At 69.3% G+C, this 57235-nt stretch carries 50 protein-coding genes and 1 riboswitch; of the genes, 23 read left to right on the forward strand and 27 right to left on the reverse strand.

The features are described from left to right. Nucleotides 1-12: 12 nt before the first annotated feature. The gene (locus tag CXY76_RS06410; protein WP_104163409.1) at nt 13-1113 is read right to left on the reverse strand and encodes a BMP family protein; all 1101 of its coding nucleotides are present in this window, start codon (nt 1111-1113) and stop codon (nt 13-15) included. 207 nt (nt 1114-1320) lie between these two features. After that, nucleotides 1321-2442, reverse strand: a complete 1122-nt coding sequence (locus CXY76_RS06415; protein WP_104163410.1) for a mannose-1-phosphate guanylyltransferase — start codon at nt 2440-2442, stop codon at nt 1321-1323. Nucleotides 2443-2520: 78 nt separating this feature from the next. Here CXY76_RS06415 and CXY76_RS06420 point away from each other — a divergent pair, with 78 nt between their 5' ends. From CXY76_RS06420 to CXY76_RS06465, 10 genes are all read left to right on the forward strand, one after another. Continuing rightward, nucleotides 2521-3675: a glycosyltransferase family 1 protein gene (locus tag CXY76_RS06420; RefSeq protein WP_104163411.1), complete on the forward strand. Its 1155-nt coding sequence runs from the start codon at nt 2521-2523 to the stop codon at nt 3673-3675. Between the two features lie 174 nt (nt 3676-3849). Continuing rightward, the gene (gene sdhC, locus CXY76_RS06425; RefSeq protein ID WP_104163412.1) at nt 3850-4266 is read left to right on the forward strand and encodes a succinate dehydrogenase, cytochrome b556 subunit; all 417 of its coding nucleotides are present in this window, start codon (nt 3850-3852) and stop codon (nt 4264-4266) included. 12 nt (nt 4267-4278) lie between these two features. Further along, complete coding sequence (locus tag CXY76_RS06430) at nt 4279-4731, forward strand: succinate dehydrogenase hydrophobic membrane anchor subunit (RefSeq protein ID WP_104163413.1); 453 nt, start codon at nt 4279-4281, stop codon at nt 4729-4731. Nucleotides 4732-4757: 26 nt separating this feature from the next. Further along, nucleotides 4758-6572, forward strand: coding sequence for a succinate dehydrogenase flavoprotein subunit (gene sdhA / locus CXY76_RS06435; protein ID WP_104163414.1), 1815 nt, complete (start codon nt 4758-4760; stop codon nt 6570-6572). Next, nucleotides 6572-7333, forward strand: a complete 762-nt coding sequence (locus tag CXY76_RS06440; protein WP_104163415.1) for a succinate dehydrogenase iron-sulfur subunit — start codon at nt 6572-6574, stop codon at nt 7331-7333. The genes sdhA and CXY76_RS06440 overlap by 1 nt, the downstream gene beginning before the upstream one ends. A gap of 92 nt (nt 7334-7425) precedes the next feature. Further along, the gene (locus CXY76_RS06445; RefSeq protein ID WP_104163416.1) at nt 7426-8499 is read left to right on the forward strand and encodes a YihY/virulence factor BrkB family protein; all 1074 of its coding nucleotides are present in this window, start codon (nt 7426-7428) and stop codon (nt 8497-8499) included. 40 nt (nt 8500-8539) lie between these two features. Continuing rightward, on the forward strand, nt 8540-9397 hold the full coding sequence (locus CXY76_RS06450) for an exodeoxyribonuclease III (RefSeq protein WP_104163417.1): 858 nt from the start codon (nt 8540-8542) through the stop codon (nt 9395-9397). A gap of 52 nt (nt 9398-9449) precedes the next feature. Continuing rightward, on the forward strand, nt 9450-10454 hold the full coding sequence (gene trpS / locus CXY76_RS06455) for a tryptophan--tRNA ligase (RefSeq protein WP_104163418.1): 1005 nt from the start codon (nt 9450-9452) through the stop codon (nt 10452-10454). Continuing rightward, nucleotides 10454-11038 (forward strand): GNAT family N-acetyltransferase, encoded by a 585-nt coding sequence (locus tag CXY76_RS06460; RefSeq protein ID WP_104163419.1) that lies wholly within the window; start codon nt 10454-10456, stop codon nt 11036-11038. Before trpS ends, CXY76_RS06460 begins: the two co-directional genes overlap by 1 nt. A gap of 28 nt (nt 11039-11066) precedes the next feature. Beyond that, nucleotides 11067-11831 carry an HAD family hydrolase gene (locus CXY76_RS06465; protein ID WP_233199611.1) on the forward strand — a complete coding sequence of 255 codons (765 nt, stop codon included), beginning with the start codon at nt 11067-11069 and terminating at the stop codon, nt 11829-11831. 135 nt (nt 11832-11966) lie between these two features. On the opposite strand, the gene glpK is transcribed toward CXY76_RS06465, so the two are convergent. The 3 genes from glpK to CXY76_RS06480 form a co-directional block, all read right to left on the reverse strand. Next, nucleotides 11967-13484 (reverse strand): glycerol kinase GlpK, encoded by a 1518-nt coding sequence (gene glpK / locus CXY76_RS06470; protein ID WP_104163420.1) that lies wholly within the window; start codon nt 13482-13484, stop codon nt 11967-11969. A gap of 73 nt (nt 13485-13557) precedes the next feature. Then, entirely contained in the window at nt 13558-14322 is a 765-nt protein-coding gene (locus CXY76_RS06475) for an MIP/aquaporin family protein (protein ID WP_104163421.1), read from the reverse strand. A 97-nt stretch (nt 14323-14419) separates the two neighbouring features. Continuing rightward, nucleotides 14420-16150 (reverse strand): glycerol-3-phosphate dehydrogenase/oxidase, encoded by a 1731-nt coding sequence (locus CXY76_RS06480; protein WP_199190214.1) that lies wholly within the window; start codon nt 16148-16150, stop codon nt 14420-14422. Between the two features lie 245 nt (nt 16151-16395). On the opposite strand from CXY76_RS06480, the gene CXY76_RS06485 reads away from it, so the two are divergent. The 5 genes from CXY76_RS06485 (at nt 16396) to ribH (ending at nt 21074) form a co-directional block, all read left to right on the forward strand. Further along, a complete protein-coding gene (locus tag CXY76_RS06485; protein WP_104163477.1) occupies nt 16396-17298 on the forward strand; it encodes a sugar-binding transcriptional regulator in 903 nt (300 codons plus the stop codon). A gap of 75 nt (nt 17299-17373) precedes the next feature. Beyond that, nucleotides 17374-17505: riboswitch (FMN riboswitch) on the forward strand. Between the two features lie 79 nt (nt 17506-17584). Continuing rightward, entirely contained in the window at nt 17585-18667 is a 1083-nt protein-coding gene (gene ribD, locus CXY76_RS06490) for a bifunctional diaminohydroxyphosphoribosylaminopyrimidine deaminase/5-amino-6-(5-phosphoribosylamino)uracil reductase RibD (RefSeq protein WP_369826087.1), read from the forward strand. Between the two features lie 9 nt (nt 18668-18676). After that, a complete protein-coding gene (locus tag CXY76_RS06495; RefSeq protein WP_104163422.1) occupies nt 18677-19345 on the forward strand; it encodes a riboflavin synthase in 669 nt (222 codons plus the stop codon). Further along, complete coding sequence (ribA, locus tag CXY76_RS06500) at nt 19342-20604, forward strand: GTP cyclohydrolase II (RefSeq protein WP_104163423.1); 1263 nt, start codon at nt 19342-19344, stop codon at nt 20602-20604. Before CXY76_RS06495 ends, ribA begins: the two co-directional genes overlap by 4 nt. Beyond that, nucleotides 20601-21074: a 6,7-dimethyl-8-ribityllumazine synthase gene (ribH, locus tag CXY76_RS06505; protein ID WP_104163424.1), complete on the forward strand. Its 474-nt coding sequence runs from the start codon at nt 20601-20603 to the stop codon at nt 21072-21074. The genes ribA and ribH overlap by 4 nt, the downstream gene beginning before the upstream one ends. 3 nt (nt 21075-21077) lie before the next feature. Here the strand turns inward: ribH and CXY76_RS06510 are convergent, their stop codons facing one another. Then, complete coding sequence (locus CXY76_RS06510; RefSeq protein ID WP_104163425.1) at nt 21078-21446, reverse strand: response regulator transcription factor; 369 nt, start codon at nt 21444-21446, stop codon at nt 21078-21080. A 125-nt stretch (nt 21447-21571) separates the two neighbouring features. On the opposite strand from CXY76_RS06510, the gene CXY76_RS06515 reads away from it, so the two are divergent. The 4 genes from CXY76_RS06515 (at nt 21572) to CXY76_RS06530 (ending at nt 27118) form a co-directional block, all read left to right on the forward strand. Further along, nucleotides 21572-23227, forward strand: a complete 1656-nt coding sequence (locus CXY76_RS06515) for an ATP-binding protein (protein WP_146073389.1) — start codon at nt 21572-21574, stop codon at nt 23225-23227. A gap of 127 nt (nt 23228-23354) precedes the next feature. Beyond that, on the forward strand, nt 23355-24710 hold the full coding sequence (locus CXY76_RS06520; RefSeq protein ID WP_104163427.1) for an MFS transporter: 1356 nt from the start codon (nt 23355-23357) through the stop codon (nt 24708-24710). Nucleotides 24711-24860: 150 nt separating this feature from the next. Beyond that, nucleotides 24861-25076, forward strand: a complete 216-nt coding sequence (locus tag CXY76_RS06525; RefSeq protein ID WP_104163428.1) for a hypothetical protein — start codon at nt 24861-24863, stop codon at nt 25074-25076. Nucleotides 25077-25174: 98 nt separating this feature from the next. After that, nucleotides 25175-27118: an ABC transporter ATP-binding protein gene (locus tag CXY76_RS06530; protein WP_104163429.1), complete on the forward strand. Its 1944-nt coding sequence runs from the start codon at nt 25175-25177 to the stop codon at nt 27116-27118. 74 nt (nt 27119-27192) lie between these two features. Here the strand turns inward: CXY76_RS06530 and CXY76_RS06535 are convergent, their stop codons facing one another. The 6 genes from CXY76_RS06535 to CXY76_RS06560 all read right to left on the reverse strand — a co-directional run bounded on the left by CXY76_RS06535 (nt 27193) and on the right by CXY76_RS06560 (nt 36877). Further along, nucleotides 27193-30261: a glycoside hydrolase family 38 C-terminal domain-containing protein gene (locus tag CXY76_RS06535; RefSeq protein ID WP_104163430.1), complete on the reverse strand. Its 3069-nt coding sequence runs from the start codon at nt 30259-30261 to the stop codon at nt 27193-27195. 15 nt (nt 30262-30276) lie between these two features. Then, complete coding sequence (locus CXY76_RS06540; protein ID WP_104163431.1) at nt 30277-31134, reverse strand: carbohydrate ABC transporter permease; 858 nt, start codon at nt 31132-31134, stop codon at nt 30277-30279. 4 nt (nt 31135-31138) lie between these two features. Continuing rightward, a complete protein-coding gene (locus CXY76_RS06545) occupies nt 31139-32089 on the reverse strand; it encodes a carbohydrate ABC transporter permease (RefSeq protein WP_104163432.1) in 951 nt (316 codons plus the stop codon). Nucleotides 32090-32092: 3 nt separating this feature from the next. Continuing rightward, entirely contained in the window at nt 32093-33454 is a 1362-nt protein-coding gene (locus CXY76_RS06550) for an extracellular solute-binding protein (protein WP_104163433.1), read from the reverse strand. 131 nt (nt 33455-33585) lie between these two features. Beyond that, the gene (locus CXY76_RS06555; RefSeq protein WP_104163434.1) at nt 33586-34785 is read right to left on the reverse strand and encodes an ROK family protein; all 1200 of its coding nucleotides are present in this window, start codon (nt 34783-34785) and stop codon (nt 33586-33588) included. 214 nt (nt 34786-34999) lie between these two features. Beyond that, a complete protein-coding gene (locus CXY76_RS06560; RefSeq protein ID WP_104163435.1) occupies nt 35000-36877 on the reverse strand; it encodes a phosphoenolpyruvate carboxykinase (GTP) in 1878 nt (625 codons plus the stop codon). A 148-nt stretch (nt 36878-37025) separates the two neighbouring features. Between CXY76_RS06560 and CXY76_RS06565 the strand changes: the two genes are divergently transcribed. From CXY76_RS06565 to CXY76_RS06575, 3 genes are all read left to right on the forward strand, one after another. After that, nucleotides 37026-38468 (forward strand): helix-turn-helix domain-containing protein, encoded by a 1443-nt coding sequence (locus CXY76_RS06565; RefSeq protein WP_104163436.1) that lies wholly within the window; start codon nt 37026-37028, stop codon nt 38466-38468. A 202-nt stretch (nt 38469-38670) separates the two neighbouring features. Continuing rightward, the gene (locus CXY76_RS06570) at nt 38671-40932 is read left to right on the forward strand and encodes a bifunctional diguanylate cyclase/phosphodiesterase (protein WP_104163437.1); all 2262 of its coding nucleotides are present in this window, start codon (nt 38671-38673) and stop codon (nt 40930-40932) included. A gap of 63 nt (nt 40933-40995) precedes the next feature. Further along, nucleotides 40996-41475, forward strand: coding sequence for a GNAT family N-acetyltransferase (locus CXY76_RS06575; RefSeq protein WP_104163438.1), 480 nt, complete (start codon nt 40996-40998; stop codon nt 41473-41475). A 22-nt stretch (nt 41476-41497) separates the two neighbouring features. Here the strand turns inward: CXY76_RS06575 and CXY76_RS06580 are convergent, their stop codons facing one another. Next, on the reverse strand, nt 41498-42199 hold the full coding sequence (locus CXY76_RS06580; RefSeq protein WP_104163439.1) for a potassium channel family protein: 702 nt from the start codon (nt 42197-42199) through the stop codon (nt 41498-41500). A 143-nt stretch (nt 42200-42342) separates the two neighbouring features. On the opposite strand from CXY76_RS06580, the gene CXY76_RS06585 reads away from it, so the two are divergent. After that, entirely contained in the window at nt 42343-43440 is a 1098-nt protein-coding gene (locus CXY76_RS06585) for an AI-2E family transporter (protein WP_104163440.1), read from the forward strand. Nucleotides 43441-43532: 92 nt separating this feature from the next. On the opposite strand, the gene CXY76_RS06590 is transcribed toward CXY76_RS06585, so the two are convergent. From CXY76_RS06590 to CXY76_RS06655, 14 genes are all read right to left on the reverse strand, one after another. After that, complete coding sequence (locus CXY76_RS06590; protein WP_104163441.1) at nt 43533-44381, reverse strand: alpha/beta hydrolase; 849 nt, start codon at nt 44379-44381, stop codon at nt 43533-43535. Between the two features lie 138 nt (nt 44382-44519). Further along, nucleotides 44520-45320 carry an SDR family NAD(P)-dependent oxidoreductase gene (locus tag CXY76_RS06595; RefSeq protein WP_104163442.1) on the reverse strand — a complete coding sequence of 267 codons (801 nt, stop codon included), beginning with the start codon at nt 45318-45320 and terminating at the stop codon, nt 44520-44522. Beyond that, nucleotides 45320-46576, reverse strand: coding sequence for a thiolase family protein (locus tag CXY76_RS06600; RefSeq protein WP_104163443.1), 1257 nt, complete (start codon nt 46574-46576; stop codon nt 45320-45322). Before CXY76_RS06600 ends, CXY76_RS06595 begins: the two co-directional genes overlap by 1 nt. 50 nt (nt 46577-46626) lie before the next feature. Next, nucleotides 46627-47250 (reverse strand): hypothetical protein, encoded by a 624-nt coding sequence (locus tag CXY76_RS06605; protein ID WP_104163444.1) that lies wholly within the window; start codon nt 47248-47250, stop codon nt 46627-46629. 99 nt (nt 47251-47349) lie between these two features. Continuing rightward, nucleotides 47350-48618: an ammonium transporter gene (locus CXY76_RS06610; protein WP_104163445.1), complete on the reverse strand. Its 1269-nt coding sequence runs from the start codon at nt 48616-48618 to the stop codon at nt 47350-47352. Nucleotides 48619-48776: 158 nt separating this feature from the next. Then, nucleotides 48777-49574 carry an RNA methyltransferase gene (locus tag CXY76_RS06615; protein WP_104163446.1) on the reverse strand — a complete coding sequence of 266 codons (798 nt, stop codon included), beginning with the start codon at nt 49572-49574 and terminating at the stop codon, nt 48777-48779. A 107-nt stretch (nt 49575-49681) separates the two neighbouring features. After that, nucleotides 49682-51163: an NAD-dependent succinate-semialdehyde dehydrogenase gene (locus tag CXY76_RS06620; protein WP_104163447.1), complete on the reverse strand. Its 1482-nt coding sequence runs from the start codon at nt 51161-51163 to the stop codon at nt 49682-49684. A 31-nt stretch (nt 51164-51194) separates the two neighbouring features. Beyond that, a complete protein-coding gene (locus CXY76_RS06625; protein ID WP_233199612.1) occupies nt 51195-51665 on the reverse strand; it encodes a hypothetical protein in 471 nt (156 codons plus the stop codon). Between the two features lie 81 nt (nt 51666-51746). Then, a complete protein-coding gene (locus tag CXY76_RS06630) occupies nt 51747-52562 on the reverse strand; it encodes an anti-sigma factor domain-containing protein (RefSeq protein WP_104163448.1) in 816 nt (271 codons plus the stop codon). Further along, a complete protein-coding gene (locus CXY76_RS06635; RefSeq protein WP_233199613.1) occupies nt 52549-53220 on the reverse strand; it encodes an RNA polymerase sigma factor in 672 nt (223 codons plus the stop codon). The genes CXY76_RS06630 and CXY76_RS06635 overlap by 14 nt, the downstream gene beginning before the upstream one ends. A gap of 57 nt (nt 53221-53277) precedes the next feature. After that, entirely contained in the window at nt 53278-54108 is an 831-nt protein-coding gene (locus tag CXY76_RS06640) for a class F sortase (protein WP_104163449.1), read from the reverse strand. A gap of 28 nt (nt 54109-54136) precedes the next feature. Continuing rightward, on the reverse strand, nt 54137-54967 hold the full coding sequence (locus tag CXY76_RS06645) for a DUF4397 domain-containing protein (RefSeq protein ID WP_104163450.1): 831 nt from the start codon (nt 54965-54967) through the stop codon (nt 54137-54139). 193 nt (nt 54968-55160) lie between these two features. Beyond that, nucleotides 55161-55757, reverse strand: coding sequence for an isochorismatase family protein (locus tag CXY76_RS06650; protein ID WP_104163451.1), 597 nt, complete (start codon nt 55755-55757; stop codon nt 55161-55163). Between the two features lie 35 nt (nt 55758-55792). Further along, entirely contained in the window at nt 55793-57217 is a 1425-nt protein-coding gene (locus tag CXY76_RS06655; RefSeq protein ID WP_233199614.1) for a D-alanyl-D-alanine carboxypeptidase/D-alanyl-D-alanine-endopeptidase, read from the reverse strand. Nucleotides 57218-57235: the final 18 nt, after the last annotated feature.

Here is a 57235-nt window from a genome sequence, read left to right on the forward strand (position 1 = left end):
TGAAACGGGGTATTACTTGGGTGTGGCGTCGCTGGTCACGACGATGTCGCCGCTGATGATCTGCGCCTTGATGTCGTCGAGCTCGGTGACCAGTGCGGGGTCGACCTTGGACTCCCAGTCGTGCAGGGGGGCCAGGCTGACGCCCTCGTTCTCCAGGGTCCCGATGTACGGGTCGGAGGAGAAGTCGCCGGCCGCCGCGTCGGTGATGATCGCGTCGGTCGCATCCGTCATGGACTTCAGGATGGAGGTGAGGTACAGCGCCGCGAACTCGGGCGTGGTCTCGAACAGGTCGCTGTCGACACCGACGATGGCGACGTCCTTGCCGGACTCGGTGATGGCCTGCGCGGTGCCCTGGAACAGCGGGCCGGCGACCGGGAGGATGATGTCCGCACCGGCGTCGATCAGGCCCTGGCTGAGGGTCTTGCCGGCGCTGATGTCATCGAAGCCACCGGCGAACAGGCCCTCCTGGGATTCCTTGTTCCAGCCGGTGAGCTTGACGTCGGTGCCCTTTTCGGTGTTGTAGTAAGCGATGCCGTCGGCGAAGCCGTCCATGAAGATGGTGACCGACGGGTACTGCATGCCACCGAAGGTGCCGACGGTGCCGGTCTTGGTGGTGCCTGCAGCGAGGTAGCCGGCCAGGAAGGCGGCCTGCGCGGTGTCGTAGAGGACCGGCTTGACGTTCTCGAGCTCCAGCGGGCTGAAGTCGTCGTTGGAGAGCGCGGAGTCGATGATCGCGAAGTCGACGTCGGTGTTCTCCTGGGCCGCGTCGCGGGTGGCGTTGGCCAGGGCGAAGCCGACGGTGAGGATGAAGTTGCAGCCCTGGTCGACCATGCTGGTCACGTTGCCGGTGTACTGGTCCTCGGAGGTGGACTCGGCCTGCTTGAACTCAACGCCGAGCTCTTCGGAGGCCTGGGAGATGCCCTCGAAGCTGGACTGGTTGAAGGACTTGTCGTCGAAGCCGCCGAAGTCGGAGACGATGCAGGGCAGGAAGTCCGACGCGGCTTCGTTGTTGCCGGCGTCGTCGGTGGGGGCCGGCGCACACGCCGCGAGCAGAGCGAGAACGCCGAGTGAGGCAAGGCCGCCGAGCGTTGCCTTGCGGGTCGTGATTGTCAAGATTGACCTCCAGATGAGGCCCGGCGTGGGATCGCACGGGCTGGTATATGGATTACACGTTACCCAGAACGGCCCTGCTCAGATGAGCAAACCGACACTGTAGCCAAATGGTTATCAAGCCGCGACTTTTTTGAAATCACACCGACACAAATGGTCATCTACCGGGCCTATTCCTGAGAAAGCCTCGCGGCCGACGCGGTCTGGCGGTTACAGGACGTCGGAGCTGCCCGAGAGCCGCAACGCGTCGACGACGGCCTTGACCTTCTGGGCGTTGGCGCTCGTGGTCACCAGCAGGGCATCTGGAGTGTCGACGACGACGATGTCGTCGACGCCGATCAGGGCGATCATGCGCTTGGTGTGGCTGACGACGATGCCGCTGGAGGAGTCAGCGAGCACCCGGGCGCCCTCACCGAGGATCGCCAGGTCGCGCTTGCGGCCGTTGGCGTGGATCTTGGCGATCGACGCGAAGTCCCCCACGTCATCCCAGTCGAACTGGCCGGGGATGACGGCCAGCTTGCCCTTCGCGGCGGCGGGCTCGGCGACGGAGTAGTCGATGGCGATCTTCTTGAGCTTGGGCCAGACCTGGTCGACGACGGCGCCGCGGCGCGGGGTGTCCCAGGCCTCGGCCAGTTCGAGCAGCCCGGCGAGGAGCTCGGGCTCCGTCGCGCCGATCTCCTCGAGCAGCCGGTCGGCGCGGGCGATGAACATGCCGGCGTTCCAGAGGTACTGGCCGCTGGAGAGGTAACGCTTGGCGGTGGCCGGGCTGGGCTTCTCCACGAAGGAGTTGACCGACTGGGCGCTCGGGGCGCCCGGGATGTCCAGGGCCTCGCCGGTCTTGATGTAGCCGAAGCCGATCGCCGGTTCGGTGGGCTGGATGCCGATGGTGACGATCAGGCCGGTGTCGGCGGCGGCGATGGCCTCGACGACGGCCTGGCGGAAGGCCGCCGGGCCCTTGATGACGTGGTCGGCGGCGAAGGAGCCGATGATCACGCCGGGTTCGCGGCGCTCGAGGATCGCGGCGGCAAGGCCGATCGCGGCCGACGAGTCCCGCGGTTCGCTTTCCAGGACCACGTTCAGGTCGCCGAGCTCCGGCAGCTGTTCCTCGACGGCGGCCCGGTGGGCCCGCCCGGTGACGACCATGATGCGCTGGTCGCCGGACAGCGGCGCGAGCCGGTCCCAGGTGGCGCGCAGCAGCGTCTGGCCGCTGCCGGTGAGGTCGTGCAGGAACTTGGGCGCGTCGGCGCGGGACAGCGGCCAGAGCCTGGAACCGATCCCGCCGGCGGGGATCACGCTGTAGAAGCGGGCGAGGGCATCGCTGGAGTGGGACATTGCGCCAGACTACCGGTCCGTCGCCCGTGTTCATCCAGGGTTCACCGCACGGACGTGCGGGCTGCCTACTGTGGCGGCATGAGGGTTGCCGTCGTCAGCGAAAGCTTCCTCCCCACTATCAGCGGGGTCACCACGAGCGTCTGCAAGGTGCTCGACGAGCTGCGCCGCCAGGGCCACGAGGCCCTGGTGATCGCCCCGTTCGGCGCCCCGTCCAGCTATGCCGGTTTTCCCGTGCACACGGTGCCCGCCCTGTCCTACCGGCAGTTCCCCGTCGGCCTGCCCAATCCCCGGGTGCTGGGGCTGCTGGCCGACTTCGCGCCGGACGTGCTGCACGCGGCGTCACCGTTCCTCCTCGGCGCGCAGGGCATCGCCGCCGCCCGGCGCCTGGGCGTGCCGAGCGTGGCCGTGTTCCAGACGGATGTGGCCGGCTACGCCAGCCGCAACCACCTCGGCCAGGCGACCGGGCTGGCCTGGCGGTTCGTCAAATGGGTGCACGACGGCGCCGACCTCACCCTGGTGCCGTCCACCGCGTCGATGCGGGACCTCCGCCGCATCGGCGTGCACCGCCTGGACCGGTGGACCAGGGGTGTCGACCTGGAGAGCTACCACCCCAACACCCGGCACAGCCCCGAGGTGGCGGCGTTGCGCCGGCGGCTGGCGCCGAACGGCGAGGTGGTGATCGGGTACGTCGGCCGGATCGCCCCGGAGAAGCAGGTGGAGAGGTTCCGGGCGCTGCGCGGCCTGGCTGGGATCAGCATCGCCCTGGTCGGCGACGGACCGTCCACTCCCCTGGTGGCCAGGGCCCTGGCGGGGATGCCGGTGACCTGGCTGGGCCGGCTCGCCGGCGCCGAACTCGCGGCGGCCTACGCCAGCTTCGACGTCTTCCTGCACGCCGGCACCGAGGAGACCTTCGGGCAGACCCTGCAGGAGGCGCACGCCGCGGGGCTGCCCGTCGTGGCGCCGCGCGCCGGCGGGCCGATCGACCTCGTCGAGCACGGCACCGACGGGTTCCTGTTCACGCCTGACGACGACAGGGACCTGCGCCGCCACGTGGCCGCGCTGGTCACCGATGTTCCCCTGCGGCACCGGATGGGCGAGGCGGGCCGGCGGGCCGTGCTCGGCCGCAGCTGGGAAATCGTCTGCTCCACCCTGTTCGGCTTCTACACGCAGGTCATCGACGAGAGCCTCGCCGTGCGGGCGGAAACCCTGGTTCCGGCAGCGCAACGCCGCTGATCCGCACTACCCTTGATGCGGGTACAAAGCCTCTGGTCGCCAGTGGCCGCGCGCCCGGTTAGGCAGGCCTAACCAGACTTATCTCGTCGTCAAGATATAGACTGACGGCACGTGTTTGTTCAACGATGACACCTCGTTCAGCAGGGGTCACGACTCAGCCAGGGAGGGTTGGTCATGCCACAGAATTCGGCAGAGGCCCTGACAGCTCAGCGGAAGACGACCTCGCGTCGCCCGGCCGGAACGCTCTACCGCGGCCGTGAGGGCATGTGGTCCTGGGTGCTGCACCGGATCACCGGGGTGGCGATCTTCTTCTTCCTGCTCGTGCACATCCTCGACACCGCCCTCGTGCGGGTCAGCCCCGAGGCGTACAACGCCGTGATCAGCCAGTACCAGACCCCTCTGATGGGCCTGGGCGAGGTCGCCCTCGTCGGCGCGATCGTGTTCCACGCCTTCAACGGCCTGCGCATCATCGCCATCGATTTCTGGAACGCCAAGTACCAGCGGGTGCTGTTCTACGTCGTGATCGGCCTCTGGGTCGTCACGATGCTCGCCTTCGTGCCCCGGCACCTCATCAATGTGTTCAGCCACTAGGAGGCCGAGATCATGACATCGACACTCGCCGCCCCCCGCAGCCCGTACGCCCGCACCCCGCGTAAGAACGGTGTGAACTGGGAGAAGTGGGGCTGGATCTACATGCGCGTCTCCGGCGTCGTGCTGGTCGTGCTGATCTTCGGCCACCTCTTCGTCAACCTGATGGTGGGCGAGGGCGTCAGCGCCCTGAACTTCGCCTTCGTCGCCGGCAAGCTGACCACCCCGTTCTGGCAGTGGTGGGATGTGGCGATGCTCTGGCTCGCCCTGATCCACGGCGGCAACGGCATGCGCACCCTCGTGAACGACTACGCCACGACGCGCATCGGCCGCGGCATCCTCAAATCGTCGATCCTCGCCGCCGTGGTCATCCTGATCGTGCTCGGCACGCTCGTGGTGTTCACCTTCGACCCCTGCCCGGCCGGCCAGCCCGCCGACCTTCTGCCCACTTTCTGCCAGGCCCTTTAGGCCCCCAAGGAGCTGCAAACACTTCCATGACGGATGCACCTGTGACCAACCCCGTTGAATCCACCATCGTCGACGGGGTGCACTACCACCAGTTCGACATCGTCATCATCGGGGCGGGAGGAGCGGGCATGCGGGCCGCCATCGAGGCCGGACCGAACGCATCCACCGCGGTGATCTCCAAGCTCTACCCCACCCGCTCGCACACCGGTGCGGCGCAGGGCGGCATGGCCGCCGCCCTGGCGAACGTGGAGGAAGACAACTGGGAGTGGCACACCTTCGACACCGTCAAGGGCGGCGACTACCTCGTCGACCAGGACGCCGCGGAGATTCTCGCCAAGGAAGCCATCGACGCGGTCATCGACCTCGAGAACATGGGCCTGCCGTTCAACCGCACCCCTGAGGGCAAGATCGACCAGCGCCGCTTCGGCGGCCACACCCGCGACCACGGCAAGAGCCCGGTGCGCCGCGCCTGCTACGCCGCGGACCGCACCGGCCACATGATCCTGCAGACGCTGTACCAGAACTGCGTCAAACGCGGCATCAACTTCTTCAACGAGTTCTACGTGCTCGACCTGATCATGACCAACGTCGACGGCGTCGACCAGCCCTCCGGCGTGGTCGCCTACGACCTCTCCACCGGTGAGCTGCACGTCTTCTCCGGCAAGGCGTTCATCTTCGCCACCGGCGGCTTCGGCAAGATCTACAAGACCACCTCCAACGCGCACACCCTCACCGGCGACGGCGTGGGCATCATCTGGCGCAAGGGCCTGCCGCTGGAGGACATGGAGTTCTTCCAGTTCCACCCGACCGGTCTCGCGGGCCTCGGCATCCTGCTCACCGAGGGCGCCCGCGGTGAGGGCGCGATCCTGCGGAACGCGTCCGGCGAGCGGTTCATGGAGCGCTACGCGCCCACCATCAAGGACCTCGCCCCGCGTGACATCGTGGCCCGCTGCATGGTCAAGGAGGTCGCGGAGGGCCGCGGCGCCGGCCCCAACAAGGACTACGTGTACCTGGACTGCACCCACCTGGGCGCCGAGGTGCTCGAAACCAAGCTGCCCGACATCACCGAGTTCGCCCGCACCTACCTGGGCGTGGACCCGGTCACCGAGCCGGTGCCGGTGATGCCCACCGCGCACTACGCCATGGGCGGTATCCCCACCAACGTGAACGCGGAAGTGCTGCGCGACAACACCACCGTCGTGCCCGGCCTCTACGCCGCCGGCGAATGCGCCTGCGTCTCGGTGCACGGCTCCAACCGGCTCGGCACCAACTCGCTGCTGGACATCAACGTGTTCGGCAAGCGCGCCGGCAACAACGCCGTCGAGTACGTCAAGACGGCCGAGTTCGTGCCGCTGCCCGAGGACCCGGCCAAGTTCGTGCGCGAGCTGCTCAGCACCATCCGCACCTCCACCGGCACCGAGCGCATCGCGGTGCTCCGCCGCGAACTGCAGGAGATCATGGACGAGAAGGCTCAGGTGTTCCGCACCGACGAATCCCTGTCCGAGGTCACCGAGACCATCCACCTGCTGCGGGAGCGCTACAAGAACATCGGCGTGCAGGACAAGGGCCGCCGGTTCAACACCGACCTGCTCGAAGCCGTGGAGCTGGGCTTCCTGCTCGACCTGGCCGAGGTCGTCGTGTTCTCCGCCCGCAACCGCAAGGAGAGCCGCGGCGGCCACATGCGCGACGACTACCCCCTGCGCGACGACGTCAACTACCTGCAGCACACCATGGCCTACCTGTCGGGCGACGCCCTGTCGGCGGATGCTGCCGACCACATTTCGCTCGACTGGAAGCCCGTGACCATTACGCGCTACCAGCCGATGGAGAGGAAGTACTAGTGAGCACCCCCACCCTCGAGAGCCCTCCCGCCGTTCCCGACGAGATCCAGTCGTTCACGGTCACCCTGTCGGTGCGCCGGTTCAACCCGGAGGTCGACGAGGACCCGCACTGGGAGAACTACGACGTCGAAATGTACGCGACGGACCGCATCCTGGACGCCCTGCACAAGATCAAGTGGGAACAGGACGGCTCCCTGAGCTTCCGCCGCTCCTGCGCGCACGGCATCTGCGGCTCGGACGCCATGCGCATCAACGGGCGCAACCGGCTGGCCTGCAAGACCCTGATCAAGGACCTCGACATCACCAAACCGGTGACGGTGGAGGCCATCAAGGGCCTGCCGCTGGAGAAGGACCTGATCGTGGACATGGAGCCGTTCTTCGCCTCATTCCGCGAGGTGCAGCCGTTCCTGATGGCGCAGAACACGCCCAAGGACGGCAAGGAGCGCATCCAGACCGTCGCCCAGCGCGAGCGTTTCGACGACACCACCAAGTGCATCCTCTGCGCCGCGTGCACGTCCAGCTGCCCGGTGTTCTGGACCGACGGGCAGTACTTCGGTCCCGCCGCGATCGTGAACGCACACAGGTTCATCTTCGACTCCCGCGACGAGAACGCCGCCGTGCGCCTGGACATCCTCAACGACAAGGAAGGCGTCTGGCGTTGCCGCACGACCTTCAACTGCACCGAGGCGTGCCCGCGTGGCATCCAGGTGACCCAGGCCATCGCCGAGGTCAAGCAGGCCATCATGCGGGGCAAGCCGTAAATCCCTTACGGGTTCCTAACGAACGGCGGCCTCCGGGCCGCCGTTCGTCGTTTCCGGCAGGGCAAGCCGCACCCTCTGGCTAGGCTGGGTCGATGAAGATCGGCGACCTCATCAAGCGTGTCATGGCCTCCCGCCCCGTGCGGGTGTTCACCCACTTCGGCCAGAGCCGCGGGCCGGTGCTGGCCGCTGGCATGGCCTACCAGGCGATCTTCGCGATCTTCGCCGCGCTCTGGCTGGTCTTCTCCGTCGCGGGGCTCTGGCTCGCCGGCAATCCTGCTCTGATGGATCAGCTGTTCGTGATCATCAACCAGTCGGTTCCCGGGCTGATCGAGAAGGGCGGGGTCGTCGACCCTGCCGACCTCGCCAGCACCGGGGCGCTCACCTGGAGCAGCGCCATCGCACTGGTGGGCTTGCTCGCCACCACCCTCGGCTGGCTGAGCACGACGTCTCAGGCCGTGCGCGGCATCTTCGGCATGGGCCAGGAGACCACCTTCTTCGTGCTGGTGAAACTGCGCGAGCTTGGCCTCGGCCTGGCCTTCGGGCTCGCTCTCGTCGTGTCGGCCGTCATCTCCATCATCAGCACGGAACTCCTCCGCGGGTTCCTCGGCCTGTTCGGCCAGGGCACCGATTCGTTCTGGTTCACCGCGTCGAGCCAGGCCGTGGGGCTGCTGATCGTGCTGATCATCGACACCATCACCCTGGCCGGCCTATTCCGGGTGCTCTCGCGGGTGCGCATCCCGTTCAAGAACCTGCTGGTCGGCTCGCTGCTGGGCGCGGTGGCGCTTGGCGTGCTCAAGGTGCTCGGTGCCGCCCTGCTCGGCGGCGCGGCGAAGAACCCGCTGCTGGCCGGCTTCGCGGTGATCATCGGTCTGCTGATCTGGTTCAACCTCACCTCCACCGTCACCCTGATCTCCGCCGCGTGGATCGCGGTCGGCATGAAGGACGCCGGCATCCCCCCGTCCACGCTGAGCGCCGACGAGACGAAGAAGCTGACCGAGGAGAAGGAGGCGGAGGCGCTCCGCCTGGCCGCCACCGTGGAACTGCGGCAGGCCAGGCTGGCGCGGGAAAGCGCATCCTGGTTGCAGCGACCCGGCGCCAACCGGCGACTGCGCCGGGCACGGCAGCGCGCCGAGAAGTACGGCGTCACGGAGCCGGCGGAGCGTTAGGCCCGGCCCGGGCGTCTGAGGCACTCGGTAGAATCGGCGCATGCCGTCTTCCCCCGCATCAGAGACCACCCAGCCGCTTCGCATCGCCAGCATCAACACCAACGGCATCCGCGCCGCGTTCCGCAAGGGCATGGGCGACTGGCTCGCCACCCGCGACGTCGACATCCTCGCGATCCAGGAGGTGCGCGCCTCGACCGAAGACATCGAAGGGCTGCTCGGCCCGGACTGGAACATCCTGCACGACCCGGCCACGGCCAAGGGCCGCGCCGGTGTGGCCATCGCCAGCCGGAAGAGCGCGTCGATCCACCGGGTCGAGCTGGGCCACCCCGACTTCGACAGCGCCGGCCGCTGGCTCGAGGCCGACTACGAGGTCAACGGCAAAATCATCACCGTGGTGAGCACCTACGTGCACTCCGGCGAGGTGGACACCCCCAAGCAGGTCGAGAAGTTCACCTTCCTCGACTCCATGCTCACCCGGCTGCCCGAACTGGCCGCGCACAGCGAGAGGGTCGTCGTGCTCGGCGACCTCAACGTGGGGCACCGCAAGTTCGACATCAAGAACTGGAAGGGCAACGTCAAGCGGGCCGGCTTCCTGCCCTCCGAGCGGGCCTACTTCGACAAGATCCTCGGCGCCGAGGACGATGCCGACTACAACAACGGCGCGGGCCTGGGCTGGGTGGACGTGGGCCGCAAGCAGGCCGGCGAGATGGACGGACCGTTCACCTGGTGGTCCTGGCGCGGCCAGGCTTTCGACAACGACACCGGCTGGCGCATCGACTACCAGCTCGCGACGCCCGCGCTGGCTGCATCCGTCGTCAACTACACGGTCGACCGGGCGGATGCCTACGACCAGCGCTGGAGCGACCACGCCCCCGTGGTCGTCGACTACGCCATCTAACCCTCCTTCCCGCCGCGTTCGCGGCTTTGCTCCTGACGAAAAGACTCCCCTGATGACCAAGACCCGCCTATACTCCGGCATGCAGCCGTCCGCCGACTCGCTGCAGATCGGCAACTACATCGGTGCGCTGCTGAACTGGAAGAAACTGCAGCAGACCCACGACGCGTTCTTCTCGATCGTGGACCTGCACGCCATCACCGTGGCGCAGGACCCGGCCAAACTGCGCGAGAACACCCGCGCCACAGCGGCGCAGTACATCGCAGCGGGCATCGACCCGTCCGAGTCGACGCTGTACGTGCAGTCGCACGTGGCCGCGCACGCACAACTGGCCTGGGCGCTGAACACCGTCACCGGCTTCGGTGAGGCCAGCCGGATGACCCAGTTCAAGGACAAGTCGCTCAAGCAGGGCGCCGACGCCACCACGGTGGGCCTGTTCGCCTACCCGGTGCTGATGGCCGCGGACATCCTGCTGTTCCAGACCGAGATCGTGCCGGTGGGTGAAGACCAGCGCCAGCACGTTGAGCTCACCCGCGACCTGGCGGCCCGGTTCAACTCCCGCTTCGGTGACACCTTCACGGTGCCGACGGCCAGCATCATCCGCGACACCGCGAAGATCTACGACCTGCAGAACCCGACCGCGAAGATGTCGAAGTCGGCCGAGTCGCACGCCGGCGTGATCTGGATGCTCGACGAGCCTTCGGTGACGGCCAAGAAGATCATGCGGGCCGTCACCGACGCCGAGGGCGGTGTGGTCTTCGACCGGGAGAACAAGCCCGGTGTGGCCAACCTGCTCACGATCTACTCCGTGATGGCGGAGCGCTCGATCCAGTCGCTTGAGGACGAGTACGCGGGTCGCGGGTACGGCGACTTCAAGAAGGGCCTGGCCGAGGTGGTCACCGAGACCTTCGGCGCGATCCGCGGCCGGGTGCTCGAACTACTCGACGACCCGGCCGAACTGGACCGGATTCTGGCCGCCAACGCCGACCGGGCCGCCGCTGTCGCCGACGTCACCCTGGCGACCGCGTTCGACCGGATGGGCTTCCTGGCCCGCCGCTGATGCAACCCGTTGAGCTGACCTCTCCGCTGCTGCGGCTTGACCAGCCGCGACCGGACGACGCGCAGCAGGTCTTCGAGTACTGCCAGGACCCGGTCTTCGAGGGGTACCTGGCCGCGCTGCCCTGGCCGTACCGGCTGGAGGACGCCACGGCGTTCATCACCGGGTTCGTGCCGGCCGGGTGGGCCGGCGACACCGAGTACACCTGGGCGGTGCGGGCGGCCGGCTCCCCCGCTCTGCTTGGCGTGATCGGCCTGGGCGTGCCGGGTGCCGCGGCGACCGGGTCGATCGGTTTCTGGCTCGGCGCACCGCACCGCGGCCGGGGCCTGATGGCCGAGGCCCAACGGTTGGTGCTCGACTGGGCGTTCGGGACCGGGGTCTGCGCCGCCGTGCACTGGGAGTGCGTGGCCGGCAACCTCGCTTCGGCCCGCACGGCCCGCACGGCCGGGTTCAGCTTCACCGGGCAGGGTCCCTCCCAGCCCGCCTACCGCGACGGCTCGCATCCGATGTCGTGGCACGGCGTGCTGCGCGCCACGGATGACCGCGTGCCGCACGCGGGGTGGCCGGCCGAGGTCGTGGCTGGATGAGGCCCGCCGTGCGCGTTGTGGGGCGTCTGTGACCGGTGAGGCTGCCGTGACCGTGCCCGCCCTGGTGCTGTTCGACCTGGACGACACCCTGTTCGCGCACCGGGCGGCCGTGGCCGCCGGCATCCTCGGGCACGTCGCCGCCCAGGGCGGCCGGGGCGCTGCCGCCGACCCGCACACCGTCGTGGCGCTGTGGAACGCGCTGGAGGAGCAGCACTACCACGCCTACCTCGCCGGCGACCTGGACTTCGCCGGGCAGCGCAGCGCCAGGGCCCGCGACTTCGCGGCCGCGCACGGGGTGCCCCTCACTGACGCGGAGGCCAGCGCCTGGTTCGAGGACTACTTCGTGCACTACCGGGCGCACTGGCGGTTGCACGAGGACGCGCTGCCCTGCCTGGACGAGCTGGCCCGGCGCATCCCGGGCGTGCGCTTCGGGCTGATCACCAACGGGGAGCTCGCCTACCAGAGCGTCAAACTGGCCGACACGGGCCTGGACGCCCGGGTGGAGCAGGTGATCACCTCGGCCGAGTTCGGCCTGAGCAAACCACGGCCGGAGATCTTTCTGCACGCCTGCGCCCTCTTCGGCGCCGACCCGGGCGCTTCCGTCTACGTCGGCGACCGGCTGCGCACCGACGCCATCGGCGCCGCCGCCGCGGGCCTGACCGGTGTGTGGCTGGACCGTGTCGGCACGGCAGGCCCTCCCCCGCCCGAGGCCGACCTCGCCGAGGCCCGCCGGCTGGGCGTTCTGCGCCTCACGAGCCTGGCCGCCCTGCCGGAGATCCTCGCGCCGCAGTAGCGGGGCGCTGCCACGGTATGCGGGGCAGGCGCCGTTATGCGGGTGGCGTGCCACCCGCAGAACGGCGCCGCACCCGCACAGCTCGAAAAGCGGCGGGTGCGGCGCCGGGTAAGCGGTGCCTGTGGGTTACCGGGGCTACAGGACGTCTTCGTCGACCCAGTCGAGGGTCTTGGTGACGGCCTTCTTCCAGTTGCGCAGCAGGCGCTCGCGCTCGGCGACCTCCATGTCGGGCTCCCAGCGGGCGTCTTCCTGCCAGTTGGCGCGCAGCTCGCCCAGGCCGCTCCAGAAGCCCACGGCCAGACCGGCCGCGTACGCGGCGCCGAGCGCGGTGGTCTCGGCCACGACCGGGCGCACCACGGGCACGCCGAGGATGTCGGCCTGGAACTGCAGCAGCAGGTTGTTGCCGGTGGCGCCGCCGTCGACCTTGAGCTCGGTCAGCGGCACCCCGGAGTCCGCGTTGACGGCGTCGATGACCTCGCGGGTCTGGAACGCGATGGCCTCCAGCGCCGCCCGGGCGATGTGGCCCTTGTTCACGAACCGGGTCAGGCCCACCAGCGCCCCACGGGCATCCGCACGCCAGTACGGCGCGAACAGGCCGCTGAAGGCCGGCACGAAGTAGGCGCCGCCGTTGTCGTCCACGGTGCGGGCCAGCGTCTCGATCTCGCTCGCCGACGAGATCATCCCCAGGCTGTCGCGCAGCCACTGCACCAGCGACCCGGTGACGGCGATGGAACCCTCGAGGGCGTAGTGCGGTTCGGCGTCGCCGAGCTTGTAGCCCAGCGTGGTGAGCAGGCCGTTCTTGGAGTGGATGATCTCGGTGCCGGTGTTGAAGATCAAGAAGTTACCGGTGCCGTAGGTGTTCTTCGCCTCGCCCTGGTCGAAGGCGGCCTGGCCGAAGGTGGCGGCCTGCTGGTCGCCGAGGATGCCCGCGATGGGAACCTCGCGCAGCAGGCTGTGCTCGTTGACGGTGCCGTAGACCTCGCTGGAGGAGCGGATCTCGGGCAGCATCGAGCGCGGCACCCCGAAGGCGGCCAGGATCTCGTCGTCCCATTCGAGGGTCTCAAGGTTCATGAACAGGGTGCGGCTGGCGTTGGTGACGTCGGTGGCGTGCACGCCACCCTCCAGGCCGCCGGTGAGGTTCCAGAGCACCCAGGTGTCGGTGGTGCCGAACATCAGGTCGCCGCGCTCGGCCTTCTCACGGGCGCCCTCCACGTTTTCCAGGATCCAGACGATCTTGGTGCCGGAGAAGTAGGTGGCCAGGGGCAGGCCCACGGTGGCCTTGAACCGGTCACCGCCACCATCCGCAGCGAGACGATCGACGATGGGCTGGGTGCGGGTGTCCTGCCAGACGATGGCGTTATAGACCGGCAGTCCCGTGGTGCGGTCCCAGACCACGGCGGTTTCACGCTGGTTGGTGATGCCGACGGCCTCGATGTCGTGCCGGGTGAGGTTGGCCTTGGACAGCGCTTGGCCGATGACCTGGCGGGTGTTGCCCCAGATCTCCATCGGGTCGTGCTCGACCCAGCCGGCACGGGGGAAGATCTGCTCGTGCTCGAGCTGGCCGGTGGAGATGATCGATCCGGCGTGATCGAAGATGATGGCGCGGGTGCTCGTGGTGCCCTGGTCGATGGCGAAGATGTACTTGTCACTCATGTCGGAACTCCTGTGTTGGGACGTGGTTGAAATGGGATGAGGGATGGAACGGGCCGGGCTGAACGCCGGTGGATCAGGTGAGGATGGGCAACAGCACCAGCGACGCCCAGCCGGCGAGCACTCCGCCGATGACCGGGCCGACGACGGGAACCCAGGAATAGGACCAGTCGGAGCCGCGCTTGCCCGGGATGGGCAGCAGGGCGTGGGCGATGCGGGGGCCCAGGTCACGGGCCGGGTTGATGGCGTAACCGGTCGGCCCGCCCAGTGAGGTGCCGATCACGATCACCAGGAAGGCCACCGGCAGGGCGCCGAGGGCCGCCATGCCGCCGTTTTCACCCTGGCGTCCGTCGCTGAAGCCGATGATCACCAGCACCAGCACGAAGGTGCCGATGATCTCGGTGACCAGGTTCCAGCCGTACGAACGGATGGCCGGCCCGGTGGCGAACACGCCGAGCTTGTTGGCCGGGTCGGGCTCCTGGTCGAAGTGCTGCTTGTACGCCAACCACACGAAGACAGCGCCGAGGATGGCGCCGATCATCTGTGCGGCGATGTACACGAGCACCGACAGCACGTTCACCGGCACGCCGGAGCCGAACTCGGTGGCGCCCGAGGCCACGAGGCCCAGCGTCACCGCCGGGTTCAGGTGCGCGCCGGAGTTGTAGGAGACGATCACACCGGCGAAGACCGCGAGGCCCCAACCGATGGTGACCATGAGGAAGCCGGCTCCGAAGCCTTTGTTCTTCGTGAGGGCGACGTTGGCGACGACACCACAGCCGAGCAGGACGAGGAGGGCTGTGCCCACCACCTCCGCGAGGAATACAACACCGAGATTGTCCACATTGACCTTTCGTGTTTTCGGCGCACGCGGAAGGTTCCGCGCACACCGTCGTGCAGCAGTGGGGAGCGGAGAAGTCCTCCGCTCCCTCGTTGAAGAATTAGAGCGAGTGCACCGCGTCCGCGGCGGTCAGGTCGACGCCGTGCACCTCGCGCAGCTCCAGGGTGGCCTGGGCCACCTCGGCGGCGCTCGTGGCGGCATCCCAGCCCAGAACGGGTGCGAGCACCCCGGCCAGCTCGTCGAGCAGGGCGACGCTGAGCCCGCCCACGAAGGCGAGGCTGGTGCGGCGCAGCAGCAGGTCGATCAGGTGGGTGACCGACTCCTCGCGGGCCAGGTATTCGATCTCCCGGCGGGTGTAGAGCGGGTTGTGCGCCAGGGGCGCATCCGGGGCTTCGGTCAGGAAGTCGATGATCGCGCCGGCCCGGGTACCGTACCGGGTGAGCAGGGCCTGGGCGCGGGGGCGGCCGACCTCGTCACCGTGCGCGGCGAGCCAGACGGTGTGCGCGGCGGGGGTGGCCGGGAAGTCCTTGCCGCCGCCGATGGCGAGCCCCTCGGTGGACACCGTGCGTGGCAGGCCGAGCAGGGTGAGGATGTCGCCGCTGAGGTGTTCGGCCAGGGCGCGGAAGGTGGTCCACTTGCCGCCGACCAGGCTGAGCAAGGTGCCGGGGCGCTCGCCCAGCGGGCTGGACTCGATGCGGTAGTCCCGCGATACGAAGCCGGGCGCCTCGTCGTCGTGCCGGGGCAGCGGACGCACGCCGGAGAACCTGAACACGATGTGCGAGCGGTCCACCGTGATGTCGGGGAACACGTGCTTGACCAGGTCGAAGAAGTAGTCGATCTCGTCTTCGGTGGTGCGGATCGGCTGACTCATGTCGTGCTCGAGGTCGGTGGTGCCGATGAGCACCCGGCCGGCCAGCGGGTAGATCAGCACGATACGGCCGTCGTTGTTCTCGAAGAAGATCTCGCCGCCGCCGGTCGCGGCAAGCAGTTCGGGGTGGTCAAGCACGATGTGCGAACCCTTGGTGCCGCCCATGTAGGTGCTGGCCTGGCCGAGCGCCGAGTTGGTCAGGTCGGTCCACGGTCCGGAGGTGTTCACGACGACGTCGGCGGCGAAGCTGAATTCCTCGCCGGTGACGGTGTTGCGGAGGCGCACGCCGTCGGCGTCCATCCCCACGGCTTCGACGTAGTTGGCGGCGCGGGCGTGCGGGCCGGTGTCGAGGCCGTCACGGAGCACGTCCAGGGCCAGGCGCTCCGGGTCGTGCATCGACGCGTCGTAGTAGGTGGCGGTGTACTTGAGGCCCGGGTTCAGCCGCGGCAGGCGTTCGAGCGACTTCTTGCGGCCGTGGAACTCGTGCTTGGGCACCGAGCCGCCGTCGCGGGAGAAGGAGTCGTAGAGCACCAGGCCGACCTTGATCAGCAGCGCCCCGCGCTCCTGAGCCTTGCCCTGCTTGTGGGTGAGGAAGCGCAGCGGCGCGGCGAGCACGCCGGACAGGGCGGAGAACATCGGCACCGTGGTCTTCAACGGCTTCACGTAATGCGGGGCGATCTTGAGCAGGCCGTTGCGCTCGGTGACCGACTCCTTCACGAGCCTGAATTCGCCGTTCTCCAGGTAGCGGATGCCGCCGTGGATCATGTGCGAGGACGCCGCGGAGGCACCTGAGACGAAGTCGCCGCGGTCGATGATGGTGACGTCCACACCCTGCAGTGCCAGGTCGCGGAAGGTGGCGATGCCGTTAATACCGGCGCCGATGATGAGGACCTTCGCCTTGGGGCGCGCGGCCAGTGCGGATCGGTCGGAATCAGCGGGCGAGGACTGGGAGTTGGACTGCACTGTGCACTACCTTTGTTCGTTCTTCGGCCGGACGGAGACCGGGTGTTGCCCGGCCGAATTGGTGCGGACGGCCCAGCCGGGTTTGCGCGGGGGCCCTCCATATGGATTAATCAAGCTTGAGTAGATCAATCACATCCGGTCAAGCCGGGTGAACAAACGTGCAAGGAGGGGCTGTGAGCCTCGTCGACGACTCAGCGCAGTCCGATCGGGTGCGGGATGCCCTCACGGCCGCGCACCTGTATTACATGCAGGACCTGACCATGGATGCCATCGCCCACGAGCTGCACACCTCCCGCTCCTCGGTGTCCCGCCTGCTCAGCCACGCCCGCGCGACCGGTCTGGTCGACATCCAGATCCGCTCCCCCCTGGACGCACCGAGCCGCCTGGAACTGCTCATCCAGGAGCGGTTCCACATCACCGCGCACGTCGTTCCGGTGCCCGATCACGCCACGGATGTGGACAGATTGGAGCGCGTGGCGCTCTCAGTTGCACGGATTCTCGGCCAGTTCTTCGACTCGAACATGGTGATGGGCATCGCCTGGGGGTCGACGATGAACGCCATCAGCCGCCATGTGACGCCCAAACAGACCCACGGGTCGCAGATCATCCAGCTCAACGGCGCCGGCAACATGCGCACCACCGGCCTCAGCTACGCCAGCGAGATCCTCGGCCGGTTCGGTTACGCCTTCGGCGCGCACGTTCACCAGTTCCCGGTGCCGGCCTTCTTCGACAGCCCGGCGACCAAGCAGGCGCTCTGGCGCGAGCGCAGCGTGAGCCGGCTGCTGGAGATGCAGGCCCGGATGGACGTGGCCCTGTTCGGCCTCGGCTCGCCGTTCTCCGAGGTGCCCAGCCACGTCTACGCCGGCGGATACCTCGAGGAGGCGGACTACGCCTCACTCAGCCGCTCCGGGGTGGTGGGCGACGTGGCCACCATCTTCTATAGGGCCGACGGGTCCACCGACGGCATCCAGCTGAACGCCCGCGGCACCGGCCCGGACTTCACGGTGCTCAGGCAGACACCGCGCCGACTCTGCGTGGTGTCGGGAACAGCCAAGCTCGCCAGCCTCCGCGGCGCATTGAAAGCCGACCTGATCACTGATTTGTTCGTGGACGAGAGTACCGCCCGAGCCCTGGTCGCCAACATCTGACCGCGTGGCGGACGACGTCGGGTTACGCCGGGAATACGCCGGAGCGGCACGCGTTGAGATATAACTGACAGTAGATACGTGCTCCGGGGTCGGTGAGAATCCGAACCGGCGGTGACAGTCCGCGAGCTGGAATCTGTTTTTTGGGTTTCGGTTGAGCTGGTGAAACTCCAGCACCGACGGTTAAAGTCCGGATGGGAGGCGCACGAATCGATGGTTCCTCGTGGACCGTCGACGGCTTTCGCGTACGCGAAATCCCCTCCCGGAGCGTCAAACGACGGGACAGGGAATGCACCAGCAGCACACGCTTGAGCGCGCAATGCGCCGAGCCCTGCAGGTGGCCGGCAACGGTCCGGCCGAGGGCGTCAACCCCCGGGTCGGCTGCGTGATCCTCAGCCCGGCCGGCGAGATCATCGCCGAAGGCTGGCACCGCGGCGCCGGCACCTGCCACGCCGAGGTGGATGCCCTCGCCCAGCTCGACCCGGCCGCCGCGCGCGGCGCCACGGCCGTGGTCACCCTCGAACCCTGCAACCACACCGGCCGCACCGGCCCGTGCGCACTGGCGCTCATGGACGCCGGCATCAGCCGGGTGGTCTACGCCGTCGCCGACCCCGGACCGCACTCCTCCGGCGGCGGCGACCGGCTGCGCGCGGCCGGCATCGACGTGACCGGCGGCCTGCTCGCCGACGAGGTGGCGGCCTTCCTGGCCGACTGGCTGGTCTCGGCACGCCTGGGCCGACCGTTCGTGACCGTGAAATGGGCCTCCAGCCTCGACGGCCGCACCGCCGCCGCCGACGGCTCCAGCCGCTGGATCACCGGGCCGGCCGCCCGACGGGACGTGCACGAGCGCCGCGCCCGCGCCGACGCGATCCTGGTGGGCACCGGCACCGCCCTCGCCGACGACCCGTCGCTCACCGCCCGATCCGATGACGGCACCCTGCTGCCGCACCAGCCGCGACCCGTGGTGGTGGGGCGCCGGCCGGTGCCGGCCGACGCGGCCGTGCACCGGCATCCGCTCACCCCGTGGTTCCTGGCCGGGCACGACGTGGCCGCGCTGCTGCGTGAACTGCACGAACGCGGCATCCGCCGGGTCTTCGTGGAGGGCGGCCCCACCCTGGCCAGCGCCTTCGTGCGGGCCGGCCTGGTCGACGAGTACCTCGTCTACCTGGCACCCACCCTCCTCGGCGGCGACAGGCTGGCCCTGGGCGACATCGGCGTCGCCGGCATCGACGCCCAGCGCCGGCTTCGGATCGAGGAGCTCCTGCACCTCGGCGAGGACCTCCTGCTGGTCGCCCGGCCGGCCGACACCGACACCGACACGACCAGTCCCACCGACCAGACCAGCCGGGCCACCCCGGCACAGACGAACTGAAGGACCACCATGTTCACCGGAATCATTGAGGAACTCGGCACCGTCGAGCGCATCGAGCGCACGGCGGATGCCGCCCGCCTCACCATCCGCGGCCCGCTCGCGGTCGACGGCGCCGGGCACGGCGACTCCATCTCGGTGAGCGGCGTCTGCCTCACCGTGGTGGAGCAGACCGCCTCGACCTTCACCGCCGACGTGATGGCGCAGACCCTGTCGATGTCCACCCTCGCCGGCGTCACCGAGGGCACCCCGGTGAACCTCGAACGCGCCGCACTGGTGGGCGGCCGCCTGGGCGGCCACATCGTGCAGGGCCACATCGACGGCACCGGCACGGTGCTGACCGTCGTGCCCGGCGACGCCTGGCGGGTCGTGCGGTTCAGCCTCGATGCGGCTCTGGCGCCGCTGGTGGTGGACAAGGGCTCGATCGCCATCGACGGGGTCTCCCTCACGGTGAGCACCATCTCGCCCGCAGAGCTGCCCGACCAGTGGTTCGAGGTGTCGCTGATCCCCGAGACCCTCACCGCCACCACGCTGGGCGGCCTGACCGTGGGCGACAGGGTCAACCTGGAGACCGACATCCTCGCCCGGCACGTGCAGCGGATGCTCGCCCTCGCGGCGAGCGCCGCCGCCCCCTCGACCGAAGCATCCGAACCATCCGCAGTTCTAAGGAGCACCCCATGAGCCTCGCCGACATCCCCACCGCACTGGCGGCACTCCGGCTCGGCAAGCCCGTCATCGTCGCCGACGATGAGGGCCGCGAGAACGAGGGCGACGTGATCATCTCCGCCCAACTGGCCACCCAGGAGTGGATCGCCTGGACCGTGCGCCACTCGAGCGGCTTCATCTGCGCGCCGATGACCAACGACATCGCCGACACCCTCGACCTGCCCGTGATGGTGCTCAACAACGAGGACCCGCGCGGCACCAACTACACGGTCACCGTCGACGCCTCCGACCGGTTGAGCACCGGCATCAGCGCCGCCGACCGTGCGCACACGCTGCGGGTGCTGGCCGAGCCGACGTCCACGCCGGCCAGCCTCAACCGGCCCGGCCACATCCTGCCGTTGCGGGCCATGGACGGCGGGGTGCGGGAGCGCGACGGCCACACCGAGGCCGCGGTCGACCTGATGAAGCTGGCCGGGCTCACCCCCGTGGCCGGGATCGCCGAGATCGTCGCCGAGGACGGCGAGATGATGCGCCTGCCCGGGCTGCTCCTGCTCGGCGAGCGCGAGGGCGTGCCGGTGATCACCATCGCCGACCTCATCGCGCACCTGCAGGAGTTCCACTGCGACGACGACCTCGCCTCGGTCAGCCCGATCCGCGAATCGCCGCGGGTGGACTTCGAGGTGGAGACCACGGTGCCCACCGAACACGGCTCGTTCCAGGTGCGCGCCTACCGCGACCGGATGACCGGGGCCGACCACGTCGCCATCGTCTCCGGCACCCCGCGGGACGGCGCCCTCGTGCGGGTGCACTCCGAATGCCTCACCGGCGAGGCCTTCGGCTCGCTCAAGTGCGAGTGCGGGCCGCAGCTGCAGGCCGCGCTGGACACCATCGACCGCGACGGCGGCGTGGTGGTGTACCTCCGCGGCCAGGAGGGTCGCGGCATCGGCCTGATCAACAAGCTGCGCGCCTACAAGCTGCAGGAGGACGGCCTGGATACCCTCGACGCGAACCTCGCGCTGGGCCTGCCGGCCGACTCCCGCGACTACGGCGCGGCCTCCGCCATCCTCGACGAACTGGGCCTGGGCTCGGTGCGGCTGCTCACCAACAACCCGGAGAAGGCGCGCCAGCTCCAGGCCTACGGCGTGACGGTCACCGAACGGGTGCCGCTGGTCGTTGGCGTGGGCAGCCACAACGAGGACTACCTCGCCGCCAAGCGTGACCGTATGGGCCACGACATCTCAGCACACCAGATCGTGAAAGGACTCGCACTATGAGTGGAGCAGGCTCCCCCGCAATCGACGTCGACGGCACCGGACTGGAGGTGGTGATCATCGCCGGCCGCTGGCACGACGTGATCACCGACGGCCTCATCGCCGGGGCCACCCGGGTGCTCGAGGCATCCGGGGCCAGCTTCTCGCTGGTGCGGGTGCCCGGCAGCTTCGAACTGCCCGTGGCGAGCAAGGTGGCGCTGGACAGCGGCGCCGACGCCGTGGTGGCGCTGGGGGTCATCATCCGCGGCGGCACCCCGCACTTCGAGTACGTCTCGGCGGCGGCGACGGATGGCCTCACCCGGGTGGCGCTGGACACCGGCAAGCCGGTGGGCTTCGGCGTACTCACCCTCGACGACGAGCAGCAGGGCCTGGACCGGGCCGGGCTGCCCGGCTCGAAGGAGGACAAAGGCGAGGAGGCCGCCACCGCGGCGCTGGCCACGGCCGTGGTGCTCAAGGCCCTGCGCGAGCGCTAGGGACTATCGAGGCTCCAGTAGCGCGGTGACCCGTTCGAGCAGGTCGTTGGCGCGGAACGGCTTGATCAGATAGCCGTCCGCGCCCGTCGCCATGGCCAGCGCGATGTCGCTGTCCTGCGACTTGGCGGTGAGCAGCAGGATGCGCGGTTGGGTCAGCGCGGTGTCGGCGCGCACCTGCGCGCACACCTCGATGCCCGTGAGCTTGGGCATCATCCAGTCCAGCACGATCAGCTCGGGCGAGCCGGAGCGGGCGGCCGCGAGGCCCTCCTCGCCGTCGCCCGCCTCGGACACCTCGTGTCCGGCACGGCGCAGTTTGTGGCCGATCAGGGCCCTGACGTCTTCGTCGTCCTCGACGATCAATATGCGTGGCATGCGGCGTGTCCCCTGGTTCGGCGTCTTATCTTTCGCGCGTGTCACCCGCACTGGGCACACGACACGCTACGTTGACATTATCCAATCGCGCCGCGGTCGGTTTCACAGGGGGAGACACTACGCCGGTGAACAATCTCGTCGCGTCGCTCTGGGTCGCACCGCGCCAATGGCGGTACGCGGCAATACTTCTGCTCCTGCTGGTGGCCTACGGCCTCGGCCGTGCCTCTCTCGCAGCGACCCCGCCCCAGACCGGCGTCGCCCACTGGTGGCCCGCCGCCGCCGCGGCCGTGCTCGCCCTGTGCGTGGCCAGGGGCAGGGAACGCTGGCTGGTGGCGGGACTGGTCGTCGTGGTCGGCGTGGCCTCGAACCTCGGCGGCGGTCGTCCGCTGCCCGTTGCCATCGGATTCGGGCTGGCCAACGCCCTCGAGGCGATGGTGGTCACCGGCATCCTGGCCACCCGCGACGAACCCGCCCGGCTGCACACGGTGCGTGACGTACTCCGGTTCGCCATCGCGGTGGTGTGCGGTGCCGTGACGATCGGGGTCGTTGCGGCGGGCACCCTGGTCCTGTTCGAGAGCGGCGACTTCGGCACCGTGCTGCTCTCCGCCATCCCCTCGCACGCGTTCGCGGTCTTCGTGCTGGTGCCGCTCGCCCTGGTGCGGAGCGTTCCGGGCCGGCCGGAGCGACGCCTGGAACTGCTCATCCACGTGGGCGTGATGCTCCTGGTGCTCGTCGTGGCGTACGGGCCGGGCCGGTCGGTGCCCATCTCGTTCCTGGTCCTGCCCCTGCTGACCTGGGCGGCATTCAGGTTCGGGATCAAGATCGTGGCCTGGGAGCTGTGCGGAACGGCACTGGTCGCCTCCGGGCTGACCTCGATGGGGATCGGCTACTTCGGCGGCGGCCAGGGCACCGCCATCGCCACCGCCGGCGCCTTCGTACAGATCTTCCTGGTCACCTACGCCAGCTCGGTCCTACTGCTCGCCGCCGAGCTTGCCCAGCGCGACGATGTCCTCACCCGGGAACAGGAGGTGGTGCAGGCCCTGCTCGAGCTCAACCGGCAGAAGGACGATTTCGTCTCGTCGGTCAGCCACGAACTGCGCACCCCGATCACGAGCATCCTCGGCTTCGCCGAGGAACTCGAGGACACCGAGCTCGACGCCGACCAGGCCCGGTTCACCCGGGTGATCGTGCGCAACTCGCACCGGCTGGCGCAGCTGGTGGAGGACCTGCTGGACCTCTCCAAGATGAGCACCCAGACCGACGCAGGCCAGGCCGAGCCCGTCGATCTGGCGGCGCTGGTGGCCGAGTGCGTCGAGGAACTGGCCCCGCAGGCGCACGCCGCCGGGGTGAGCCTGACCGCCGAGTTCGGCGCCGGACCGTTCGACGTGCGCAGCTCGGAGACCGACCTGCGCCGGGTGCTCACGAACCTGGTCTCGAACGCCGTCAAGTTCACTCCCCCGCACGGCCAGGTCTGGGTCGGCTGCACCGCCGACGCCGACGGCGTGCTGCTCACCGTCAGCGACAACGGCATCGGCATCCCCCCGCAGGACATCGAGCGGGTCTTCGACAGATTCTTCAGATCGGCGAGCGCCGAGCTGCTGGCGGGCACCGGGCTCGGCCTGCCGCTTACGAAGGGACTCGTCGACAGGCTCGGCGGCACCATCGACCTGCAGTCCGACGGCCGCACCGGCACCCACGTCACCGTCGCCCTCCCCCGCGTCCCGGCGGTCACGGCCGCGGCCCCCGCGGCGGATTCGTCCGGCGCCCCGGCGCGAATGTAGGCTGAATCCGGCCGCCACAAGCGGCCGACCTCTTCCTGAAGCGTCCCCGTCCGCCCCAGACGACTGACCGCCGTCTCGCGCCCAGACCCAGTCACGCCATTTCCCTTCCCTTCGGAGCACCACACCTATGTCAGCATCCACCGCGGCGGCCACAGCCGTCGCTCCCGCGCCCACGAACCCGCGCAGTCGAGTCATCCTGGCCAGCCTCATCGGCACCACGATCGAGTTCTACGACTTCTACGTCTACGCCACCGCCGCGGTCCTGGTCTTCCCGCACCTGTTCTTCCCGTCCGGCAACGAGACCGCGGCCCTGCTCGCCTCGTTCGCGGTGTTCGGCGCCGCCATGGTGGCCCGCCCGCTCGGCGCCCTGTTCTTCGGCCACTTCGGCGACAAAAAGGGCCGCAAGGCCACCCTGGTCGGCGCGCTGCTCACGATGGGCATCGCCACGTTCCTGATCGGGCTGCTGCCCACCTACGCCATGGTCGGCTGGCTCGCCCCGGCGATGCTGGTGATCCTGCGTCTCGCCCAGGGCTTCGCCCTCGGCGGCGAATGGAGCGGCGCGGCCCTGGTGGCCACCGAGAACGCCCCCAAGGGCAAGCGCGCCTGGTACGGCACCTTCCCGCAGGTGGGAGCCCCGCTCGGCTTCATCATCGCGAACGGCCTGTTCCTGCTCATCGCGCTGCTGCTGCCCTCCGACGACCCGACCCGGCCGTCCGACGCGTTCCTCGAGTGGGCCTGGCGGGTGCCGTTCCTGTTCAGCGCCGTCATGGTGATCGTGGGCCTGTGGGTGCGCCTGCGCCTGGTGGAGAGCGACGCGTTCACCAAGATCGTCACCACCAAGAAGGTCGCCAAGCTGCCGCTCGCCGCGGTATTCAAGTCCAACTGGCGTGAGCTCATCCTGGGCACGTTCATCATGCTGGCCACCTACGTGCTGTTCTACCTGATGACGACGTTCAGCCTCAGCTACGGCCGCGCGGCGACGGATGCGCCGGTGGCGGGCCTGGGCTACAGCTACACGACGTTCGTGCTGATGATGATCGGCGGGGTGCTGTTCTTCGGCGTCTTCACCCTCGCCTCCGGCCCCTGGGCCGACAGGTTCGGCCGCCGCCGCACGCTGCTCTGGGTGACCGCGGGCATCGTGGTGTTCGGGTTCCTCTTCGTGCCGCTGTTGGGCGCCGGGTTCATCGGTGTGATGATCTTCCTGATCCTCGGCTTCACCCTGATGGGCATGACCTTCGGGCCGATGGGCGCGCTGCTGCCCGAGTTGTTCCCCACTCAGGTGCGCTACACGGGCTCCGCCTTCGCGTACAACATGAGCTCGATTCTCGGCGCGGCCGTGGCCCCGTTCATCGCCGTGTGGCTCTGGACCCTCGGCGAGGGCAGCCCGTTCTGGGTGGGCATCTACCTCTCGGTGATGGGCCTGATCACCCTGGTGGCGCTGTACCTGAGCCGCGAGACCCGCGACCTCGACCTCGAGCGCTAACCGCCGCCCCGACCCCAGCTCGCACCCCAGCTCGCGAAAGCGGTCATGTGGTTGCCTCAGTTCGCTGAGGTAGCCACATGGCCGCTTCCGCGCCCTCTGGGTGTCAATTTTGGTTGACATGAAGGTTGGGCGTCAATTAGGGTTGACGGCATGTTGGATGACTCGGGACGAACACTGGTGGGTGACGCCGGCTCCGGCGACCCGATCGAGACGCTGCGGGCGATCAAGCGGCTGCGCGGCGAACTCGACCGCGCCGAGGCCACTGCGGTGCGACGGGCCCGCAACGCGAACGCGCCGTGGCAACTGATCGCCCTCGCACTGGAGGCCTCCCGTCAGGCCGTGCACAAGAAGTACGGCCGCAGATAATCCGCGCGAGCGCCGGTTAAGCTCGACTGGTGAGTACGACTACCCCCGGCACCAGCACCCCCGCGTCCGACGCCCCCGCACCGAAGACCCGCTCCCGGATGGGCCGTCGCGGCGCCCAGGCCGAGGGGCCGCGGGCATCCTTCAGCCAGCTACTGCCCTACCTGTCCGAGCACAAGGCCGTGCTCAGCGTGGTCGTGGTGCTCAGCGTGCTCGGCGCCGCCGCGAGCCTGGCCCAGCCGCTGCTGGTGAGCCAGGTGATCACCCTCGTCGAGGCCGGTGACCCGCTGGACAACATCGTCACTGCGCTCGTCGCCCTCGTCGTGGTCTCCGCGCTGATCAGCGGCTACCAGCACTACCTGCTGCAGCGCACCGGCGAGGGGGTGGTGCTTTCCAGCCGCCGCCGCCTGATCGGGCGGATGCTCAACCTGCCGATCAGCCAGTTCGACGCCCGCCGCACCGGCGACCTGGTCTCCAGGGTCAGCTCGGACACCACCCTGCTGCGCGCCGTCCTCACCCAGGGCGCGGTCGAGGCCATCGGCGGGTCGCTCACCTTCATCGGCGCCATCATCGCGATGCTCATTATCGACCCGGTTCTGCTCGGCCTGACGGTGCTCGTGATCGCGGTCTCGGTGGTCACCGTGGTGCTGCTGTCCCAGCGCATCCGCACCGCCAGCCTGGCCGCGCAGACCAAGGTCGGCGACCTGGCCGCCAGCGTGGAACGGGCCATCAGCGCCGTGCGCACGGTGCGCGCCGCCAACGCCACCGCCCGCGAGATCGCGGTCGTCGAGAAGGACGCCGAGGGCGCCTGGCAGATGGGCATCAAGGTCGCCAAGGTCTCGGCCCTGGTAGTGCCGATCGCCGGCATCGCCCTGCAGGTGTCGTTGCTCGTCGTTCTCGGCGTCGGCGGCTTCAGGGTGGCGGACGGCAGCATCACCATCGCCGACCTGGTCTCGTTCATTCTGTTCCTGTTCATGATGATCATGCCGCTGGGCCAGTTCTTCGGCGCGATCACCTCGGTCAACTCGGCGCTCGGTGCGCTCGGCCGCATCCAGGAGATCATCGACCTGCCCAGCGAGGACCAGTTCGACCGCGACATCGCGCCGCTGGCCATCGTCGTGGGTGCCGCCAACGCCAAGGTCAACCCGGAGGCGCCGGCGATCGCGTTCGAGGACGTGCGCTTCCACTACGCCCCCACCGTGCTCGCCACAACGGATGCCACCACCGGCGAACCGCTGGCCGCCGTGCGACCCGGCCCCGTGGCCCAGGCGGTCCTCGCCGCCGAAGACGGCACCACCCCCGACGCCACGACCGAGTTCGCCGGCGCCGACACGACAGCCGCGTCGGCCGGCCCCGCCGCTCCGACGCCGGTGCTGCGCGGGGTGTCATTCAGCGCACCCCGTGGTCTGCGCACCGCACTGGTGGGCCCATCCGGCGCCGGCAAGAGCACCATCCTCGCCCTGATCGAGCGGTTCTACGACGCCGACTCCGGCGTGGTGCGGCTCGGCGGCCTCGACATCCGGAGCCTGGACCGCACCGACCTGCGCTCACAGATCGGCTACGTGGAGCAGGACGCGCCCGTGCTGGCCGGCTCCCTCCGCGACAACCTCACCCTCGCCACCCCGGACGCCACCGACGAGCAGTGCGTGGCCGTGCTGCACGCCGTGAACCTCGGCGAGGTGCTCGACCGCGACCCGGCCGGCCTCGGCGCGGCGGTCGGCGAGGACGGCGTCAAGCTTTCCGGCGGAGAACGCCAGCGCCTGGCGATCGCCCGGGCGCTGCTCGCGGCACCGCCGATCCTGCTGCTGGACGAGTCCACCTCGAGCCTGGACGGCATGAACGAGCAGCTGATGCGGGAGGCCATCGACGCCGTTGCGGTGGACCGCACCCTGATCGTGATCGCGCACCGGCTCTCCACCGTGGTGGACTCGGACCAGATCGTGGTCCTCGACCACGGCGAGGTCGTCGGTACCGGCACCCACTCCGAGCTGGTGCTCTCCACGCCGCTGTACCGCGACCTCGCCAAGCACCAGCTGCTGGTCTAACCGCTCCCGCGAAAGCGGGCGCGTGGCTGCCTCCGCCCCCGCGAAGCGACCACATGGCCGCTTTCGCGAGACGGTCAGGGGCGGATGAAGCGCAGCGTGACGATTTCGAACGGGCGCAGGGTCAGGCTGAGGGCGTGCGACTCCAGCGGGAGGGGCGCCCCGCCGGCGAGCTCGACGCGGGGCTCGGCCAGCGGGCGCTCGAGCAGGTCGGTCTCGACCACATCCGTCGCCTCGAAGTGCCGGATGAGCCGCGCCGTCGACCGGTTGCCGTGCGCCTCGTAGAGCCGCACGATCAGGTCGCCGCTCCGGTCCTCGGCCAGCTTGACCGCCTCGATCACCACCGCCGGGTTGTCGACCCGCAGCAGGGGCTCGACTGTCGTGTCGGTGACGCCGGTCACGGTGCGGAGCGGCAGGTTCAGCCGGTAGCCCTCGGCCACGGCCTCGGGGATGCCGGAGTCCACCCGCAGGGAGACCCGCAGTTCGTGCCGGCCCTGGTCGGCGGCGGGGTCGGGGAACACCGCCGCGCGCAGCAGCGACAGCCGCACGGTGGTCGCGGACCGGCCGGCGGCATGCGGGGACCGGCTGATGTCGTGCCCGTAGGTCGAGTCGTTGCCCACGGCCACCCCGTAGCCGGGCTCGCCCACGTGCACCCAGCGGTGCGCGACAGTCTCGAAGCGGGCGGCATCCCAGGAGGTGTTGGTGTGCGTGGCCCGGAAGACGTGGCCGAACTGGATCTCCGAGGCGGCCCGGTCGGCGTTCACGTCGAGCGGGAACGCCAGTTTGAGCAGCTTCTGCCGTTCGTGCCAGTCCAGGTCGAAGTGCAGGTCCACCGCCGGCGACCCCGCCGACAGGGTGATGTCCTCGACCACGCGGGACGAGCCGAAGGAACGGCTGACCCGCACACGAGCCCGTTCGGGTGTGTCCAGGATCACCTCGACGGACTCGGCCGCGGTCAGGTCGACGGTGTTCCGCTTGTAGTGTTCGTCGATGTCCCAGGCGTCCCACTGGGTGGGTGTGTCCCGGTGCAGCTGCAGCAGGTTACTGCGGGACCCTGCCGGCACCAGCTCGCGATGCGCGATCACGTCCCAGACCGAGCTGAAGAGCCCGTCGGCGTCGATGGTGACGGCCACGAGTCCGTTGTCGAGCACGAGGCCCGCCGCGGTGCGGGTCAGGGTGACGTCGGCCGCCGGTGCCGCCGGATCGGGGTGGGTGGCGTCCGCGCCGGCCAGGCCCGCCACTCCGTCGAGGGCGTACGGGCCCGCGTTCAGCAGCACGGTGCCGTCGCCGGCTGAGCACAGCTGCCGCACCGTCGTCTCGATCAGCTCGGTCAGGGTGGCTGCGACGGCGGCGTAGTTGCGTTCGGCTTCCTGGTGCACCCAGGCGATGGACGAGCCGGGCAGGATGTCGTGGAACTGTTGCAGCAGCACGGTGTGCCAGGTCTGCTCGAGCAGGTCGTAGGGGTATGCGACGCCTGAGCGCACGGATGCCGTGGCCGCCCACAGTTCGGCCTCGCGCAGCAGGTGCTCGCTGCGGCGGTTGCCGCGTTTGGTGCGCGCCTGGGAGGTGTAGGTGCCCCGGTGGAACTCGAGATACAACTCGCCGAGCCACACCGGCGGTTCGGGGTACTCCGCCTCCGCCGCCTCGAAGAACCGGCGCGGACTGGACAGTTCGACGGTCGGCGAGCCCTCCAGCGACTCGGTTCGGCGGGCGGCGGCGATCATCTCCGTGGTCGGTCCGCCGCCGCCGTCCCCCCATCCGAATGGCACGAGCGATGTGTTGGCCGTCCCCTTTTCGGCATACTGGTGCTCCGCTCGAGCCAGCTCCTCCCCCGACAACTCCGCGTTATACGTGTCGACGGGAGGGAAGTGTGTGAAAATCTGGGTGCCGTCGATGCCCTCCCACCGGAAGGTGTGGTGCGGCATCAGGTTGGTCTCGTTCCACGAGGTCTTCTGGGTCAGGAACCACCGGGACCCGGCCGCCGCCACGATCTGCGGCAACGCCGCCGAGTAGCCGAACGAGTCTGGCAGCCACACCTCGAGTGGTTCGACGCCGAATTCCTCCATGAAGAAGCGCTTCCCGGCCACGAATTGGCGAGCCAGGGCCTCACCGCCGGGCATGTTGGTGTCCGACTCAACCCACATCCCGCCCACCGGCACGAACGTGCCGGCCGCGACCTGCGCCTTGACCCGGGCGAACAGCTCCGGGTAGTGCTCCTTGAGCCAGGCATACTGCTGAGCGGATGAGGCGGCGAAGGTGAAGTCCGGGTTCTGCTCGATCAGGGCCAGCACATTGGAGAAGGTGCGGGCCACCTTGCGCACGGTCTCCCGCACGGGCCAGAGCCAGGCGCTGTCGATGTGCGCGTGTCCCACGGCGTGCAGATGGTGAGCGCTCGCGTTCGCCGGTCGGGCGAGCACCTCGGCGAGCGCGGCGCGTCCGCGGTCCGCCGTGCCCGCGACGTCGTCGGGATCCACGACGTCGATGCTGCGTTCGAGCGCCCGCAGGATCTCCGCCCGCCGGGCCAGGCCCGTGGGAAGTTCACGCATGAGACCCGTCAGGGTCCAGAAGTCCTGGAGGAGCTCCCACACGGTCTGGTCCTTGAGGACCACGTCCACCTGCCGAAGCCGGTAGATCGGGGTGGCCCCGGCCGTGGCCGGGTCGCCCTTGTCGGTGGCGACGAAGGTGAAGCCGGAGGTGACATCCGGGTTGGCGGCCGCCTCGATGTAGAGGTCGACGCGACCACCGGGTCCCGTCGCCAGCGGGACGGAGCGGTTGCGTGGCTCGACCGCCTTGAGGATGACGCCGTCCGGGGACCACACCAGCCCTTCAGCCTGGAAGCCCGGCGTCGCCTTACTGAAGCCGAGATCGACCTGCAGTTCGACCCGCAGGGCATCATCGACCTGCCACTCCTCCGGAACGCTGCCGGTGATGTGCAACCAGGTCGTCCCCCACGGGCGGCCCCAGGCCCGGCCGGTGCCGAACGGGCTGTAGTCCTGGCGGATGGCGTCGGCGAACGGAACCGGCTCGCCCGGGGCATCCCAGGATTCGATGGTCAGGGGAACCGCGGCCCGGTTGAGGGCGGGCCGGAGCCGTTCCCGGACGAACCGGCTGATCCGCAACTCCACGAGTGTGCTGTCATCATGCATGACTGGTACCGCTCCCTAACCCTTGATCGCGCCTGACATGGTGAATGACCCGCCCATGCCGCGGGAAACGAGGACGTAGAGCAGGATCACCGGAACCGAATACAACACGGAGAACGCGGCGAGCTGGCCGTAGGCGATGGCACCGTACTGGCCGAAGAAGCTGTAGATGCTCACCGCAGCCGGCTGCTTGCTCGGCGAGAGCAGCAACACGAACGGCACGAAGAAATTGCCCCAGGCCTGAATGAACACGAAGATGAACACCACACTCAGACCCGGCCGCATCAGGGGCACCACGATGCGCCGGAGGGCGTTCATCGCGGACGCCCCATCAACCCAGGCGGCTTCCTCCAGGCTGACCGGGACCGAGTCCATGAAGTTCTTGGTCATCCAGATGGCCATCGGCAGCGAGGTCGCGGCCATGAAGAAGATCGTGGCGGGAATCGAATCCAGCAGGTTCAGTCGAACGAACAGGCTGTACACCGGAACCATGATCGCGGTGATGGGCAAACAGGTGCCGAACAGGACGCCGTACATGAACGGCTTGTTGAAGCGCATGGTGTACCTGGAGAGCGGGTAGGCGGCCAGCACCGACGCCAGCACGGTGACGACGGCGGCGCCGCCGGAGAGCAGCAGGCTGTTCCAGAGCGGCAGGAACGTCAGCTCGGGGTTGAACACCGCGGCGAAGTTGGCCAGGGACAGCTGCTCGGGAATTTGGGTCTGGTAGGTGGCCTTGACGTCGAGGGAGGCCAGGACCAGCCAGGCCAACGGCAGCAGGAAGCACAGCGCGATCACGATGAGCACGGTGTTGGCCAGGATCGCGGCGGTGGCCTTGCGGGGCGAGGCCACCGAGCTGGCGAGGGTGCTGACGGTCATCGGTTCAGACCTTTTCTGGGCGGAGCGCCCGAATGTAGACGAGCGAGAAGGCGGCGCCGATGAGCAGCATGACCGTCGCGATGGCGGTGCCGTAGCCGATGTCCCCGAACTTGAATGCCTCCTGGAACGCCATGATCGGCAGGGTGGTGCTTTCGTTGCCGGGTCCGCCGGCGGTCATCACCCAGATCAGGGTGAACACCGACAGCGTTTGCAGGGTGATCAGCATCAGGTTGGTGGCGATGCTGTTCTTGATCATCGGGATGGTGATCCAGGTGAGGCGCTTGATGCCGTCGGCGCCGTCGATCATGGCGGCCTCCGTCACCTCCACCGGCACATCGTTCAGCGCCGCCCGGTAGACCATCATCGAGAACGCGGTCCCCCGCCAGGCGTTGGCCAGGATGATCGACAGCATCGGAAAGCTGTACAGCCAGTTCGGTCCGGTCATCCCCGCCGCGGCGAGCACCTGGTTCAGGGTGCCGTCCTCGCTGAAGTAGGCGTAGGCGACGAAAGCGGCGACGATCTCGGGCAGCACCCAGGCCGCGACGACGGCCGTGCCGACCACGGCGCTGACCACCTTGCTGGCCCGGTTAATCAGCAGGGCGATGCCCAGGCCGAGGAAATTCTGTCCGACGATCGCGGAGGCGACCACGAACACGAAGGTCAGCCACAGCGACAGCGGAAAGACCGGGTCCTTGAACAGGGTGAGGTAGTTGTCCAGGCCCACCCACTGCGGGTCCTGCGCGCTCGAGCCGGTGAGGGCCGCGTCGGTGAAGGACCCGTAGAACGACCAGATGACCGGCCCGAGCAGGAAGATCGCGAGGAGCACCACGGCCGGCGCCAGGGGCAGCACCCGGGTCAGGGTGCGTCCCCGTGGCCGCCGGCGCGGGCCGGAACCCGAGGGTCCCGGCCCGGCCGCGGTCTCACGAGGAGGTCGGGAAGCGGTATCGGCTGACATGGACTACTTCGTGGTGACCTTGTCGGCGCCCACGATGCCCTCCACGGCGGTGTCATACGCGTCCGCCGCCTCATCCACGCTCATCTGCCCGGTGATGACGGCCTCGGTGGCCGCCTGCACTTCGGCGGAGATCTTGGAGTAGTCGCTCGTCGCCGGGCGGTAGTGGGTCACGTCGACCAGCTCGGTCACGTCGGCCACGAACGGGTTGGCGGCGAGGTAGGTCGGTTCGCTGGCCACATCCGTGCGCACGGCGATCTGGGAGTTGTTGATCGCGTACCAGAGGGCGTTCTCCTGGCTCACGGCCAGGGCGAGGAAGTCGAACGCGAGGTCGGCGTTGGCCGTCTTCGCTCCCACGGCGAGGGTCCAGCCACCCGACATGCTCACACCCCCGGGTTCCTCACCGTTCTGGGTGGGGAACGTCGCGACGGCCATGTCCTCGGTGTACGCCGGCCACTCGTAGGAGCCGCCGGTCTGCCAGAACGACGGGGTGTATGAGCCTTCGACGGTGCCGCCGAGCTTGCCCTGCGGGAACAACTCGCCGAAGACCTTCTTCCACACGTTCGGGTCCAGCGCCTCGGACGGATCGAGGGCGAGCTTCTCCGTGTAGAGCGTCTGCAGGAACTCGAGGGAGTCCTTGAAGCCCTGGGATTCGACCACCCATTTCTGGTCGTCCTCGTTGTAGAGGGTGTCGCCGGTGCCGTAGAGCAACTCGTAGAAGCTCTGCATCACGGTGCCCTCGCCGGTGCCCTTGCCCGCGTACATGTTGAACGGCACCACATCGGGCTGGCTGGCCTGGATGGCGCGGGCGGCGGTCAGGATGTCGTCCCAGGTTTCCGGCTGCCACGGCAGCTCGATGCCGGCGGCGGCGAAGACCGGTTTGCTGTACCAAATGCCGCGGGTGTCGGTGCCCAGCGGGACGGCGTAAACGCTGCCGTCATCCCCCATCCCGGCAGCCTTGGCGCCCTCGTTGAACTGCCCCCACTCATCCCAGTCGGCGAGCTGGTCGTCGATGTTGAGCAGGTAACCCGCGTCGATGTCGGAGCGCAGCCGGAAGGTGTCCTCATAGAACACGTCGGGTGCGGTCTCGGCCGACTTCTGCGAGAGGGCGAGCTTGGTGGAGTAGTCGTCGTCATTGGCCTGGATCGGCTCGAGTTCGACGGTGACTCCGGGGTTCGCGGCCTCGAACTCCGGCTTGATCTTCGTGAACAGCTCGTCGAGAGCCGTGAAGGAATCGGTCTTCTGGTACACGATCTTCAGTGATTGGCTGTCACCGTCGGCGTTGTCCCCGGCAGCCGTACAGCCCGCCAGCGCAACCATCGAGGTTGCCGCCAACACGGACAGGGCGAGTTTTGCGTTGCGATGCATGGTGCTCCTTTGCTCCAGCTCGTGCCCCCCAAACGCTGACCGGCCCAGTTACCGGCAGGTGGCATACCGAAATACTAAATCGAATGGATAAATTCGCGCAAGGGCCCGACGGCACCTTTACCGAGCTGTGACTAACCGAGGATCAGACGGGCCGCACGTGGCGCGAGCGCGTGGTCGAGCACCAGGCAGGCGGCGCCGACCGCGCCGACGTCCTCGCCGACGCCCGTGCCGACCACCTCGATGCGGTGGATGCTTCTGGCGACCGTCAGCTCGTCCAGCAGGTCGGGTATCCGGTTCAGGTACACCCGGCTCAGCCGTGTCCAGTACGGCCCGCCGAAGACCACCCGGTCGACGTCGAGCAGGTTCGTGAGCACGGACACCGCTTTGGCGACCCGGCCGGCGGACTGCTCCAGGACGGCCAGCGCCGCAGCCGAGCCGCCCTCGGCGAGTGCGCACAGGGCCGAGAACTGCACATCGGTCTCAAGCGCATCCGCGTTCGGCTTCGATGCGGTCAGCACGCCGAGCCCCACCGCCGCCCGCACCAGGCTCTGCGGGGTGCAGGTGACCGCGACACAGCCCCGAAGCCCGCAACCGCATGGCGGACCGTCGGGATCGACGACGATGTGGCCGATTTCTCCGGAGTTGTGCGAGCTGCCGCGCACGACCTCGTCCCGCAGCACCACACCCGCCCCGATGCCGGTGCCGAGGTAGAAGAACACGAAGCTGCCGACCCCGCTGGGCCCGCCCGCCCACATCTCTGCCACGGCGGCCGCGGTGACGTCCTTGTCGACGAGCACCTCGAAGCCGGTGGCCTGGGCGAGGGCATCACGGAGCGGCACCAGGTGCCAGCCGAGCAGGTGCGGCGGATCGACGACGGTTCCCCGCTCGGGATCGATCGGCCCCGGCGTCGCGACGCCGAGCCCGGCGATCTTGGTGCGGTCCACTCCGGCCTCACGGATCAGCCGTTCGATCTCCTCCGAGATGTGACGGATGACGTGTTCCGGGTCGCTGGCCGCGGGCGTGGCGCTGCGGGACCGGTGCACGACGGCTCCGGTGAGGTCGAGGATTGCGAAGGTCATGACCGCCGGGTCGAGGTGCACGCCCACGGCGTACACACCGCCGGGGTTCAGCTTCAGGATCGTGCGCGGCTTGCCGGGACCGCTGCTGGCCTTGCCGGCTTCGAGCACCATGTCCTGGTCCAGCAGCCGACGACAGATGTTGGAGACGGTCTGTGCGGACAACCCCGTGGAGTGCCCCAGTTCCACCCGGCTGAGGCCGTTGACCGAGCGACGGATCGCGTCGAGCACGACGGCGGTATTGAAGTCGCCCATCCGGGGCAGGTTCGTGCCACGCCGCGCCCGCAGATCGCCATGTGGAACCACGGATTCACCTCATCGTTTACCTCGGGATGACTGAATCCTATTCCGTCAGCTCTCGGAGGCACGTCACTGGGACGGTCGCGCCCCGACCGCTGGTCGAGCTTGTCGAGACCCGGTGACGTGCGCAGACGACGTGGCCTCGCTGGCCGAGGTTGTGGAGCCGCCCCTAGGTAGCGAGGTGGTAGCGCAGGCTGGCGAGCTCGGAGCGCAGCGCGGGCGGCACCCGGCCGCCGAACCGGCCGAAGAACTCCTCGGTGAGGTCGCATTCGGCCAGCCATGACTCCGGATCGATGTGGAACAACTGCTCGAGGGCCTCCTCGCTCACGTCGAGCCCGGCCACGTTGAGGGCGCCGGGCACCGGCATCCGGCCGATCGGGGTGTCGACGGTGTCGGCGCTGCCCTCGACCCGGCGGATGATCCACTCGAGCACCCGGGAGTTCTCGCCGAAGCCCGGCCAGAGGAAGCTGCCGTCCTCGCCCTTGCGGAACCAGTTGACCTGGAAGATCGCAGGCGCCTTCGCGCCCAGGCCCCGGCCCACCCGCAGCCAGTGCGCCCAGTAGTCGGCCATGTTGTAGCCGCAGAACGGCAGCATCGCGAAGGGGTCCCGGCGCAGCTCGCCCACGGTGCCCTCGGCGGCGGCGGTCTTCTCCGAGGAGATGGTGGCGCCCATGAACACGCCGTGCTTCCAGCTGCGGGCCTCCGCGACCAGCGGCACGTTGGTGGCGCGGCGGCCGCCGAACATAATCGCGTCGATGGGTACTCCCCCGATGTCTTCCCAGCTGTCGGCGATCGACGGGCACTGCGCCGCCGGCACGGTGAATCGGGAGTTGGGGTGCGCGGCGGGCCGGCCACTGTCGGGCGTCCAGGAGTTGCCCTCCCAGTCGGTGAGGTGCGCGGGCGGGGTGTCGGTCAGGCCCTCCCACCACACGTCGCCGTCGTCGCGGAGGGCGACGTTGGTGAAGATGGTGTTGCCCCACACCGTCTGCACGGCGGTGGGGTTGGTGGTCTCGCCGGTGCCGGGCGCCACACCGAAGAACCCGGCTTCCGGGTTGATCGCCCACAGCCGGCCGTCGTCGCCGGGGCGGAGCCAGGCGATGTCGTCGCCGATGGTCTCCACGGTCCAGCCCGGGATGGTGGGCTTGAGCATGGACAGGTTGGTCTTGCCGCAGGCCGAGGGGAACGCGGCGGCCACGTGGTAGGTGCCGCCCTCGGGCGCGGTGACCTTGATCAACAGCATGTGCTCGGCCAGCCAGCCCTCGTCGCGGGCCATCACCGACGCGATCCGCAGCGCGAACGACTTCTTCGACAACAGGGCGTTGCCGCCGTAGCCGGAGCCGAACGACCACACCTCGCGGTCCTCGGGGAACTGCACGATGTACTTGGTGTCGTTGCTGGGCCAGGTGACGTCGGCCCGGCGGATGCCCGCTCCGTCCACGAGCGGGTAGCCCACGCTGTGCACGGTTTGCACCCACGGGCTGCCCTCCTCGATCAGGCGCTGCACGGCAGCGCCCATCCGGGTCATGATGCCCATGTGCAGCACCACGTAGGGCGAGTCGGTGATCTCCACGCCCAGCTGCGAGATGGGGCCGCCGAGCGGTCCCATCGAGAACGGCACGACGTACATCGTGCGGCCGCGCATGCTGCCGGCGAAGACGCCGTTCAGCTCGGCGCGCATCGCCTGCGGGTCGGCCCAGTTGTTGGTGGGCCCGGCGTCGTCGGGGTCGGTGGAGCAGATGAAGGTGCGGTCCTCCACCCGGGCCACGTCGGTCGGGCTGGTGCGGGCGAGGAAGCTGTTCGGCCGCCACTCCGGGTTCAGCCTGATGAGCTTGCCTTCGTCGACGAGCTGCTTGGACAGCCCGTCGGCCTCCTGCGCGGTGCCGGTGCACCAGACGATGGCGTCGGGCCGGGTGAGGCGGGCGACCTCGTCGACCCAGGCCCGCAGGGCGGGGTCGGTGGTGCCCGTCGGCCGGCTGGAGACGGTGGCTGCCGTGGTCTGGGCGGCGTGGGCGCGGATGTCGCTGTGCACGGGGTGGGTGACGGTCATGGTCTAACCTTCCTCAAGATGCGGACGGGGCGGGAAGAGGGGGGCAGGAGCGCTAATTTCGTCCTGTGCATTAAGAATGCGGCCGAATCCGGACCAGAAACCGAAAAACAGTCGTTAAGAATCACGGTTCTTTACGTATGCTTAAGGAATGCCAACGCCGGCCTCCGACCTCGTCACCCTGGGTCACCGCATCCGTCACTTTCGCAGTGAGCGCGCGCTCACCCTCGACCAGCTCGGTGAGCAGGTGGGCCTGGCCGCCAGCCAGCTCTCCCTGATCGAGAACGGCCGGCGCGAGCCCAAGCTCTCCGTTCTGCAGCAGTTGGCGCAGGCGCTGGGCGTGCCGATGGCCGAGTTGCTCAGCGGTGAGGCGCCGAACACCAGGGCGGCCCTGGAGATCGAGCTCGCCCGCGCGCAGAAGAACCCGCTCTACGGCGCGCTCGGCCTGCCGCAGGTGAAGGTGACCAAGGGCATGCCGCTGCCGGCGATCGAGTCGCTGGTGGGCCTGCACCGGGAACTCGCCCGCCGGGCCAGCGAGGCCATCGCCACGCCGGAGGAGGCCCGCCGGGCCAACACCGAGCTGCGCGAGCGGATGCGTGAGCGCGGCAACTACATGCCCGACATCGAAAAACTCGCCGAGGAGCGGGTCCGGGCCTCCGGGCACGTCTCCGGCGCCCTCACCCACCGCGAGGTGAGCGTGATGGCCGAGCAACTTGGCTTCACCCTGATCTACGTGAACGACCTGCCGCACTCCACCCGGTCGGTGACCGACCTGGCCAACCACCGCATCTACCTGCCGCCGGCCTCGATTCCGGGCGGGCACGGGCTGCGGTCGATGGCGCTGCAGGCGATGGGTCACCGGCTGCTCGGCCACGAACGCCCGGCCAGCTACGCCGAGTTCCTCTGGCAGCGGCTGGAGATCAACTACTTCGCGGCCTGCTGCCTGATGCCGCTGGAGGCCACCCGCTCGTTCCTGCAGACCGCCAAGCGGGAGCGGGTGCTGTCGGTGGAAGACCTGCGCGACGCGTTCGGGGTCACCCACGAGGCGGCGGCGCTGCGGCTGACCAACCTGGCCACCACGCACCTGGACATGACGGTGCATTTTCTGCGGGTCTCCGGCGATGGCGCGCTGCAGAAGGGCTACGAAAACGACGGCCTGCCGCTGCCCGCGGACGTCACCGGGTCCATCGAGGGCCAGCTGGTCTGCAAGCAGTGGAGCGCACGCAGCGCGTTCACTCACACCAACCGCACCACCGAGTTCTACCAGTACACCGACACCCCGGCGGGCACCTTCTGGTGCGCCACTCAGACCGGCAGCACCTCGGATGGCGAGTTCTCGATCAGCGTCGGCGCCCCGTTCGCGCAGGCCAAGTGGTTCCGCGGCCGGGAGACCACGCAGCGGGCGGTGTCCCGCTGCCCCGACGAGTCCTGTTGCCGGCGTCCGTCGGGGGCGGTGGCGGCCCGCTGGAACGGACAGGCGTGGCCGAGCGCCCGGCTGCACGCCCACGTGCTCTCGCCGCTGCCCAGCGGCACCTTCCCCGGCGTCGACGATACCGAGGTGTACCAGTTCCTCGAGGCGCACGCCGACCAATAGCGCCGGGCGCGCCCCGGCTGCGGGAGTCACGCACCGCGGGCGCGGGCGCCTCCGGGTTTGGCGACAGTGTCGCTGGAAGCATCATGTGACGGCTAACGTGAGTAGACGAAATCTGGGGGCGACGATGGCGGCGACTGCATCTGCGGCGCAGGGTGAACAGACACGGTCAGGTGGGCGGTTCGCCTCGTGGCCGATCTGGGTCATGGGTCTCCTGCTAGCGGTGTTCTTCGTCGCCATCCTGTTCCGACGTGACACCGAGTTCAGCCCGCTCGTGGACGGCTGGCTGGGGCTGCTCGCCATGGTGGTTCCCATCTTCGTCTGCGTGCGGGCCCTCCACCGCACCCGGTTCGGCCAGCTGGAGCTGGTATTCGCTGCGGCAGCGGTGACCGCATGGGCGGTCGGAAACATCTACTTTGTGCTCGCGGCCGGCTTCGGCGTGACGCTGCCGTATCCGTCGCTCGCCGATATCGGGTTCCTGGCCTTCTGCCCCCTGATGATGGCTGCGCTGGCGGTCCTGGTGGGCCGGAAAGCGCGCGACATGGCCTGGTCCGTGGCACTGGACGGCGCTCTGGGCAGCGTCGCCGCCGCAGCCGTGCTGGCGGTGCTGCTGAATCCCATCCTGGGCCCCGTCGCCGACAGACCGGCCTCGCTGGCCACGGCGGTCGCGGTCTCGTATCCCCTGGCCGACCTGCTGCTCGTGGCCGTCTTCGTCGGGGTCGGGGCGTCCCAAGGACGGAACGCGGGTCCCCGATGGATCCTGCTCGTGTTGGGCCTGATGACCTTTGCCGCCACCGACGTCACTTACGCCCTGCTGGAACTCACCGACCTGTACATCGTGGGCACCCCTCTCGACATGGGCTGGGCCATCGGCCTCGCCCTCATCGCGTGCTGGATCGATGGATCCACCCACGCCGACAGGACGCGACCCGCCCCGGCGTGGTCGATTCCCGCGCAGGCCGTGCCAGCGCTGGCCACGGCCACCGCGCTGGGTGTCCTGATCCTGGCCAGCGAGGTCGAGGTCCCGCCGCTCGCGGTGGCGCTCGCCAGCATGACCCTGGTGCTGGCCGCGGTTCCCCTGGTGTTCAGGCAGCGGATCCGGCTCGCGGACATGCACCGCCAAGCCATGACGGACGAGCTCACCGGCCTGCCCAACCGGCGCGCGCTGTACGCCGAGGTGCCCGCTCGGCTGGCCGCCGACCAGCAACGCCGCAGCGCGCTCCTGCTGCTTGATCTCGACAAATTCAAAGAGGTCAACGACAGCCTCGGACACGACGTCGGCGACGGTCTGCTCAGGGTGGTGGCCGGGCGGCTGTCGGCGCAGCTGCGTGAGGCAGATCTACTGGCCCGACTGGGTGGGGACGAATTCGCCATCCACCTCGACGGATGCGATGTCGCCGCGGCTGAGAGCATCGCCGTGAAGCTGCGCGCGGCACTGGCCGAACCGTTCACCCTGGCCGGCATCACCCTGCAGGCCCACGCCAGCATCGGGATTGCCCTCTACCCCGAGCAGGGCCAGGACCTCACCCTGCTGCTGCGCAAGGCCGACATGGCGATGTACCGGGCCAAGTCCACGCGGGGCGGGCACCACGTCTACCGCGACGACGACAGCCAGGGCGACGAGCGGTTACGCACCCTGGCGGAGCTGCGCACGGCGCTGCTCGACGACCAGCTGCTGCTCCACTACCAGCCCAAGGTCGATCTCGCCGTCGGAACCGTCCGGGGCGTGGAGGCTCTCGTGCGCTGGGATCACCCGGTGCGCGGCCTGCTCTACCCGGATGCCTTCCTCGCGCTCGTCGAGGAAGCCGGGCTGATGCCGGCGATGACGCAGATCGTGTTCGAGAAGGCCCTGGATCAGGCCGCTCGCTGGCACGAGCAGGGCCGCACGCTGTCCGTGGCGGTCAATCTCTCGGCAAGCTCACTCGTCGACGTTGACCTGCCCGATCGGATCGCTGACATGGTCGCCGCACGCGGGCTGGTGCCCTCCGTTCTGGTGCTCGAGATCACCGAAGACTTCTTAATGGGAGACCGGGAAAGGGCACACGCCATCCTCACCCGGCTGCGTGACCTCGGGGTGCGCATCGCCGTGGACGATTTCGGCACCGGGTACAGCTCCCTGGCGTATCTACGTGACCTGCCCATCGACGAGCTGAAGCTGGACAAGTCGTTCGTGATGCCGATGGCCGACGATCCGCGCGCGGCCGCGCTGGTGGCCTCAACCATCGATCTGGCGCACAGCCTCGGCCTGCGGATGGTGGCCGAAGGTGTCGAAAGCAGCGTCGCCTACGCCGACCTCGCCGGCCACGGGTGCGACGTCGCTCAGGGCTTCTTCATTTCCCCGCCCATCCCGGTAGCCGAACTGGATGCCTGGCTTGCCAGCCGCGAGTTGGCCGTGGTGACGGGCCTCACGGCCACGCCGTTCACCCCTCGCGGGCCCACGCGCTGCAGCGATTGCTCGGCGCTGTAGTCGCAACAGGGCAGGGGTGCAGGGAGGACAGGGCCCGCAAGCCCGACCGGTAAGTTATTGGCCATGATTCAGATTGCGCGCGAGAACCCGACCCTGGAGGACGTGCTGCTCCTGCTGGACGAGCACCTGGCCGACATGTTCGCCACCTCACCGGCCGAGAGCGTGCACGCCCTGGACCACTCGGCGCTGTCGGCGCCGGAGATCTCGTTCTGGACGGCCCGTGAGGACGGCGTCCTGCTCGGCTGCGGGGCGCTGAAACAGCTGACCCCCACGGAGGGTGAGATCAAGTCGATGCGCACAACCGCCGTGGCGCGCGGCCGTGGTGTCGCCGCCCGTCTCCTCACCCGGATCGTGGACGATGCCCGTCGGCGCAACGTGGAGCGGCTCTACCTCGAGACCGGCAGCGAGGAGTTCTTCGCGCCGGCCCGGCGGCTCTACCAACGGCACGGCTTCACCGAGTGCGCCCCGTTCGCCGACTACGTTCTCGACCCGCACAGCACCTTCATGCAGCTCGATCTCGCCGGCGGCGCATCCGCTCGCTAGGGAACCTCATGGCACACGGCCCTCAGCGGGCGGCGGTGACGGGCGGGTCCTTCTGAGCGGGCTCGTGTGGCGAGTGAATGCGGGCGATCCGCTCGCTCAGGTAGGAGACGATGGTCGCGCTGGCGATACCGATGATCGCCACGCCCCCGGACATCAACAGCACCGCGAGCATCCGGCCGGCCACCGTGACCGGAGCGAAGTCGCCGTAGCCGACGGTCGCGACGGTGACACACGCCCACCAGATCGCGTTGCCGAAGGTCACGATCGTCGCGTCCGGCGCGTTGCGTTCGACGGCGAGCACACCGAGCGCGATCACGTAGATGAACAGAATCGTGTACGCCAGGGCTCCGACCACCACCCTCGAGCGGATCGCGTCACCACTGGCGTTGCCGAACCACGGGATCCGCCGCAGGTACGTCAGCAGCTGGAACGGCCGCACCCACGGAATGAACGCCGACGCCGTGTCGATCGGGTGTGTCCGGATGAATTCCGCCCGGTGACGCGGCGGTGTCAACGTCACCCGCACGATCAGATCGACGATGTACGCCGCCCACACCACACTGAGGGCCACGATCACGACGACCCGCCACACCGCGGCCAGCTGTGGCACGAGGATGAGCACCGTGTAAGCCAGCAGGAAGAATGCCGACCCGACCAGCAAGGGCGCCCGGGTCCGGTCCTCCCAGCGCTGCCGTCGGGAAACTTCCTGATCGTTGGTAGCCATGACAGCACCTCCACCTCGAGCACCTTCGCCCAGATTCAGGCCGAACCCACGACGCAGAACACATGATCACCCCAACGCGGGCACGCCGCCACGTCCGATTCCGACTTCCGTTCCACCGCCCGGCACGGGAGTAGGTTGACGCCGTGACCACACTCCAGCAGAAGGACCGGCTCCGCGAACGCCTCGAAACGGGTGCGAACGCCTTCTCCAACCATCCATTCAGGTGGTCGTTCATCGCCACCCTCGGCGTACTGGCGGCGCTAGTGGTCGCCGCCGCCGTCGCCGGCATCGGGACCGTGGTCTTCTCCGTGTTCGCTGCCGCGTTCATCACCCTCGGCCTGGACCCGCTGGTGCGTTGGTTCCAACGTCGCGGCATGAATCGCGGCGGCGCGATCCTCACCGTGAACCTGCTTTTCATCCTGGTCATCGTCGGCCTCCTCGCGCTGGTCCTGCCGCTCGTCATCGGCCAGGCCGCCGCCTTCGTGACAGGCCTGCCGGCGATGCTCGCCGATCTGCGCGCCGAAGACTGGTTCCAACAGGCGTCGTCGGGCAGCGGAGGACTGCTCGCGAATATCTACTCTGGCGTGGTCGACTTCCTCACGAACCCGGCCACCTGGACGGGGATCGGCGGCGGTCTCCTCCAATTCGGCGTCGCCGTGATCGGTGCGATCTCGACGGCCACGTTCATCTTCATCCTGACCATCTACTTCACGGCCACGCTGGACTCCTCCAAAGCGGCGATCTACACGTTGATCTCGGCGTCGCACCGCGAGCGCGTCGTGGGGCTGGCCGAACGGATCATGCAGAACATCGGCCGGTACCTCAGCGGAATGGTGGTGCTGGCGTTCCTCAACGCCACCTTCAGCCTCATCCTGTTGACCTTGGTGGGCAACACGTTCGCGCTTGTCATCTCGGTCGCCGCGTTTTTCATCACCCTGATCCCGTTGATCGGCACGGTATTGACGACGGCGTTCATGACGATCCTCACGTTGTTCGTTTCGCCGAGCGCGGCGATTGTCGTGCTGATCGCCATGCTCATCTACATGCAGATCGAGGCGTACATCCTCACCCCGCGGGTTATGAGCAAGGCGGTCAATGTTCCCGGGTCCATCGTGCTCATCGCCGCCCTCGCCGGCGGTACGCTCGCTGGACTGCCCGGGGCGCTCGTCGCCATACCCGTCGCGGCGGGCATTCTGCTGATTCTCAAGGAAGTCGTCATCCCGGCCAAAGCACGCCGCTGACTTACGCGACGGCCGAGGGGATCGCCGCTATGCGCATCCGCGTCGGCGCACTGCAGGCCGTCGCCGCCGGGCTGCCGCCGGCGCCCCGCGGACTATGACCCCAACGGGGTCGAGCCCTTGAGCCAGGCGGCCATGCGCCGGATGCTGGCGTGGGCGCCCGGGTTCTCCGGTTCGTTGAGGTGCCCGTGCCGGGTTCCGGGTTCGCGGCGGACCGTGACGTCGACGCCGGCCAGCGCGAGTTCCGCGGCGAAGGCCTGCCCCGACGCGCGCAGGCTGTCGTGCTCGGAATTCAGGACGAAGGTGGGCGGCAGGCCGGCCAGATCGTGACCGCCGGGGAACGCGTAGGGATTGTCGAGCTCGGCAGGGTCGCCCACATAGTTGAGGTTCATCGCCCGCACGTCGTCGGGTTCGAACCGTGCGTCGGCGGGCAGCACCGCGATCTTCTGCGCGAGTTCGGCGGCGGGCGGCGGCAGCACACTGTGCACCAGCGGGTAGGCCAGCAGCAGCGACGCCGGCCGGGGGCCGCCGGCATCCCGTAGCCGCAGGGACACCCCCGCGGCGAGGTCACCTCCGGCGCTGGCCCCGCCCAACGACAGCCGGTCGGCGTCGATGCCGTATTCGGCCGCATGTTCGGTGGCCCAGCGGAACGCCGCGGCGACCTCCTCGGAGGCGACCGGGAAGAGCACCCCGTCGCGGGCCGGTTCACTGACGGTCAGGGCCGCCGACACGGGCGCCAGCCGGTAGTCGACGCTGACCACGGTGATGCCGCGTGCCGCGAGCTCCTGGGAGACCCAGTGCGCCTCGGGCATCACGAGGTCGCCCCACGCGAAGCCGCCCCCGTGCGCCCAGACCAGTGCCGGGTTCAGTTCCGAGTCCGCGGCGGCGCGGTAGACACGAATCGGGATGGCGCCGTGCGGGCCGGGAATTGTCAGGGAGTCCATGGCTCCGATCCTCCCAGCAACTCCCACGATGCGGCGACATCATGAGCGCTCGCGGCACGCGTAAGTGCTCGCGGCACGCGTAGGAACACCTGCCATCGGGAACAACACGTGCCGTCGGGCATACGGCGGGCGGGACCGCTACTGCGGCGCCATCCGGATGCCGCCGTCCAAGCGGATGGTCTCGCCGTTGAGCATCGGGTTCTCCACGATGTGGCGCACCAGGGCGGCATACTCGGCCGGGTCGCCGAGCCGGGCCGGATGCGGCACCTGGGCCCCGAGCGAGGCGCGGGCCTCGGCGGGCAGGCCCTGCAGCAGCGGGGTGTCGAACAGTCCGGGCGCGATGGTCACCACGCGGATGAGCGAACGGGCGAACTCCCGCGCCAGCGGCAGGGTCATCGCCGCGACACCGCCCTTCGATGCGGCGTAGGCCGCCTGGCCGATCTGGCCGTCGAACGCGGCGACGGATGCCGTATTCACGATGACACCGCGCTCGGGGGTGCCGCCCGATGCGGTTGCTCCCCCGGTGCCGACAGGCTCGGTAGCCTGCATGGCCGCGGCCGCCAGGCGCACCACGTTGAAGGTGCCGAGCAGGTTGATCCGCAGCACCCGCTCGAAGTCGGCCACGGGCATCGGCCCCTGCCGGCCCACGGTGCGGGCGGCGGGGGCGATGCCGGCACAGTTGACCACGATCCGCAGCGGCGCCAGGGCGCCGGCGGCCTCGACCGCGGCCTGCACCTCGGCCTCAGAAGTTACATCCCCCGCACGGAATATGGCCCTGCCCCGCGCCGTATTCAGCTCCGCCGCCCGCTCCTGCCCCGCCGAACTCGGCAGGTCGAACAGCACGACGTGCGCACCGGCCTCGTGCAGCGCCCGCGCGGTGGCCAGGCCGAGGCCGGAGGCGGCGCCGGTGACCAGGGCGGAGCATCCGTCGATGCGCATCAGAGCCGTTCGATGATGGTGGCGTTGGCCATGCCGCCGCCCTCGCACATGGTTTGCAGGCCGTAACGGCCGCCGCGGGACTCGAGGGTGTCCAGCAGGGTGCCCAGCAGCCGGGTGCCCGAGGAACCCAACGCGTGGCCCAGCGCGATCGCGCCGCCGTCGGCGTTCAGTTTGGAGAGGTCGGCGCGCAGTTCCCGCTGCCAGACCAGCGGCACGCAGGCGAAGGCCTCGTTGACCTCGTAGGCGTCGAGGTCGTCGATGCTCAACCCGGTGCGGGCCAGGATGCGCCGGGTGGCGGGGATCACACCGGTGAGCATCAGCAGCGGGTCGCTGCCGGTGACCGCGAAGCTGTGGAACCGGGCGCGGGGTGTGAGGCCGAGGGCGGCGGCGCGGCTGGCGCTCATGATCAGCGCGGCGGAGGCGCCGTCGGTGAGGGGTGAGGAGTTGCCGGCAGTGATCTGCCAGTCCACCTCGGGGAACCGGGCGGCGAGTTCGTCGGTGCGGAACGCGAGCGGCAGATCGGCGAGGGTCTCGACGGTGCTGCGGCGACGGATGGTCTCGTCGCCGACCACCTGGCGGCCGTCGGGCAGGGTGACCGGCAGCAGCGACCTATCGAAATCGCCCCGCGCGGCGGCCTCGGCGGCGAGCCGGTGCGAGCGGGCGGCGTACGCGTCGAGTTCGGTGCGGGTGAGGCCCCACTTGGCGCTGATCAGCTCGGCAGCGACTCCCTGGCCGACCAGGCCCTGCGGGTAGCGGGCGTGCATCAGGCGGCCGTGCGGGTCCTGGCTGACAATCGCGGATGCTGGCGAGCCCCAACCCTCGGTGCGGCCGGCCGAGTCGGAGCCGCCGGCCGGGGTGGGTCCACCCGCGGAACCCAGCGGGATGCGGCTCATCGATTCGACGCCGCAGGCGATGACGATGTCGTAGCTGCCGGCGAGCACACCCTGCGCGGCGAAGGTGGCGGCCTGCTGACTGGAGCCGCACTGCCGGTCGATAGTGGTGCCGGGCACCGACTCGGGAAACCCGGCGCTGAGCAGCGCGGTGCGAGTGATGTTGGTGCTCTGCTCGCCCACCTGGGTGAGGCATCCGCCGATCACGTCGTCGACCAGGGCCGGGTCGAGGTTATTGCGGTTGACCAGGTCCTTCAGCACCCCGGCGAGCAGGTCGGCCGGGTGCACCCCGGAGAGCGCACCGCCGGGCTTACCTCGGCCGGACGGGGTGCGGACAACATCGACGATGACAGCATCATTGCTCATGACCCCAGCCTAGGCTCGCGCACACCGCCCGAACGCCCACCCGCACGGGTTCAGTCCGGCTTGTCCTTGTCGGATCCTGGCCGGTGCACCGTGAGGATCTGCGCGGAGGAGGCCCGCGGACGATAGGTCTGGGTGGGGTCCAGGAGCAGCGCCGACCCGTGGGCGGCCTCGGCGCCGTCCACCCGCACGGTGCCACGCAGGGCGACCAGGACCTGCGCCCCCGCTCGGATCTCGGTCTGCGGGTCGACCGTGCGGATGGCGAGCGCGGGCGGCTCGGCGGCGCCGACGAAGGTCAGCAGAATGAGAGAACTCGCCCCGGGCGGACGCAGTTTGGGCCGTTCGAACAGCACCGTGGACGACAGCACGGGCATGACATGGTCACGGCGCAGCACGCGGCTCGCCTCGGTCGACCGCACCGCAACCTGCGGTCCGGCGAGGCCGACCACGTAGTTGTGGGTCCCGGCCGGTCCGACCAGCAGGCCCGTGGAGTCCTTGATCTCGACGACGCGGAGCTGCCAGCGCAGATTCAGGTCGGTGTCCAGATCGGCCCAGACCTCGCGAGCGCTGCCCCTGCCCTGGTCGAGCGGTTGGCGGGGAATGTCGGAGAACCGGCTGGTACGGGGAGGGATCCTGCGCACGACGGCCTCATCGTCCTCGTCTTCGGCAATAGTCATTGTGTGTCCCTGCCGATGTCTGCGCACACAGAAATGTGCTGGATGGCCTGCATATCAACCATCCAGCACATCTCGGTGTTACTGGGGTGCCGGCGTTACTCAGGCCCTGACGTCGGTGAGGACGTAGCCCTCTTCGCCGTGCATGACCGAGTCGATACCCGCGATCTCGTCTTCGTTCTTCACGCGGAAGCCGATGGTCTTCTCGATGGCGAAGGCGATGACGAAGGCGAGAACGAAGGAGTAGATCAGCACGGAGAACGCGGCGATGGCCTGGACGAGCAGCTGGGTGCCGTCGCCGCCCAGGAAGAGGCCGGTGCCGTTGGCGAAGAAGCCCAGGTACAGGGTGCCGATGAGGCCACCGACGAGGTGGATGCCCACGACGTCGAGCGAGTCATCGAAGCCCAGCTTGAACTTGAGGTCGACGGCGATCGCGCAGACCGCTCCGGCGATCACACCGAGCAGAATCGCCCAGATCGGCTGCAGCGAGCCACACGCGGGGGTGATCGCAACGAGTCCCGCGACGGCACCGGATGCGGCGCCGACCGAGGTGGGCTTACCGTCCCGGACCTTCTCCACCACGAGCCAGGCGAGCAGGGCGGCAGAGGGAGCGGCGATCGTGTTGACGAAGGCGAGGGCGGCGGTGCCGTCAGCGGCCAGCTCGGAGCCGGCGTTGAAGCCGAACCAGCCGAACCACAGCAGGCCGGCGCCGAGGAGCACGAACGGCGGGTTGTGGGGAACGTTGACGCCCTTCTGGAAGCCGACCCGCTTGCCGAGAACCAGGGCGAGGGCGAGGGCTGCGGCACCGGCGTTGATGTGCACCGCGGTACCACCGGCGAAGTCGATCGCACCGAGACCGAAGACGTCCTGCAGGCCGTGGGTGATCCAGCCGCCGTAGGCGAAGCTGCCATCCTCGGCCAGGCCGAAGTTGAAGACCCAGCTGGCGACCGGGAAGTAGACGACGGTCGCCCAGATGCCGGCGAAGATCATCCAGGAGCCGAACTTCGCGCGGTCTGCGATCGCGCCGGAGATCAGCGCGACGGTGATGATGGCGAACGTTGCCTGGAAGGCGACGAAGGCGAGCGGCGGGTACGCGGCGCCTTCAGGGGTTTCGAGGGCAGCGGTCAGGCCGATGTTGGACCAGTCGATCGCCCACGGCGCCACGGTTCCCTCGGATCCCGGGAACGCGATCGCGTAACCGTAGATCACCCAGAGCACCCCGATGAGTCCGAGGGCGCCGAAGCTCATCATCATCATGCTGATGACGCTCTTGGCCTTGACCAGTCCTCCGTAGAAGAACGCCAGTCCCGGTGTCATCAAAAGGACGAGCGCTGCGGAAATCAGTATGAAAGCAGTATTGCCTTGATCCATCGTGAAAAACCTCTCTGCACGGACGCAGGGGGCGCGTCGGGTAACCCATACATTGACAGCGCTGTGTTACACCCACGGCAAGTCTTTGTTTCGAGCACGTTGCAGAGAACGCCTGGGCGTAAACAACAGATGACGCCAGGCTCAGAGGTCCACGAGAGTCAGCTGGAAAGTGCCCACATCGCGACCGCGCTGGCCGCCGCGACGTTAAGGGAGTCGATGCCGTGCTTCATCGGGATCTGCACCACGGCGTCCGCCGCGGCGAGAGCCTCATCGGTGAGCCCCTCCCCCTCCGCGCCGAGCAGCAGGGCCAGCCGGTCGTGCTGTTCGCCGTGGAAGTCGCGCAGGCTCACCGCATCCGGGGTCAGTGCCAGGGCGGCGACGTGGAAGCCGTGCCCGGTGAGCAGCTGCCGGGTGCTCGGCCAGTCGCCCACCCGGGTCCACGGCACCTGCAGCACGGTGCCCATCGACACCCGGATGGCGCGGCGGTAGAACGGGTCGGAGCAGCGCGGGGTGACCAGGATCGCGTCGGCCCCGATCGCGCCGGCCGAGCGGAAGATGGCGCCGACGTTGGTGGGGTCGGTGACGTTCTCCAGGATCAGGATGCGCCGGGCATCCGCCAGCAGCGCCGCCGGTTCCGCCAGCGCGGGCCGGTGCATCGCGGCGATCAGGCCGCGGTGCAGAACGTACCCGGTGAGCTCGGTGAGCAGCTCCCCCGCGCCCACGAACACCGGCACGTCGTCGCCGACGAGGGCCCGGGCCTCGTCGAGGGTGTTCGCCAGGGTGAGCACCGACCGCGGCCGGTGGCCGGCGCCGAGCGCCCGCTCGAGCACCAGCGCGGACTCGGCGATGTACAGGCCGTGCTCGGTGCCGCGCGCCTTCTTCAGCGCCACATCCGTCGTCTGGGTGTAGTCGGCGAGCCGGGGGTCGCTCAGGTCGGAGATCTCGAAAACGGGCACCGGAAAAGCCTACCGACGCCCGTGCCGGCCGAAGACGTCCGCGAAAGCGGTCACGTGGTTGCTTCAGCGCGCTGAGGTGACCGTGTGACCGCTTTCGCGAGACTTTTTTAGTCGTAGTCGGCGAAGGGGTCGGGGGTGAGGGTGTACTTGGTGGAGAGGTACTCGTGGATGCCCTCTGAGCCGCCCTCCCGGCCGAGACCGGACTGCTTGACCCCGCCGAACGGGGCGGCCGCGTTGGAGACCACGCCCATGTTCAGCCCCATCATGCCCGTCTGCAACCGTTCGATCATGCGCTGACCGCGCGCGAGATCCTGGGTGAACACGTAGCTGACCAGCCCGTACTCGGTGTCGTTGGCGATGCGCACGGCGTCGTCCTCGTCGTCGAAGGGCACGATCGACAGCACCGGCCCGAAGATTTCTTCGCGCAGGATGGCGCTGCCCGGCTTCACGCCGCTGATCACGGTGGGCTCGTAGAACGTGCCGGCCCGGTCCAGGGCCCGCCCGCCGGTGAGCAGGGTCGCGCCGCGGCCGAGGGCCTCCTGCACGAGGGTGTCGGCCTTGGCCACGGCATCCGCGTTGATCAGCGGGCCGATCTTGACGCCGGTCTCGGTGCCGCGGCCCACGGTGAATTCAGCGACGGCCTCGGTGACCCGGCGGGCGAACTCGTCGGCGACGGACGCCTGCACGATGAACCGGTTGGCGGCGGTGCAGGCCTGGCCCACGTTGCGGAACTTCGCGGCCAGGGCGCCCTCGACGGCGCGGTCCATGTCGGCGTCTTCGAAGACCAGGAACGGCGCGTTGCCGCCGAGCTCCATCGAGGTGCGCAGCACGTTCTGCGCGGACTGCTGGATGAGCTTCTGCCCGACGCCGGTGGAGCCGGTGAAGCTGAGCTTGCGCAGCCGGGGGTCGGCGATGATCGGCGCGGACACGGCCGCGGAGGTGGAGGTGGTGAGCACGTTCACCACGCCGGCGGGCAGGCCCACCTCTTCAAACAGTTTCACCAGGTAGAGCGTGGTGAGCGGGGTCAGCTCGGCGGGCTTGATCACGACGGTGCAGCCGGCCGCGAGCGCCGGCGCGATCTTGCGGGTCGCCATCGCCAGCGGAAAGTTCCACGGGGTGATCAGGAAACTGGGTCCGACCGGGTGCTGCGACACGATCATGCGGCCGGTGCCCTCGGGGTTGGTGCCGTAGCGGCCGGTGATGCGCACGGCTTCCTCGCTGAACCAGCGCAGGAACTCGCCGCCGTAGGCGACCTCGCCGTAGGCCTCGGCGAGGGGCTTGCCCATCTCGAGCGTCATCAGCAGCGCGAACTCGTGCTTGCGCTCCTGCAGCAGTTCGAAGCTGCGGCGCAGCACCTCCCCGCGCACCCGCGGCGGGGTGGCTGCCCAGGCGTCCTGCGCCTCGGCGGCGGCGGCGAGGGCGGCCAGACCGTCGGCGACGCCGGCGTCGGCGATGGTCTTGATCACCGCGCCAGTGGACGGGTCGTGCACGGTCAGCGTGCTCCCGTCGGCGGCGGGCACCCACTGCCCGTTGATGTACAGCTCGTTGGGTACGTGCTGGAGCAGTTCTACTTCGGTTACGTGCGCCACAAATGCCTCCCTGAAGTCGTCGACCTCAAATCTACTCGCGTGCCGCTGACCGCCCCCTGGCCGACGCGGGCAGGATACCCAGGAACAGCAGCAGGACGATCAGTTGCAGCGTCCCCGTCGTGAAATAGAGGGTGTGCAGAAACGAATACACCGGCAGCAGCGCGACCTCCACGTAGACCCAGATGATCATGCCGAACCCGGCGACACCGGCCGCGGCGGGGTACCACGGCTGCCGCCCGTGTTGCCCCAGCACGGCGAGTGTCTGCGTGCCGCCGATGACCACCAGCAGGATCAGTCCGGGGATCATGTAGGAGTCGAACGGGGTGCCCGCGAGCCAGCTCATCGGCATCCCCATCCCGTCGCCGACCATCAGGCCGAGCCCGCCGCCCACCGCCGACACCAAATTGAACCAGCCCACGACCAGCAGGGCCAGCCACCACAGGCGACGGGGGCGGTCGGTGCCGGGCATGGCGGGGCGAACGGATGCGGGATGAGGCGCCATGTCGCCATCCTGATCCCCCGGCGAACGGGTCACAATCCCCCGCCCGGGTGCCCCTCCCCGCGAGGTGCCGGCGCTCGCGGGCTACAGCCCGGCCAGGGTGCCGCGCACTATCGAGTCGCCGGAGTGCGCCGGGTTGCCGTCGGTGGGTTCCGCCGAGACGTCCACCACGGGGAACTCGGCCAGGTCGATGCCCGCGGGGATACTGAAGCGGCCGGTCGCGCCGTCGAGGAGCCCCACGCTGACCAGCCCGGTGGCGTCGGCGGTGAGCAGCCACACCTCGCGCAGCCCGTCGTCGCCGGCGTCGTCGGCCAGGTCAACCACCACCTCGCGGCGCCCGTCCGCGAACTCCTCCACCGAGGCGCTCCCGCTGGCCGCCCAGCCGGGCAGCGCGTCAAGCTGCGCCTGGGCGATCACGGTCTCCGGGGCAGGCGCGCGGGTCGACTGCCACCAGGCACCGCCCACGATGCCGCCGATGATGCCGACCGCACAGGCCGCCGCCGCCACGGGCAGCCAGGCACTCCGGCGCCGGCGCTGGTCCAGGTGTACAACGGGCGCCGGCTCGCCCGCCGGCCCGGTCGTGTCACCGTTAGCCAGGTCGGCGCCGGGATGGGCGGCCTCCGCCAGGTCGCCGTGGGCCACCTCGACCTCCGCCAGCCGCGGCGGCGCAGCCACCGCGTCGGAGAGGCCGAGGGCCGAGTGGATGCGCCCCCACACTGCATCCGCCGGGGTGACCAGGTCGACGCTGCCGGCGCTACGGCCGATCAGCACGGTGCGGCGCAGCGCATCCAATTCGCCGGTGCAGCCCGGGCAGCCGGCCAGGTGCTCGTGTTCGGCGGGGCTCAGGTCGAGCTCGGCGAGCGCGACGAGGGCGAGCGTGTCGCGGTCAAGATGCGTCATCGTTCGCCTCCAATCGGGTGCGCAAGCGGGTGAGGCTGCGGCGGATGTGACTCTTCACGGTGCCAAGCGGCAATCCGAGGCTATCGGCGATCTGCACGTGGGTGAGGTCCTCGTAGAACGCGAGCCGCATCACGCGTTGCGGCACCGGTTCGAGGCGGTTGAGTTCCTCGCCGATCAGCAGCCGCTCGGCCACGTCGGCGGACTCATCCGCCGTGTAGAGGTCGACCTCGTCGACGAGGGACTGTTCCAGGCGCCGCCGCCGGGCGCGGGCCTCGTGCGCGTCGGCGATGGTGTGCCGGGCGATGCCCACGATCCAGGCGGGCAGCGCCGCCCGGCCCTCGTCGAAGCCGGCCCGGCCGCGCCAGGCGGCGATGAACACCTTTTGGGTGACGTCTTCGGCCTCGCCGGTGTCGCCGAGCGAGCGCACTGCCAGGGTGTACACCAGCGACGACCAGCGCGCGTAGGCCTCGGCGAGGGCACCTTCGTCGCCCGCGCGGAAGCCCGCGACCAGGTTGGCCTGGTCACGATCATCATCGGTGCTGTTCGCGTAGGGGGTGCTCACGTCGACGTGCTGCCTCCGGGATCGGTACCGCGTGGTGCGGTTGTCCATCTCAGCGCTCACGATCCGGTCGAACCGGCCCGCGAGTGCGACCAGCATAACCACGCCGGGCCCTTCGGCGCACACCCCGTTCGGGCGGCAGCGCCCAGCTCACGTTCATGGCACCGGCACCGCCGTCACGATCACGTTGGACAGGTACCGCCGGGCGTCGTAGTCGAATTCACCGCCGCAGGTCACCAGGGTGAGCCGCGGCTGACCGGCCCTGTCGAACACGCTCGCCCACGGCACCGCCGGCTTCTCGACGCTGTCGACGGATGCGACGGCGTACCGGTGCGCACTGCCGTCGGCGGTCTCCAGCACGATCTCGGTGCCCGCCGGGGCGTCGGCCAGCCGGGCGAACGGGCCGATGTCGTAGGCGAGGGAATCCACGTGCGCGGCGACGACGGTGGCGCCGGCCGGGCTGTCGGGGCCGGCGCCGTACCGGTACCAGGCGGCGACGGCGGGGTTCGCCGGCAGGGCCATGGCCGCGTTGTCGGCCAGGCCCACCGGCTCGATCGGCATGTCGATGCCCAGCGCGGCGACCCGCACCCGCACCGGTGCGCTGACCGGGCCGGCCAGAGCGGCGAGGTCGGCGGACCGGCGCGGCACCTCAGGCACCGGGGGTGCGGAAGACGGCGGGGTCGGAGCCGGGGACGGCACCCGGGCCGGAACGGCCGGTTCCTGCCCGGTGCGGGCGGTCCCCGGCGGTCCTCCGGGGAGCCCGGCGGCGGCTGGGCCGCCCAGCCCGGGGAACCCGCCGGTCGCCGGGCCTTCCGCGCCGCCGAACCCACCGGCGACGGAGTCGCCCCGTACGGTGAATCGCCCGGCGGCAGGATCAGTGCCGCCGGTCCCCGCGCATCCGCTGAGCAGGCCCACCGTCAGAGCGCCCACCAGCAGCGAACCGGCGGCGGCGCGGGTCACGGGAGGCCACCCGAACAGGCTCACCATGACCCGCACCTTCCTTCTCGGCGGCCCGTCAGTGCCGCGCCTCGGCGCGCCGGGTGCCGTAGACCGCCGCCGCGCTGATGGCCAGCACCAGGGCGAGGGCCGCGCCGCCGAACCACAGGCCGGAGCTGTCCCCGGGCTGGTTTGTTGCCACCAGGCCCGCACTGCCGGCCGGGACGCCGTCGGGGTTCGAGTGCAGCCCGTCGATGGTCTGCACCGCGAGCGCCAGGTTGCTGTCGGTGAGGCTGCCCCAGGCGTACACGATGGTGTTGGTGCCCTCGACCACGTCCACGTCGGCCGGGCCGATCACCGGGTCGGTGGTTCCGGTCGCGGCCACGGAGGCCGACACCACCCCGGCCGGCAGGGTGAGCAGCGACTCGTCGGGGTTGCTCAGGTTGGTGATCACCGCGGTGCCGCCGGCGAGCACGTCCACGGCGGGGGCCGCGGCGACGTGACGCACCGTGAGTCGGCCCTCGCCGGCGCCGACGGTGCTGATGTCGTTGGTGAACAGGGTCGCGGTGGGCGCCCCGGCCTCGTCGAGGTGCGCGGCGGCGGTGTAGTTCTGTCCCGCCTCCAACGGGAGGTCGACCGGGCCGATGGCCGGCGAGCTCGCGTCGGCGGCATCCGAGGCCGTGATCGCCACGGTGTAGGTGCCCGCGGGCAGCTCGAGCGGACCGGCGATGTCACCCGGTTCGAAGTCGTCGAGGGTGAGGTCGCCGTTCACGTACACGTCGACGGTGAGGCCAGGCACCCCGTGCAGCACGGAGAGCTGGGCGACGTCGGTTGCGGCGTTCGCCGGGGCGATCCCCGCCAGGGCGACAAGGGCGCCGGCTGCGATGCCGACGGTTATGGTCTTGCGCATGGTTTCCTCCAGTCAGTGGAACGAGAGCGGGAACCTGTCGGTTTCCCGTTACCCGTTACTTCCGGAAGACCCCCTCGTTCGGATGCACCCAGCCGAGAAATTTTCTGAGCCCACCCAGTTGCGCGACAATGCCCCTTCGACTCTCCTGAAGGGGCACTTGCCGGCAACTCGGCGGCGGATGCGGCCGCGCGCGTCAGGCCTGTTCGACGAGCTCCGAGGTGGCCAGCACCGCACCGGCGTGCGCAAGTTCGGCCAGCGCCTGCTCGCTGGACTCCGGCGCCACCCCCGCGACGAGGTCGGTGAACACCCGCACGTGCTGGCCGTGCTCGAGGGCGTCGAGCCCCGACAAGCGCACGCAGTAGTCGGTGGCCAGGCCGACCAGGTCCACATCCGTCACGCCGGCGGCGATGAGCAGCTCGCCGAACTTCTCGCCAGACCCGTCCACACCCTCGAAGATCGAATAGCCCGGCTGACCCTGGCCCTTGAGGATGTGCACCGTCGACTCCGGCAGCACCAGCGCCGCGTGGTACTCCGCGCCGGCGGTGTCGGCAACACAGTGCACCGGCCAGGTGTCCACGAAGTCGGGTTCGGCATCCACCGCGAAGTGGCCGTTGTTGCCGCCCTCGGCGTCGTGCCAGTCGCGGGAGGCGAAGATGTGCCCGTAGGTGTTCGGATGCTCCGCCAGCAGGGCGCTGATCGCCCCGGCTACGGCGGCCCCGCCCTCGACGGCCAGGGCGCCGCCCTCGGTGAAGTCGTTCTGAACGTCGATGATGATCAGTGCGCGGGTCACAGAAGCACTCCTGTCAGTTGAGAATCAGTGGTTCGTCAGGTGTTCGAGAGGTTGTTTCCGCAACGGAAAAACCCGGTCGTGATGGTGTCGATCGCCTGCTTCGCATTATCACCCACATCTCCCAGCGCGTATACGGCGAAGGTGAGGGTGCTGCCGTCCTCGGCGTTGATGATGCCGGAGAGGGTGTAGCCGGTGTCGATCCAGCCGGTCTTGGCGAACACGGCGCCATCGGCAGCCGCGTTGTCGCCGCTGAACCTGTCGCTGTACGAGAGCGAGCCCGCGCTGCCGCCGGCGACGGGCAGGCCGTCGAAGATCACGCCGAGGCTGCCCTCGCGGGCGTTGATCTTCTGGAACAGTTTGGTGAGGTACGCGGGCGGCACGGCGTTGTTGTCGGAGAGTCCGGACCCGTCAGCGATGCGGATGCCGGTGGTGTCGATGCCGTATTCGGCCAGGCCCGCGAGCACGGCGGGCTGGATGGCGCCAAAGGTGTTGCCGGTGCCGCTCTCCACTGCCACCAGCCGGGCGAGCATCTCGGCGAGGGCGTTGTCGGAGACGATCAGGGACTGCTGGATCAGGGTGGACACCGGCTGGGACTGCACGGACGCGAGCGGGCTGGCACCGGCCGGGGCCGTGCCGAGACTCACGTCCGGGTCGCCACCGAGCTCGGCGGCGAACGCAGCGCCGGCCCGGCCGACGGGGTCGTCGCTGCGGGCGGAGGTGCTGTTGTAGGCGTTGTCGCGGTCGCCGTCCACCTGCAGGGCCGTAATCAGCGGCATGTAGCCGTCGGTCTGTTCCTTACGGTTCCAGCTGGGTTCCCAGGCCGGGTCCCCGAAGTAGGAGGAGTCCAGCACCACCGAGGTGATCGCGGTGCCGCCCATCGCGGCGCGGGTCTGCTCGGCGAGGTCGTCGAGGTGCGCGGCGCCATCGTAGAAGGACTCGTCGCCGGTGGGGGTGCTCGAGAGGGTGAGGTCGCCGCCGCCGACGAGCACCACCTGGCCGGGTTCGCTGCCGGCGACCACGGTGGTGGAGGCGCGGTAGTCCGGGCCGAGCACGCTCAGCGCGGCGGCCGAGGTGAGCACCTTGAGGACGCTGGCGGCCCGGGATGCCGTGCTGCCGCCCCGGTCGAAGATGATCTCACCGGTCTCGGCGTTGACCACCTGGGCCTGGAACTCGCCCAGCCGCGAGTCCTCGGCGAGGCCGGCCACCGAGCAGGTGCGCAGCGGGGCGGTGACGGTGGCGAGGGTCGGGCCGGGCCGTAGCTCCGGGGTCGTCGGGGTCGGGGTGGGGGTCGCGGATGCGTCGGGCGCGGCCACTTCGACCGGCTCGGCGTTGCCGACGCTGGCCGTGCCCGCCCACACGGCGCCGCCGCCGAGCAGCACGAGCGCCACGGCCGCGGCGACGATCAGGCGCAGGGGCTTGCGCTTGGCCTGCTCAGGCACGGTCGGTTCTGGTGTATCCACCAACGCATGGTACCGAGT

The sequence above is a fragment of the Cryobacterium sp. N22 genome (genome assembly GCF_002929555.1).
GTDB lineage: Bacteria > Actinomycetota > Actinomycetes > Actinomycetales > Microbacteriaceae > Cryobacterium.

What these genes read in the sequence shown, in the direction of transcription:
- CXY76_RS06595 (WP_104163442.1), bottom strand. Translation starts at nt 45,320, where the DNA reads ATGCGCATCGACGGATGCTCCGCCCTGGTCACCGGCGCCGCCTCCGGC.
- CXY76_RS06530 (WP_104163429.1), top strand. Translation starts at nt 25,175, where the DNA reads ATGGGCCGTCGCGGCGCCCAGGCCGAGGGGCCGCGGGCATCCTTCAGC.
- CXY76_RS06570 (WP_104163437.1), top strand. Translation starts at nt 38,671, where the DNA reads ATGGGTCTCCTGCTAGCGGTGTTCTTCGTCGCCATCCTGTTCCGACGT.
- ribH (WP_104163424.1), top strand. Translation starts at nt 20,601, where the DNA reads ATGAGTGGAGCAGGCTCCCCCGCAATCGACGTCGACGGCACCGGACTG.
- CXY76_RS06535 (WP_104163430.1), bottom strand. Translation starts at nt 30,261, where the DNA reads ATGCATGATGACAGCACACTCGTGGAGTTGCGGATCAGCCGGTTCGTC.
- CXY76_RS06630 (WP_104163448.1), bottom strand. Translation starts at nt 52,562, where the DNA reads ATGACGCATCTTGACCGCGACACGCTCGCCCTCGTCGCGCTCGCCGAG.
- ribD (WP_369826087.1), top strand. Translation starts at nt 17,585, where the DNA reads ATGCACCAGCAGCACACGCTTGAGCGCGCAATGCGCCGAGCCCTGCAG.
- sdhA (WP_104163414.1), top strand. Translation starts at nt 4,758, where the DNA reads ATGACGGATGCACCTGTGACCAACCCCGTTGAATCCACCATCGTCGAC.
- CXY76_RS06420 (WP_104163411.1), top strand. Translation starts at nt 2,521, where the DNA reads ATGAGGGTTGCCGTCGTCAGCGAAAGCTTCCTCCCCACTATCAGCGGG.
- CXY76_RS06450 (WP_104163417.1), top strand. Translation starts at nt 8,540, where the DNA reads ATGCCGTCTTCCCCCGCATCAGAGACCACCCAGCCGCTTCGCATCGCC.
- ribA (WP_104163423.1), top strand. Translation starts at nt 19,342, where the DNA reads ATGAGCCTCGCCGACATCCCCACCGCACTGGCGGCACTCCGGCTCGGC.
- CXY76_RS06555 (WP_104163434.1), bottom strand. Translation starts at nt 34,785, where the DNA reads ATGGGCGACTTCAATACCGCCGTCGTGCTCGACGCGATCCGTCGCTCG.
- CXY76_RS06590 (WP_104163441.1), bottom strand. Translation starts at nt 44,381, where the DNA reads ATGGACTCCCTGACAATTCCCGGCCCGCACGGCGCCATCCCGATTCGT.
- glpK (WP_104163420.1), bottom strand. Translation starts at nt 13,484, where the DNA reads ATGAGTGACAAGTACATCTTCGCCATCGACCAGGGCACCACGAGCACC.
- CXY76_RS06540 (WP_104163431.1), bottom strand. Translation starts at nt 31,134, where the DNA reads ATGACCGTCAGCACCCTCGCCAGCTCGGTGGCCTCGCCCCGCAAGGCC.
- CXY76_RS06545 (WP_104163432.1), bottom strand. Translation starts at nt 32,089, where the DNA reads ATGTCAGCCGATACCGCTTCCCGACCTCCTCGTGAGACCGCGGCCGGG.
- CXY76_RS06510 (WP_104163425.1), bottom strand. Translation starts at nt 21,446, where the DNA reads ATGCCACGCATATTGATCGTCGAGGACGACGAAGACGTCAGGGCCCTG.
- CXY76_RS06565 (WP_104163436.1), top strand. Translation starts at nt 37,026, where the DNA reads ATGCCAACGCCGGCCTCCGACCTCGTCACCCTGGGTCACCGCATCCGT.
- CXY76_RS06605 (WP_104163444.1), bottom strand. Translation starts at nt 47,250, where the DNA reads ATGACTATTGCCGAAGACGAGGACGATGAGGCCGTCGTGCGCAGGATC.
- CXY76_RS06575 (WP_104163438.1), top strand. Translation starts at nt 40,996, where the DNA reads ATGATTCAGATTGCGCGCGAGAACCCGACCCTGGAGGACGTGCTGCTC.
- CXY76_RS06485 (WP_104163477.1), top strand. Translation starts at nt 16,396, where the DNA reads ATGCAGGACCTGACCATGGATGCCATCGCCCACGAGCTGCACACCTCC.
- CXY76_RS06610 (WP_104163445.1), bottom strand. Translation starts at nt 48,618, where the DNA reads ATGGATCAAGGCAATACTGCTTTCATACTGATTTCCGCAGCGCTCGTC.
- CXY76_RS06640 (WP_104163449.1), bottom strand. Translation starts at nt 54,108, where the DNA reads ATGGTGAGCCTGTTCGGGTGGCCTCCCGTGACCCGCGCCGCCGCCGGT.
- trpS (WP_104163418.1), top strand. Translation starts at nt 9,450, where the DNA reads ATGACCAAGACCCGCCTATACTCCGGCATGCAGCCGTCCGCCGACTCG.
- CXY76_RS06520 (WP_104163427.1), top strand. Translation starts at nt 23,355, where the DNA reads ATGTCAGCATCCACCGCGGCGGCCACAGCCGTCGCTCCCGCGCCCACG.
- CXY76_RS06495 (WP_104163422.1), top strand. Translation starts at nt 18,677, where the DNA reads ATGTTCACCGGAATCATTGAGGAACTCGGCACCGTCGAGCGCATCGAG.
- CXY76_RS06635 (WP_233199613.1), bottom strand. Translation starts at nt 53,220, where the DNA reads ATGCTGGTCGCACTCGCGGGCCGGTTCGACCGGATCGTGAGCGCTGAG.
- CXY76_RS06430 (WP_104163413.1), top strand. Translation starts at nt 4,279, where the DNA reads ATGACATCGACACTCGCCGCCCCCCGCAGCCCGTACGCCCGCACCCCG.
- CXY76_RS06460 (WP_104163419.1), top strand. Translation starts at nt 10,454, where the DNA reads ATGCAACCCGTTGAGCTGACCTCTCCGCTGCTGCGGCTTGACCAGCCG.
- CXY76_RS06560 (WP_104163435.1), bottom strand. Translation starts at nt 36,877, where the DNA reads ATGACCGTCACCCACCCCGTGCACAGCGACATCCGCGCCCACGCCGCC.
- sdhC (WP_104163412.1), top strand. Translation starts at nt 3,850, where the DNA reads ATGCCACAGAATTCGGCAGAGGCCCTGACAGCTCAGCGGAAGACGACC.
- CXY76_RS06645 (WP_104163450.1), bottom strand. Translation starts at nt 54,967, where the DNA reads ATGCGCAAGACCATAACCGTCGGCATCGCAGCCGGCGCCCTTGTCGCC.
- CXY76_RS06415 (WP_104163410.1), bottom strand. Translation starts at nt 2,442, where the DNA reads ATGTCCCACTCCAGCGATGCCCTCGCCCGCTTCTACAGCGTGATCCCC.
- CXY76_RS06550 (WP_104163433.1), bottom strand. Translation starts at nt 33,454, where the DNA reads ATGCATCGCAACGCAAAACTCGCCCTGTCCGTGTTGGCGGCAACCTCG.
- CXY76_RS06445 (WP_104163416.1), top strand. Translation starts at nt 7,426, where the DNA reads ATGAAGATCGGCGACCTCATCAAGCGTGTCATGGCCTCCCGCCCCGTG.
- CXY76_RS06580 (WP_104163439.1), bottom strand. Translation starts at nt 42,199, where the DNA reads ATGGCTACCAACGATCAGGAAGTTTCCCGACGGCAGCGCTGGGAGGAC.
- CXY76_RS06625 (WP_233199612.1), bottom strand. Translation starts at nt 51,665, where the DNA reads ATGGCGCCTCATCCCGCATCCGTTCGCCCCGCCATGCCCGGCACCGAC.
- CXY76_RS06600 (WP_104163443.1), bottom strand. Translation starts at nt 46,576, where the DNA reads ATGAGCAATGATGCTGTCATCGTCGATGTTGTCCGCACCCCGTCCGGC.
- CXY76_RS06525 (WP_104163428.1), top strand. Translation starts at nt 24,861, where the DNA reads ATGTTGGATGACTCGGGACGAACACTGGTGGGTGACGCCGGCTCCGGC.